This window comes from Paenibacillus sinopodophylli (assembly GCF_005930355.1).
In the GTDB taxonomy this organism is placed as follows: domain Bacteria; phylum Bacillota; class Bacilli; order Paenibacillales; family Paenibacillaceae; genus Pristimantibacillus; species Pristimantibacillus sinopodophylli.
The window spans coordinates 1-57,671 of record NZ_VDBO01000015.1; the positions used below are offsets into that span (position 1 = coordinate 1).

The window sequence follows — 57,671 nt, forward strand, 5'->3', positions numbered from 1 at the left end:
GCTGTTTTACAATCGACGGAGAACACATTCCTCCAACGGTTACATCCCGCCATTACAGCGTTTTGAGGCGGTTTAATATCTAGAATAAAAAGTTATAATGAGGTTTTCTTACTGTCCACATAATTAAGGCAAGGTCAGGTTGTGGCGGTGCTAAATCATGGGCACCTGGTGGATCTCCTGTTGATCCAACACCTTTCCACGATTCGATTTTGCGAATAGTCTCTCCTTGTAGCATCAACTTACTTTCTTCCAATTCATGGTCAGCTAGTTGTCTAAACCACGCTTTTTCCTCAGCCGATAGTTCAGTTTTCTACGCTTTTCCCCATCCATACGCTATATTGTAATCTGGAGTGAAGTATCCATCGTAATAATATTTACCATTTTCATCAACCAAATTAACATGTTTAGTTAAAAATAGATGTTTCTTCACTGCAGTAGCTTCCTTTAAACTTAGACCCGTTTTTTTAGAGAATGTTTCAAGTTCCTTTGTATCTAATCCTGTTTGTCTTAATCTATCATATATCTTTAGTGCTGTCTTTTCCGCTTCAAATGCAGGAATAAAAATATTAGGTTCACCTCTTGGCTCAACAGACTTAGGTTTACCCGTTCCCACAGTTATATTATTAAATCAGAAAATAAATAGAAAACCACAGCACGAGTGGATAGCTCGCAATGTGGTATTAATTCTGGTTATATATGATATATTCTACTCATACAGAGTAAATTTATATAAAATTATCGTATTCACTATACTACTCCATCAATTTCATCTAGTCTCTCAATGTTCAATTCAATAAATTCTGTTCTTGGAAAAGAATGAACATTTTGAGGCCACCCATATTTTCCACAAACAAGCTCATTATGGTGATAACTGACTCTCCCACCCCTCTCAAACAACAATATTATAGGCTCATAAAGATCTTCGAAACGTACATCTATGTTTACTCCATAACTAATTATCCATTCCCACTCTAAAAAATATTTGCACAAGAACTCTACCATCCAACCTTGTTTTATTAAATCTAATCCCTCAACCTTTTTTTGGATATCAATTCGTATTTTTTCTTCAATACCTAATACCTGTACTGCACTGTATATGGGCTTACGCATATTATTCTCAGGACAATAAACATCCCTAAAAACGTTACCCCTATTAATAAATTCAGTTACAAGTAATTCATATGATGGTCGGTCATGTTTCCTGAAGCTCCAATCAATATTGATAATTCTTTGTACTGCCTTTTCAAACCTATCCAATGTTTTCCCTCTTCCTTTATGTCATATTTGAAATCCATATTATTTGGGATCACGCATATCAGGTCTAAAACCAGGGTAGTTATCAGGTTGAGGCGGTGCTAGTTCATGAGCACCCGGAGGATCGCCTGTAAATCTTTGATTTTCTATTCCCCCTACATCTCTATAAGGTACACCTTGTTGCATTAATTGCGACTCCGCTAATTCATGATCAGCCAGTTGTCTAAAGTACGCTTTTTCATCTGCTAGTAGTTCTCCCTTTAAAGCACGCTCCCAACCATACGCAACATCCCAGACAGGATGGAAATAGTCGGAATAATACGTTCCCTCATACTGATTAACTAGGTTTTCATGTTTTGTTAGAATCATATGTTCCTTTAAAGTTTTTGCTTCTTCTAAACTTAATCCTGTATTTTTAGCAAATGTCTGAATTTCTTGTATATCCAAACCTGTCGATCTCAACTTCTCATATGTTTGAAGAGCAATTTGATCTTGTCGTACTTCTATTGGAATAACGACCGGTTTACCTCTTGGCTCAAGTTTGATAACAACATTACCCGTCCCCTCCGTCTCTTTACCATTCTCCGAAGGCTTGTCAGACGGCTTTTCTGCCGATTGGTTAGGCTTCGGATTCGTAGGAGTACCACCATTTCCTTGACCGGTAGCACTCTCTGGTTTATCCTTATTTCCTTTACCCGGTAGTCCAGGGATTTTTGGTACTACACTTGAAAACACCAATCCTGCAAACAACACACCTATATAATAACCTTTTTTACTCGGCCCTCCTTTAATGAAATCGTTAAACGTCCACCTCGCTTGTGAGAAACCGTCCTTAGCTACACCAATTGGATCCTTGACCACATTTACGATACCATCTTCCATGTCTTTATAGAGTGCTTTGACTGTTTGGATCGGATGGCTCGCCGTTTGGCTTACGATATCCACAAGCCCTAGTAGACTGCTTTCCATTGCGTAGGCGAATCCCGTTTCGAAGCTACGACCCATGTAGGCCTCTTTATTAGATCTTTCTCCCTCTTTTTTGCTCTGCTCCGCTTGTATAATCCAATCGCGTTGCTCTTCCTCACTTAGACGACCAAACCTCCCTGCCATCAAACGCTTGTAAACCTCAGGATCATTTCGATTTAAGACATCTTCATCTATAATCCTATTATCGTAATTAGGGTACTCGAAACGTGGCTGCTCATCGGCACCCGTCCCTGTTTGCTGCAGTGGACCACTCGCTGGTCGAAATCGCTCGATAAACGTCTCCAACCAATCAAATGCCGAACGTAGAGTCAAAGCCAGCAAAGCGAGCTGCTCTTTTCCTTTTTCAGCATCACTCGCCGCCCGTGCCATGCTTGCATATCTTGCTTCTATCTCTCTGCGAAGAGCCTGTGCCTGCTGCGCCAACGTTTGTTCTAAACCGCTATGCTGCTCCTGCGCACCATGGACGAAGGTATTCAGTTCCCTCAGTTTCTGATCCAGCTCCCGCATCCGCTGTGCCGTTCGATCCAGCCTCGACCGGATGCTTCTTCTGGCTCCAATTGAGGAATCGACTTGATACACCGTCGAAGACAAGCTTCCATGAAGCTGCGCGCATTTCTGCATGCCCTGACTCAGCTTCGGCTTGGCCGCTTCGATGGCATTCAAGTCTATTCGAATCATCGACAAGTCCTGCACCGTCCCATCCATATGGAAATTACGATATTACCTATAACTACCTAAACGCCTCTTCAAACACTTCTTCTACTTCTTTGCTCTCGAAAGGCTTCATACGATTTAGCGAGCACGCACGGATATATTTTATTCGCGGCAGAATGATTACCTTGGCCAATAAGGGATCGATAGTAAGATCATTCACCAATCTGATTGGATCTACAGGCGGATCTATCAAGATTACTTTTTGAGCGATATTTTGTTCTTGGAATGCTTGGACAGCTGGCTTCATTAACTCCGTTCCTCTCGGTGAGCAATCCGTAATGAAATGAATGGACAATGCAGATGAGGCAAGCAGACTAATTAGTTCCGTCTGTGTGGCATCGAGAAGCACATGGATATGAGCATAATAATTCAGCCGTTTCTTTAACTCCATAATTAAATCCGATGCTTGTACCACGGGGTTGTCCAAATTCCCTACCACGCATAAGAAGGATCTCTCCAGGCGCTCATTTAAAAATTCCTCTAATTCAATCGGCTCAATTCCGTATTGAGTCAGCTTGGAATGCCCGGTAAGATCGAGCAGCAGGGTGTTTTGTCTTCTTGAAACGACACCTGACCATGTTAGCGCAGTAGCCGTTCTTCCTGTGTCCGATGGACCAACGAATAGTCTTAGTGAATTTTTTATAACATGATCTACAATAACCACATCTTCGACCCTTTGTGCTTGTAGCAGTTGAATCAGCTTCTGTTGATAGGCAATGATCGTAGCGTCTTCTTCACAGAGTTTGAACACCAAATTAATCACACTTCTGACTTTCTCTTCAATGACTGAGAAAGTCACTTTGTTCCTATTCAGGTCTGATAATAGCCGGCTCGTAATAGCAGCCATATTCTGTGGAACGAATAATGGCTTGATGGGATCCATAATTTCGTTGATATGCGAATAGCTAGAAGGGCCTTTATCTTGAATATGATCAATTAGTTCGTTCACGCTCAAATCCATCGCTTGATACATTTCAATAATCTCTTTCGATAGCTCCATTAAACCCATTTGAACCGAAAGTCTAGCATCAATTAGCTCCTGGAGCTTGCCATGATCCTCGTAGATCAGTCTTGCAGACGTAATTGTGTCGAGTGCCTCTCTCATCTGGTTGATACGGGCATCTACTGTTTCTTCCGCGGACAAGACAATATACTCCATGATATGGGCAAGTTTATCTGCGAATAAGCTGCTCTCTTGCCCTTTGTATGCAGCGCGACTGACTCCAATCTGCTTCAGCTTCTCGAATCGCATATCAGGAGGGATAGTAATGTCTTTGAACACTCTTGCGATTTGAGAGTCCAGTTCCTCCAGCATATTTACAACTTCCGCATACTGGGTATTCTCATTGCTCAGCTCATCTTGAATGCTATTTTTGTTAAGCGATTTTTTCAGATAATCAAAATCTGCAAATTTCCCCAGCTCAGCGAAGCGTTGTTCCAATCCCGCGGAAACTTCACTACTTGACGGTTGAGGGTCAGCTATAGCAGGTGAGTTCTCCGTGCTTGCCACCTCTAACTCCGCTGTCTCGTCAACACTGAAGTGATTTTTTGTGTCCGAGGATTCGAATACCCGTTGATCCTCACTAATCGTGTTACCTTCTATTACGGTATGAACGGCATCTTGTATATCTTCAAGTGTTAACTTGGGAACTTGAATTTTTAGAACGTCACCATCGATTAAGTGATCTTCCGAATCCCTAGTATAGAAATAGACGATCTTAATGGAAGGATGCTTCTCCAGAATCGCCGCATTCAGCGCCATCCCTTTCGGCCCGTTCATATCTTTTGGCCCCAATATGATTGCATCCATCTTGGATTGCGTGGATGCGAGTGGGAGCAGCTCGATTAATTTGGGACTCGTGGTTTGGAAGCCTCTGTCCGCCAATGCCTTCTTTACGAAAGGTCCAAGTGAAGCGCCATAAATCATAATCTAGTCCTCCAATTTAAAGTTTTCTTTGTAGTCGATGAAAAATTTATAATTTAATTGTGCATTGCGGTTACGATTATAAATGAATGGAAAATAATAGCCTTCAACCGTGTTAATCTGCTGTAGAGCAGCTTCATCCAAATTGTAAGCATTTCTAAAATAGCGATGATAATGCTTGATATATACTTCAGACGCTTCGAATATTTTCTGGTGCAGCTCTGTATCTTCGTTCGCATCTGCCTCTGACAATCTCTTAATCTCTTCAAAATCTGTGTTAAGCTGTTGAACGAGCTCGTTACTGCGCTGTGCGAGCGGCTTTCTCAGCTCTGCTACTTGTTCGGTAAGCTCCGAAATCGTTTTGTCTTTGCTGGCTATTTCCAGCTTCAACTGCTCAACCTCTTCACTTATTACCTGAGCTTGTGCTTTATTAGGGACTGTCGGGCCTTCCTTTGATAAGGATTTGAAGTAGTTAAAAGCATAATATCCGCCAAAACCAATTCCCGCTATTATGACTACAGCAGCAATCGTTTGTACCGTCTTTTTAAGTAACTTGCCATATGCAATCTTATTCTTCTCCTTGCTTCTATTAAGCAACTGCTTCTGCAATTGCTCAATTGCCATGTCGATTTCTTTGGCAACGCTTATACGCGGATTCATCGATTGTATGGATCTGTAAGTCTCAATAGCTTTGGCTGCATTTCCTTTATTCTCATATTCTTTTGCCTTGTTCATTAGCTGACTGTAACGAACCTGATCAGGCAATGCATTTTCCTTAGGCGGCACGCTTGCCCTTGGAGAAGCGGCAGATTCGCGATGCCCAGCAGAAACAACCTTCTTCTCCTCCTGGCGGATGACAGCAGCGGCTGGAGCTTGTTCCCGATGAGCCATTGATACGGTTGCATCCTCTCTCATAACAGATGGATCTACTTTGGATAACTCCAACAGCCATTCGCCAAACGTAGGGCATTGACTAAGCTCATCGCTCTCCCAAGCTCTCTGAATGAGAGATACAATTCCTTCTCCCCATATCAGCTTTATTGCTTGAAGAAGATGATCATAACGTCCGCAGAACGTTTGAAGCTCACCAGGTTCGAAATAACTCTCACCCCATGCTTGCTGCGTGAAAACACTAGTAGAAGAGGCAAGCATCTCCATCAGAATAACCGCTCCAGAGAATCGATCCGATTGTGCGTTCCACATTTGAGCATTCACATACTTGGGAGCATAGCCAGGTGAACCGGTAGGCAAATATTCAGGCCTTTCGAATTGAATTGAAAACATCTGCTCCAGATCAATGAGCTGGACGAAATTAGAAGACTTAACTTGATTACGTCCTTCCGCCAGCATGGGCAAGATGAGATTGGGACCGGATAGATCGCAGTGAGCAAGACCGCGTTGTTCCATAGTGACGAGTATTTCGGCTAATGCAAATGCCGCCGTATAGCTTTGTCTACGGGTTAGTTGTTGCTTGTTGAGAACAATATCCATCCAAGTGGGCCCATCAATCCAAGGCATGACGACGGCGTAGAGGAGATCTGGCTCTTGAGCAAGCAAGTCCGGATTATTATGCGGAGTTATGGTCTTTCGTTCACAGGCAGCTAAGCCATCCATCGCCGAAAATTTACTGATTTGGGATGAAAGATGAACGGTCGATGGGTTAGCAAGCTTAGAGCGGAACACCTTGAACGCTTTCTTCTGCTTTCGGTCCTCAGAGTGCAGCAAATAAACAGTACCTTGTCTTCCCTCCTGTCCATATGGCACACCTGGTGCATAGGGATGCTCCCCGATATAAAATAATTGCCCGTTGATCACGAGCTCTGAATTCACTTCTGTCTGAAATGCCATGCCGCTACTCTCCCTCTATTAAATTCGGAATGGAATACAACTGTTAGATGGAATGCCACTCTATCTGAAAAACTGACATATCATCACTGGAAGGATTAACCGCTTCTTTTTTCATGACACTCGATATCGCCTCGATGGAAACATCGTCACTATGATCTATAATCTGCAGGCCATCGGAATAGATGAGCAGCCTTCCTTCATTATCACCATGAAGCAAGTGATTCATATAGATGTGAGGCATTCCACCAACCGGTCCGTTTACGGTATTCCATTGCTCACGCGTATGGAAGCGATCTCCGAAGTATCCCTTTTGTTCCTGCTGATCTGCCCACATTCTAATCCTCGTGTCACCCTGCCAAGCTAATATTATCCTTCCTTGAGGGAAAGCCACACTAGGCATATCGATTCTTCCACAGGCATAAACGGTTGCACTCCCAAGCTTTTTCTTCGCGAGCAATACGTCACGGAGCATCCCTTTAACGCCATCTGGAATTTGATGGTCTTTCAGTTGACTATCGGCTTTATCAGCCCACTCTCTCAAATGCCCATGCAGCTGATTCGACAAGTCCCTTGCATTCAACGATCCTTGATTGAGCGTCGATATCCAATCTCGTAACCTATCTCCCAGAAATCTTGCAGCAAGATCGCCAAAATACGACATACTGATGCCATCGCATAATGCGAAAGCAATATGATTCTGTTCTTCAGCAAGTGTTACATAGTCTTGTCCAACATCCCCAGAGGCTATCGCCTCTGCTGACCGGGAGTAGCCGTATTGATAGCTCCATGTACCTCTATTTACGCGCACGATAGGTGTTTCTGTATGCTGAGAAGTCTGTACAATATTTCTCATAGCTAATATATAGGAGTCGCTGCAGACATTTGAAAGCCCAGCGATACCAAATCAGGATTCGTTCCAGGAAACATAAGATAGGCGCCTTCAGCCAGGTTGTAATTGGCCTCACGCATCATCTGTCGATAGCTCTCTGGAATGACCGATGACATCCGCCTAAGCTTGCGTCCATATTCATCCCGGAAATCTGTATGCTCTTGCACGCCCTGCCAGCGCTTCGGATACTCTACCTCTTGCTGCAATACATCGTCCGAGATAAAGATGTTCTCTACAAGCACGTTGCCATCCTTAACAGACATATCCATAATTCTACGTACGATCGGCTCGGGATCTTCACCGGTATAGACACCATCTGTCATATGGCAGATTAGAGGAGCAGGACCATCCTGTATGCGAGCCAGCTCTGAATGAAGCAGCTGTTCAACATGCTGGAACGCTTTGGCAGTATCTGTGAAACGCTGCGTTTGTAGCGATGGGAGCAAACCTGTATGCATAAGCTCATCTATTCCTTTAATACCGCCAAGTACATCATGTACATCGTCGCTATAGGCATATACAGCAACACGATAGCGAGAAGATATTCTACTGCCCTTGGTTGAACGGAACACCATCTGCTTCAAGGCGACATACAAAGAATCAGTAACCAAGTCAAGACGACGTTTCTCTCCGTTCATCAGTGTCATCGATCCACTGACATCTAGCAAATATATAATTAGCCCAGGATGATTCTGTGAAGCTTGCACGGTGTGCATCTTCCTGCCTATGTTTGGAGCTGCAGATTCTTGTTGTGGGAGATGCTGCTGACTTTGGTGTATATGCTGTGCGCCCGGTTTAATCATTAACGTCTTCGAAATATCGGATTCAACCCGAGCTCCTGAGTCTGCTTGTATCTGTTCCAGCATCGCTCTAACATCATTAATATCTTGATATCTCAGATTGGGGTCCGTCTCAAGCAATTGCTGCAGTAGACGCACAAACTCACTTGGGAACTGGGCGAACACCTGACTGAGCGGTACCGTATTCCTGAAATAATAATGTCCGCCGCTAGCCAGGTAATACATGATTGCTCCTACCGCATAAATATCGGTCCGCGGATCCGTTTGCTTGTTCTCGAATTGTTCAGGGGCTGCGAATGCAACGGTTCCCATCTGTACGGTGTCCGATAATTTGGCTTCATCATATTTGCGAGCAATTCCGAAGTCGATCAGCTTTAATCGTCCGTATTCATCCAGCATCAGGTTTGATGGCTTAAGATCTCTGAATACAATCGGGCTTTCTTGATGATGCAAATAACTTAATACCTCACATAACTGCGAAGCAAAGGCTATAATCTCTTGTAAAGCCAAATTACAGGCTGCATCTTCGAAATGCTTCTGAAGCGTGACACCATTTATGTATTCCATAACTAAGTAACAGTTGCCGATTTCATCTGGCTCAAAGTAATCCGTAATCTTTGGGATGCTGGGATGTGACAAGCTGGTCAACAATCGCGCTTCTTCAAGGAAGGCTTCGTTATTGTTAATCTGGGTCATCTCCTTCACAACCCAAATTTTATTGTTTAATTTGCTGTCTTTGACTAGGTAAACGCATCCCATTCCTCCTTTGGCTAAAAGGGACTCTACCTTGTATCGACCACCAAGTACATCACCGTTTTGTAACAAGAACACTCACCTTACCTTTATGTAGTTTCCGAATAAAGCTTCACATCTTATATCCACATTAACGCCATACAGGCTCTTTCTTTTCCTCTGGCACAATACCAATCTTAATAAAAACGTACTGCAAGGAGTGATCACCAGATAGAATATGGAAGATCGGTGTCACTTGACGGAGATGATTTTGCTTAATATATTCCAATAAATAACCATAGGCTATCTCGGTAGTAGTCTCAACCTCATTGTAGACGCAGTACGTTATCATATCTTCAATGTTGAAATAACTGTGGAAATGCATATCTTCTATCACATCGACTTGATTCTCAATCACTGGCATAAAAAATTCAGCCTCAACCATTTCATCCATCGGCACGTTATTAATGGAATAAAATAATGGTCCATTTACCGTTGCATTAATCTTAATAATATCGGTAACAAAGCTTTCCATAATCGCATTCATTTCATTGTAATGATAGCGATATTTCTTCGAAATCACATTCGTATAACGAATTGAATCCCCTAGCAGTACCATGCTTAGCCCTCCTTGATGATCGGGGCACAAATATCAATTACGCCACCGCCGAATACATCCAGATAAATATTGTAAAAGGGTTCTTGCAGGGTTAGTTGGTGGGCTTCCGCGCATGCCCGCAGCAGCTCATACGATTCTTCGATACTCTCATCCAAATCAGCATGTCTTAAGACCAGCGCGTCTTGGACAATCCACGTTTCTTCGAATTGATACTGCTCATTCTTCTCCATCGCGACTGGCTCGCTGACTGGAATATAAAAGTTGTATTCCACCTTATTCGTCTTAGGCTCCAATGCAAGGGCTTGATACATAACCGGCCCTGTCCCATAAAGACCATTTCTAATAACTGCATTTCTCAGCCCTTGAGCAGCCTCATACCAATTTTCCGACTCTGTAGTTATTCGAGCACTAATCACATTCTTGAACATAATGGGGCAACGTTTTATTTTCATTCCAGCCATCTCCTTCTTCCTTGTATCTGATGTTTTCGCAATAGATAAATAAAATTAAAGCACCATACATATACGACAGGAATCATATATATCGAAAAATGAAGCATTCCCGTTGAAGAGTCTACCGTATAGGCTCCTGTTACAAACGGTATAAATGCAATTAGGAAGCATACGCCAATACCGGAGAGGATGCCATTTATAAAATACATACCATTGTATGATATAGGATATTGGCTTATCCACTTGAGTAGTAGATATAAGAGTGTTACATAAAGCGTAAAGCCAAAACCGTTCAATGGCTCAAAGGTTATTTGTGTACCCATAATTCCAATAAAAATTAAACAAAAGTATTGAATCATCTTTATCAAAATTAGAAAGTACCATTTTGTTTCTTTCGGTACAAAAGCAGTTTCGTGTGCCGAATGAGGTGATTCTGGCTTCAATAAGTCGAACTCATTCTTCAGCTTAGAAATGGTTGCGTTGAAGACCTCAGACCATTTCAGGGCGATATATACTTGAATAATGAAAGCATGATATAAAATAACCAATGGATAGCCTTCTGGGGAATAACCAAACTTTTTAGCTATCTTCCATAAAATAATGATAAACGCTATATAGCAAAAACATTTGATGAATGCATACACCCACTCTGGATTCCGCTCGTTTTTTTCTTTTTCTATTTTTATAGCGGAGGCTGCTTTATTCAAGCTCCGTGTTTTTAGAACGGTTGCTGCTGCTAGAAAAACAAATCCGCCCACTAACGTTACTATTCCTATGGCTATATTGCTGTCAGGTAAATTTTTTGCATCATTAACGATAAAATACATGAAATAACCATCTAACGAGAATTTTATTAACGTCACACATACAATGACTAAGTGTAGTTTTTGATATTTAAATGCTCTTTTTTCGGAAGAGAAAAACACGGCTGAACATAGTTGTAGAAAAAGGATTACGAATAAAGCTAGCACTATGCCATTTGAAGTCTTCTCTACATAATCAGCATTAAAGGATACCGTTAACCCTAAAACACTTGTAGTAATTGCACTTAACATAACCATCTTCCATAATAAACTCGATGCCCACTCCGGGTGATAACGCTTGAAGATCGAACTTCTTTTACTTCGATTATTGCCATTCTCTAAGTCTCTCAGAACGATCCCCCCTACCAGAACAGCTTGGATAGCTGATTAATAACGCTATCAGCGGCTTTATTCGCAGAATCCTTTGTATAATCAACAAGACTTTTCTTCGGATCATCCCCAAACCACTAAATCATCCTCAAAATATAAATATGTAAATGTTTATTATTCTAGCCATCTCCTTCTTCCTTGGATCTGATGTTTTCGCAATAGATAAATAAAATTAAAGCACCATACATATACCATAGAAATCATACTTATGAATAATTGAAGCATTCCCATTGAAAAATCTACCGTGTAGGTCCCTATTACAAATGAAATAAATAGCAGTAGGAAGCATACACCAATACCGGAGAGGATGCCATTTATAAAATACATACCGTTGTATGATATAGGATATTGGCTTATCCACTTGAGTAGTAGATATAGGAGTGTTACATAGAGTGTAAAGTTAAAACCATTTAATGGCTCAAAGGTTATTTTTGTACCCAGAAATCCAATGAAAAATAAGCAAAAATACTGAATCATCTTTATCAAAATTAGAAAGTACCATTTTGTTTCTTTCGGTACAAAATCGGTTTCGTGTGCCAAATGAGAAGGTTTCGGCTTCAATAAGTCGAACTCATTCTTCAGCTTAGAAATGGTTGCGTTGAAGACCTCAGACCATTTCAGGGCGATATATACTTGAATAATGAAAGCATGATATAAAATAACCAATGGATAGCCTTCTGGGGAATAACCAAACTTTTTAGCTATCTTCCATAAAATAATGATAAACGCTATATAGCAAAAACATTTGATGAATGCATACACCCACTCTGGATTCCGCTCGTTTTTTTCTTTTTCTATTTTTATAGCGGAGGCTGCTTTATTCAAGCTCCGTGTTTTTAGAACGGTTGCTGCTGCTAGAAAAACAAATCCGCCCACTAACGTTACTATTCCTATGGCTATATTGCTGTCAGGTAAATTTTTTGCATCATTAACGATAAAATACATGAAATAACCATCTAACGAGAATTTTATTAACGTCACACATACAATGACTAAGTGTAGTTTTTGATATTTAAATGCTCTTTTTTCGGAAGAGAAAAACACGGCTGAACATAGTTGTAGAAAAAGGATTACGAATAAAGCTAGCACTATGCCATTTGAAGTCTTCTCTACATAATCAGCATTAAAGGATACCGTTAACCCTAAAACACTTGTAGTAATTGCACTTAACATAACCATCTTCCATAATAAACTCGATGCCCACTCCGGGTGATAACGCTTGAAGATCGAACTTCTTTTACTTCGATTATTGCCATTCTCTAAGTCTCTCAGAACGATCCCCCCTACCAAAACAGCTTGGATAGCTTATCGATTCCTTTGCTTGCATTATCATATATGTCGTTAGCCAGTTTGTTTGCAGAATCCTTTGTATAATCAACAAGGCTTTTTTTAGGATCATCCCCAAATACCTTTACGTTTGCCGCGAAATTCAGACCTGCTCCAACAGCTGCCCCTACTATTGTTCCTGCAGGTGGTAAGAAAAACGATCCGACTACTGCGCCCACTGCCATAGAACCCGCACCAGCTCCTACATCTACAGATAAATCAACAAAAAATTTAGCAACCTTCTTTGGTGAAGCGTGCCACTCTCCCGTATTCTGATTATAGAAAGTACTAAACCCATTATCTATGACTGTTAAACTTGAACCTAGTATACCGAATCCCTTCCCGAATTTGGTAATCGTGGAAGCACCCTTCCAACCTGTAAAGTCTTTCCATATGGTGTTTTCACTAATAGCAGCCTTTGCCGCTTTTATTGCCACATTTGGCTTAGAGTCAGACAAATTTTTAATAGCCGCGTTTAAATCCACAAATTGGGTTGAGGTATCCTTAAGCTTTTCGCTTCTTTTGGTGTAGTCCGACACCTTTACACCATTTTTCGTGCCTTTGTTTCCATATAGAAAAAGACCGTCATTAACCAAGCGATTAATTAGGTTACTGTCCCATTTCCCGCTAGCTCCACCCAAGTAAGTAACAAGAAGCTCCCTGTAGGATTGATAATTTATTGGTTTGGTTCCATTTAATATTTTAATGAATGTATTTCCGTTTTCCTTAAACATAGTAAACTTTAAATTCCCCGCTGCGATTAATAAACTTTTGGAATCTAGAACATTAGCCGCAAACAGGATAGAAGCATTACGCAACGGCATTAATATTTCGCTTTTACTTACAAGATCCGCGTAAAAATCCTTAATCTGATCCCCGATTGTTTTATTATAGGCATAAGCGATTTCCTTCGCCCTATTAATTAGTTCCTCTTCCGTTTGGCTGTATTCATTCAATCCCTGCTGCAACAACTGGTTTAAGTTCTCTAATCGACCTTCTAAGCTGTGCAAGCTATTATTTATCCCATTCATTCTGGAACCGATATTTCTGCGCGCGCTAATACTGGAATCTACGCCGCCTCTTACTGAGGCTATATTCGACCGTACAGCTGACAACTTGGCCATATTTCTTCGGAATTCCAGGCTTAATGTTTGAACTGCGTTCATATCGAATATAAGTTGAGACACTTAAAAGGCACTCCTTAAATAAAATATGTTTACGATCCTTCTCATCTCTATTAGCGTAATTCGCTCATTTTTTCCCAGTAGATGCCTTTGCTTTAGCTGCAGTTGCAGCAGCTTGTTTTGCAGCAGCCTCTTCCGCTGCCCGTCTCGCTGCTGCGGCTGCGGCTGCCGCCTCTTCTTCACGTCTAATTTCATTAGCAACGGAACTAATATCACTGCTTAATGAATCCAATTCCGAAGAAATTGTACCGAGCTCTGCTGTAATCAAATCCAGCGCTCTATTCACAAACTGTATTTCAATAGACTGCCAGGCCTGATTTAGTTCCGTCTTATATTGAACCAGACCGTTTTTTATACCTCTTAATTCTGCCGCATATCCACTTATGCTGTTAGACTGCGAATAGGCCATTGAAACGTTAATCCCCATGACGACACCAGCTTTCCTTAAATTCGTTAATACAACAAAACGGGGGTATAATGCTCGCCCCCGAAATCTGTATTAACCTGTTTATTTAAAAGCGCTTGCGTTGTTGTTAATCGCAGTCTCTGCAGCATCGTAATCGGATACAGCGCCATCTAAGAAAGCTGCATACGACTCTACAACAGCCCGATACTCCTCAAATCGAGGGGCAAATGAATTAAAATTGTTTCTAATGGTCGTGGAAGCATCACTCTGCCATGATGCTGCCAGGCCGTCCATCTCTTTTTTGATTTCGCCCAGTCTTTCCGTCAAAGACTTATTAATTCTACGAAGTGAAGCTGCCGTCTTGGTAACCTCACCTAACGAAATATTAATTCCTTCTATAGCCATGAGCAGTTCCTCCTAAATAATTAGTTAGTTAACTTTCTAGCCGAGCTTTCCAAATTACTTTGTGTAGCCGTATATCTATCAGCGCTTGTCTTTAAGAAACTAGCGTATTCCGACGTAATCTCTTTCATTCTAGTGAAATCATCTTGGAAACCTTTGATTTGGTTGACAAAAGCTACATTGTCCTTACCTTGCCAAGCAGCTCCCATTCCCTCCACTTCAGTAAATAACAGTGTGTACTGTTTTACATATTCGGCAACCATTCCATCCATCTTCTGTGACGCTGAAGTTAGTTTTGCAGGATCAACCACAATTTTTCTAGCCATTTTAATTACTCCCTTCAATAAGTATTATTTATATTAACATCAGTCTAGAGCCGTTTTGTAAGCCTAGCTCTATGGCTGATTGGTTAATATCCAGCAGTATTCCGCTTTCTTGATCGCATAGCATAGTATCTTGTCCCGCAGTGAAATAGCCATCGGATAGTTCCGTTATAGCCGCTGCTAATAAGGCTTCGACTTCGTGAAGCTTCGTAAGTGTTGGAATATAGACATCGTAGCTTCTGTTCAGAGCTGGGATATAGACTTCGATTAAAAACTTATCCAACCAACTCCACCTCCAAGTCAGTCGTCATGGAAGTGAGCAGCTTCACTAACGTGAATTTCCCTCTTACCACTGCGTAACCAAACTCATCGCCAATTTCTTGGTATAGTTCATTGGACATTTTGGTCAGCTTAAGCTGATATTGATCCGAAATCCCATTCCCTAACCATATTCCATCATTAAGAGACACGTTTGTTTTGAACCAACTCTCATAAGAGAGAGCAGAAATAGACGAAACGGCATCGCTAATAATGAAGTTAACGTTGTAAACTATATTACCTTTCTCAAGCAATATTTTGAGCTTATCCTGCGTATCTTCCGATATCTTGGACATTAAGCCTGAGAAAGAGTGGATCATGCATGTCATTTGTTCAAATACAGGTGCAGGCTGTCCTTCGTCCTTCGCATCCTTGTAGCTGTTATTACGATTCACTAGCGTATTAAACAATTCAATAACAACTTGATCAAATTGCTTATCATCCTTTATATGCGTATAAGTCTTGTCGCTATCGAGCTCAAACGTATCATGAGAATCGATTACGATTAACTTCGTATCCCCGTATGCTGCAATTACTTCTGCTAAGCCTTGCATGAAGCTCGCACTCTCATTACTCTGCGACAGAACAAGGTTAATATAACGATTGAAGGAATAATTGGACAACTGCAGGCTGTTTTTCTCCACACCTATCGGAATTGTAGTCCAATCCTTAGGTCTCGGTTCTTGTTCCAAATAAACGGTATCAATCTTCTCCGGCAAGATTGGAACTCTTCTTGCAGATGCTCCATCCCATTGCTTCAGGTAGCCGTAGCAGTACTCACGAACAAGATCTAAAGTGCGCTCAACATCTTGAAAGATATGAGCAGTTTGGAATTCGTAGGTGCGATCTGTTTTCACAATTCCTCTACCTTTTAATTTGGAAGGATATACACCATCTGTATTTCCTAACACGCCCGAGTAATCTGATGCATCATTTAATTGCAGTACATATAGCTGCTTGAAGTTTTGCAAAATTCGGTATCTCACAGCATTCGTATTTAATGCTGTGAATATGAAATAAATACCATACTTGATGCCCTCACGCGTTAGATAAGAGATGGCATCTTCCTTCTCCTCATAGGTCTCTGCAAAAGCCGAGTAGTTATGGATCATGACAACAATCGATTCCAATCCGAATTTCGTAGACCTAATGTAAGAATGATAATCTCCACCGTAATCAGAAAACAACTTTTTCCTCTTCTCAATCTCTTGATACAACATTTTGAACAAGTTATTAATTTTCTCTGCGTCATGGGACAATAGGACATCTCCCACATGTGGTGCTTTTCCAAAAACTTTTAACGTCTCAGAGCCAAAATCCATAATATAGAGATGAACTTCCTCTGGTGTGTGCTCGTTAATAATGGAATAGATTAATGTCGTCAAAAATGTGGTCTTCCCGCTTCCAGCTGATCCATATATAATCGCGTTACCTTCTTGACTTAAAGGAAATGTCATTCTGAACTGACTCTGGTTAGCTGGATCATCAACTTCTCCCAGTGTAGGGTTTATCCAATATGGGGTGGTCTCATAGGCCTGATATTTATCCTGCAGCTCCGGAATATAAATGAATTCCGGGATAGGATCAAGCCATAATGGCTTAACCTTAATTCCCTCTTCTTTGGCAATTTCCGCTAAGTACTCGTTAATCTCATCGATCTGCTTTGGTGGGTTTTTAGAAGCCATTTCCCTCTTATCACTCTTAACTTGCTTGAGCGTTCTCCCAAAATGATCAATAATAACGATACTCTCATCCTTTTGCTTCTCTACGCGGTCTGTCGGATAATAAGGAGCTCCCGCCCAAGAGGACTGTCCTAACTCGAACAATTCATTAAAGCCGACCTGAACATAGTAACGACCAGTGATAGATAGCTCCGCGGCATCTGGACGTTTAATCATATCCATGCTGTCTGCCTTTTCTTGTACTTTAAGGCAAATTCTAAATTTGCTGTTGCTCCATATTTGATCATCAACTACTCCTGATGGCTTCTGCGTCGCAAGTATTAAATGCACCCCTAAGCTTCTTCCAATCCTTGCTGCACTAATTAGCTGCTCCATGAATTCAGGCTGTTGTGTCTTTAGTTCTGCAAATTCATCCGAAATCATGAATAAATGCTGAAGCGGCTCCGTAACCAAACCCTCACGAAATAATTTTTGATATTTATAGATATCAATGTTGCTTGTATTTACCTTTTTGCTTGTTTCACTAAAAATAGCTTGGCGGCGTTTCAGTTCACTCTGAATGGAGATTAAAGAACGTTTGACAGCGGCTCCATCTAGATTGGTAATTGTACCTGCCAAATGAGGAAGCTTAGTAAACGCATTGGCCATTCCGCCACCCTTATAATCAATTAGAATAAAAGCAACTTCATTGGGATGGTAATTGACAGCAAGGGAGAGGATATAGGTCATGATGAATTCACTTTTCCCTGATCCTGTCATCCCCGCAATAAGACCATGAGGACCATGGTATTTCTCATGTAGATCTAGTTTGAACAAATCCCCTGACGGGTCCACACCAATAGGTGTCTCTAATGTCAAGGTAGGGTCATTTTCCTTCCAACGGGTAAGCGCATTTAAATGCTCGATTTTTCCTACGTTGAACATATCAAGAAAAGTTAGCATCGTAGGCAATGTGTAATTGGCTTCCGTTGAATGTAATTGAAGATTTGCCAAGCTTACTGCCAGATCCCGTTCATCTTGCTTGAGGTAAAGATCCGGTTGAAAGCCGATATGCTGACCCGTAATATCGTCTCTGTCATACATTTTTGAGAGTGTCCTATCCGCTTCCACCACGATTGAGCATTCCTTCGGTAAATTCATGAGCTCATCATATAAGTGAACAACGCTGACACCTAAATTTTTCTTATGCTTATATATAGAAGTCAACAATTCTGTTTGGGTAGCCAACTCCTTATTCATGGCGAACACCACATAATAAGGTCCAAGCTCATCCAACCTATCTGAAGTTAAACTTTCCCTTCTCGAAAATTCCTTATCGAGATACACGGACAGCTCTTTCACATCGCTAGACTGCGTTGCAACGAATCGGATACCCGCTTCTTTGTTCCATACATGGGGCAGCCATTTCACAAATTCCCATATATGTTGTTCACTGCGGTTATACATAAATACAAACTTCAGTTCATCATAGCTATGTAACGAAGACAATTGAAGAATTAATCCCTTGATTAAATCAGTAACACTATTCCTACTGCCAATGATGCCTATGATTCTATCTTCTAATAAGGATAATGTAATAGGAACATTATTTAACGTCTTGGGAGCATCCGCCAAGGCATACAATTCATCCATCAAATTGTCATCTTCCATTGTGAAACGTTTCTCTTGCACTTTGATATCAGCGTTCAATGGCAAGGAACCGATACCTAGTCTAATTTTCAGAAAATCATCTTGGCCCAGTGTTCTTTCCCATAAATTCCGTTGCCGCTGTCTAATTCTGTTCAGCGTACTATCTAACGATGAATGGTTTTCATGCAGCAGAGCCGTTTGATGCTCACATTCGGCCATTATATTCTGATCTGTCTCTTCCAAATACGCCTTATACTTTTCTTGCCTCATTCGTTCTCTTTCTTTGCGCTTCTTATTCTCATGACGCCTAGTTAGAACCGGCCACAAGATCGCTCCTATCAGCATGCTGGAAGACATCATAAGCGTAGGCATCGCCTGAGTCATGTTTCCTGTAGTCTTTAACGAATTCTGTATGGTGAACAATCCCATAAAGACTGCCGCCATCCCCATAGTTAGAGAGGGACCCAGCATAAGCATAAATGGCGTTTGCTCCTGATTACCCAGCGCCGGAGGGGTATCAATTTTAAATTCCGTTCTCTTAATTTCCCTTTTAAAACGCGGAGAACGATAGAAATAGTCAAGCTCTATCTCATCTTCATCCATCTCATCATCTTCCGAATTTCTCACCGTTGGTTTCGAGAAGGGAACAAGCATAGAACGGTTGTACGTTAATTGACCGTCAGGGTTATTAACAGAAATAAATCCTCTGCCCACAATGATTTTTAAGCCCATAATATAAATGATGTCTCCTGGTGCCAATATCTTATGCTTAACCCGAACGCCATTGACAAAGGTTCCGTTCGAGCTGCTCAGATCCTGTATCGATAACTCATTATGGCCAATTATTAATTCAGCATGTTTGGAGGATGTATACAAGTTAGAGAAGCACATATCGCATAATGCTGCTCGCCCAATTACGACGTTGCCCTCAGTTGGTAATTGCAGCTTAACAAATTGCTTGCGATCCTCCGTTACAGGTTCAGAATAGAGCCAAGCTCCCTCATGAGTCCTGTTCAAAGATAATCCATAGAATGAAAGCGGTTCGAGCACCAGTTCCTTAATCTTCTGATGGTTTTGATCAACTAATGTAGCATATTTGTTTGATTTCAATACCCATCTTCCATGAATACCTTCTACTCCAATGACTCTTTCCTCATATCCCTCGTCATTGATTTGGGTCACCCAATATTGACCCTTCTGTTTCTCAGGCAATACACAGGTATACAGCACATTTTCTTTCAACAATGAAAGCTGCAATTAATACACCTCTTCCTCTAAAGCGCTGTCTGCATTTATGGCGTGAATTCTAAAACCACCTGATGTGATTGCAATATCCCAATATTCCACCATATCGTCACCTAGTTTGATTTTCATTCCTCTTTTTATCTCAACATGCCGGTGCATAATGGTTTTCTTAATTGATATTTCGTGCTGAGAATACTCAATAATATTCCAATTGCGTTGTCTATGCTTTCTAGATCCAAACATTTTAGGCGGGTTACGATATAAGAATTCAATAAGGTCATTGCATACTCTGCTTGAGGCAAATTTGCTGAAGAGCATGATGTCCATCGTTTCGTGTGTTAAAATATAAGCATCGTCCGCTTTTTCAAGAAATGTAATTAAAGCAGAATAATCAAAGGAATATTCCCCTGTCACCACTTTTGACTTCCGTGATCTATGAACAGCAGCCACGACTGCGCAAACAATCGCTACTAGGCTCAATGTGATAATGTAAGGCAACATTTACGCTCACCGCTTTACCGATTAATTACTCACCGATGAAGTTTCAGAAGGAGCTGTCTGCGTTGAAAACCATTGAAGTTACGCCTGAACACTTCATATCGAAATTTGGACCGGAATATATCGCTTCCGACTCGTTCACGTATTACGAATGTGACAACGGTCTAGGTATTATCAAAGATAACGTGAAAAATTCCATTCAGTTGGTTAGCCGCTCCGAAATTTCAATAGAAGAAATTTCACAAGAGGATGAATTTGCCCTACTTTCCATGGTTTGCGGTGATTTCAAAACGGACATTGACCATCCAACAAACGATACCTTATCGGATTTCGAGTTTCGGGAGAGAAAGGCTTCCCGAAACTTTACCCTAACTTGGACAGTGATGGTGACCATGTTGTTCATTTGCACACTGTTATCCTTGCTTCTGTACAGTTACCTTCGAGCATAAGCCTTATTTTCTCAAAAAAAGATCTGCTTGTGATCCGCGAGCCGACTGACTGCCTTCTGAAGACTTAGCTTGCATTCGTTTCTCTATTAGAACTGCATCAGACAGCCTAGACTCGATAAAAGTTTGAGCTGTTTCTTTAGCATTTCTAAGTAATGCTAATTTGTCGCTATAACTTTGCACACTTTCTCTCGTTAACGTACCTTGTTGAACTTCCTGAGCACTTCCTTGAACCAATAGATCATTTAACCTGTTTAGTTCCTTTTGTACTGCCTTTAGCCTAGCCTCAGCCTCATCGTTGAAATGTAAGCTTTCTTGATATAATGCGTTTAATAGCCTTGAATCCAAGAGATTGTTCTTTCCTCCCACTATTCAAACCTCCCGTATGATCCTAGCTTACTCACGGCTTTGTTCTTCTGCTTGAGCAGCTAACTCCTTTAATCCAATCCATAGGTCCTTGTATTCGTCTTCAATAATCTTAATGAAGGTTAAATCATTTCTTGCCGCTGCCTCTGCATAAACATTCTTTATGTTTAATGTTAAATCACACAAAGCGTTCAGCTCTTGAGCAATCATAGTCATCGAAATTTGTATGGTGCTGGCTCGCTCTATTCGCTGCTCTAATTCAATACTCATATCCTTGTCACCCTATCTGTTTTTTCTGTAATCTTTGAGAAACGTTCATTATAGTAGCAAACTCTTTGTTGTTTTCCTCTCAGCCTCTGAAGATACCAAAGAAGTAGGCGCGGGTTCTGAAGCCGCTTCATCACGTTTAAGTGAAAATCCCTCTAGCCTCGAGGTAGACTCTAGATTCGCAGTTGCAGGGGAAGTACTGACATCGGCATGCTGTTGTATAGCCTCTTCAGTTGAAATCACTGTCGCGCTTTCATTAGAAACATCTCTTCCAACGTTGTTTGATGATCCGTAATATGCATTTCGTTGATAATATGGCAAGGCCGTCATAAAAAACCGATCCCAGGCCATTTCATACTCCTCTCTAATAGAGAGAGAAAAGGTTACGCGTCTCCTTACCTCTAGCGGCTTTTCAATAAAATGCCTAACCTGTATAAGTGAAGTGATGACATGAAGCACACCACAGCATAGTTCCAAGTCCTTGTCTATTTCGCCATCGATAAGTGTTAAATAAGGAGCCAGTATATGTATAGGCTTTGGTGCATGTTCATAAAACCATTGAACCGTATCATGATTCATGTCATACCCGCCAACCAATGTTCCAAGCTCAGTCAAATCTGTATACCGTTCCGACAATATGAGAGCTTGGTCATACACATCGCGATGAATGTAAAAGTATCTCTCTTGCGCGTAAAGAACCAGCATGTTAATGCTTAAAGGCAAGTACCTCTCTTTGGATACGACCAACATAAATCATTCACTCCAATCCATTAGTAAGCTACGAACACACTTGGGTCTACCGACTTTCCGTTTATGTACACACCAAAGTGCAAATGAGGTCCTGTGGTACGTGTCCCCGTATTGCCAGAGCGAGCAATACTCTGGTATTGCAGCACTTGTTCCCCTACAGAAACTTGATAACTCTCGAGATGACCGTAAAGGGTCTTAACCCCACAGCCATGATTAATGACGACGTAATTTCCCAGTTCATCGCCGCTTGCTGCTTCTTCTACTTGGCCATGAAAAGCAGCTAGTACTGCGGTACCTTCCGGAGCATGCATATCCATGCCATGATGAAATGTCATCACATCCATCGTTATTGGATCCAGCCTTGCCCCATAAGAGGAAGTTAATTGTACAGGGATTTCGAGTGGAGATTGGAAATCAGATACCTCTCCCAACACTGGACAAGCCAATGCTTTTTCATAAGTTTTCTTTTGTTTTTCCAGCTTCGGGCTCAGCGATTCGAGCTTGTTTCGATCATTAGCAGCATCCGCATGACTTAGCACGCTAACGTCCTTTTGTTGTTCTACCCACGCTTTTCTAGCTTCCTGCTTTCGAATCATATGTTGCATCGCCGTCCTATAACGTGCATCCAGCTCCATTAAATAGGGAACCTCTCGATCAAGGCTCTGCTTCATTAAATTCTCAAGCCTACTCAGTTCATCTGTTATTTCGTAAATATCAGCATCAATACTCATTAATGCATTCTTTCTCTGCTCGTCATGCAGCTTCATCGCTTCTTCCAGCATCGTATGTGTATTTACCCTGTAGGATACTTCACTATATTCCTCTTCCAAGAGCTTCAGCTTCTTCCCTTCTTCCACGGGATCATAAGAGGATACATTATACTTTTTCAACAAAACGGAAGCATTATCTTCCGCATAAGCCAAAGTGGAGGGCAAGATTATGAATATGAAAAGAATAATAATTGTTCTTCTATGCAAGAAACTCACCCTCACTTTTCAAAGGTCCGAAGATCTGGATAGTAGTCTGCTTTCGCCGCTTCATTAAAGGTATCAAAAAACTCATCCACCTCTATACCTGCGGGTACTAGATCGACATATGTATAGTATTTAACGCCAAATCGTATATATCCGGCAACCATTCTTACTCTATCGATTGATGTTCCGGATATGCTAAAACCGCTTATTGGCCTAGTTGTATTCAACGTTACGCCCTGAACCAAAATGAGGAAGCTCGGGCTTTCTATCGGATTGACACCGCTAAATGTCGTAAGCTGGTTCGGGATATAAAAGAAATTTTTCCAATTCGGATTGACTTCATTTAATTGATCAATACGACTTGCCATTTCATTGGATACGGTTTGATTAATAATCTCTCTGGCATTCGTTATCGACATGATTCCGCTATCTGTCGGAGGCAATCCTTGATGCTTATACAATTGATTTCCTGATATAGCAAGTGTCTCAGTCATTCCCATGTTAAGGGCATAGCTGACCTCTTCATATTCATAGCTATAGGGCAGCTTCATTCCAAAAACTAAATCCCAATAAGAATCATTGGCAGGTGTCTCCGGATAAAGGCCGTTTTGGTTGCGCACAATTTGTGGTGAAGCTATGTAATAACCATCTTGAGCTGCCACCGCTGCCACCGGGATGAAGTCTTTGATGTATGCACGATTTTGCTCCGTGGGATGAAGATCATAATTAAAGCAAAAAACATCTAGAAACGTATCCAAAGCCAGCTGTGGATCTACAGAGAAAAATTTATCTTTCGTATAATCCATATCCAAATCTGAGGTGCCCAGCATGGCAGCCGTTCCTGCATCTGCTGAGTAGTCAATCGCATATGATAATTTAAGGCGTTCAATTTCTTCTTTTTCTTTACCAATATAGTTCATATAACCCACTAGAAGCGCTGCGAAGAACAGCAAAGCGATTAGATTGACAACACCGAAACTCTTTCCCATTCCCCACCTACTTCCTAATCATTCCGGCTAACGTTTGATCGAATTTTGGAGGATTCAACCGAAGCAGTCTATTCTGAAGCCTCTGCGCACCCGAATAATCAATAGCCTGTACCCTTACTTTGATGATGTCACCGGAGCTCCAAGTCGTATTGTCATCAACCAGCATATAAGAACTAACCGTCCCGCCTGCTCCATCTGGATTAATAACCTTCATATATCGAGATACCGTTGCATCCATAGCCATCCCATAAGACGAGATACCAACATAGAAATCAGAGAGGTCCTGAGAGGAAAGTCTTCCATTGTCGCTGACTTTATCAATGAGGTTCGTCATTTCATTAAGCACACTGCGATTCATGGTTAAGTCCTTGTTCATCGCGTTGATTACTAAAGGCCCACCTGCTAGAACGGCAAATGCGATCAGAACCCCTAAAATTTTGTTAATAATATCTGACATCACTTGCCTCCTAAGGTTGAACCTCGTTTACGTTCCAGAACCTCATACCTAACGGACCAGAATAAAGCTGCATATTTACATCTATGTTATCTGGCATCGCACCCTTGGCTTCTTGAAGCTTTAATTCCCGGTTCAATAAGAACTCCTCATTTACTGGAATTTCAAGTGTATCACTCCACACATTCAACCGAATATTACGTGGTTCAGGCGCGAATTTGTCGGCCACGACTAGCATCAGCAGCACATCATTTGTCGTCATTTTACGCTCGCTTGGAACAATTTCACTTTCCGTTTCCAATGCTGTTTTTTCGATCTGTACGTTAAAGCCCCCAACCTCGCCCTTAAAGAGCGGGATACTACAATACACCATTATCGGAGTGAAAATGGCCAGCACCATGATCAAAATAATCATATCGAATGCATCGTCAGCTTCCTGCATGACTCATTACTCCTCCCCTACTAAAACGTCATAGCTTCCATTAACTTCTATAATGGATAGTTTTATTTTTTTATGAAAAATAGAGAGGAGATCATCCGCCTTTGCGATGGTATGCGCATACGCCGTTCCTGAAATAGAATGGATGACATGTTCATTCCTTTGCAGCATGACATATACGGATGCCGCAGGCATGGAGCCATACGCAGCACTCTGAACAAGGTCTGATGCATACGTTTCTGCTTGTATAGCCGCGACACTATCCACTGATCGACGGCCAAATCCTTGACCAAGCTGCGTGAACAGCAAGACCATTCCAATAACAATTGAGATAACAATGATACTTATCGTAATATGCACGCTATTGCTTATCTCGTTATCCATATTACTGCCTCCTGAATTCGATGCGCTCCACAACGCCGTTTAAGTCTTTTGCGATATGCGCATCATATCTCCCTATATCCTTAAATATGTCCGTTAAGTAATCCGTCTTGAACAATTCCTTAGGTGAGTTGTTTGTCCATTTCCAGTTAAACTCAACGGCTGCACCTGCAAGGGTATCTACCCAAATTTCAGGCTGACCTCTAGTTTCGGCAATTGCAGTAATTACGTCAGCCGGCACCAAATTTGTTGTTCCATCATAAGGGCTATAGCGACGATATTCCTTTACAATGGCTACTGCATTTTCATCTACTTGTTGAATTTCGACAGCTTGCCTCGCGAATGACCCCAATACGAAAATAAGAGACAGAACTAGAGCTGCTGTCATAGCGCTAATGCTCGCCCATATTGCCGCAGGCCATTCATTCATTACAATTCCTCCTTTTAGATCAACTTAGTCTTATGGAATAGGGAGACCTATACGTATGTAACGTATAGGTCTATCGTTTATTACTGCATTTGTGTGAAGCATACTCCTACAATAGTTCCGGTAGTATCTTTGATTAATTCAGCAAGAAACTTTGCTGTAGGCCGAACAAAGGCGTTGGTTCCTGAACGCGTTGTTGGCAAATAGACCATGTTGTACTCTAAAATACCATTAGTGCTTACCAAATTTGCTTCATAAAAAGCTGAACCAACTGCTTTAGTTAATGCTGTAGTTACCTGTGTTGTAGCATTTGTACCTACAAGGCGAGCACCATAATTTTGACCAGTATTAGTAGCTGTAGACATTTGAGCAAGAGTTCTAACAACTTGTGCTACTGGGCGGCCTTCAAATAGTTTAATTGCGGAAACAACCTGTGTACCTGACAAAATCTTCTGGTCATAATCGTCAAACTGTGCCAATGACATCGAATCCATAGAGTTCTGTACGACTGTTATCCCTTGATTCGTCGTCCCTCTTGTAAAGCCTAAAATAACGAAAATGATAGAAATAATGACCCCGATAACAATTAGTGCGATGGCTATTCGCGCGCCTGATCCTAATTCGCCTTCCATTGCTTACTCACTCCTTATAATGTGTAATAAATGTATTAATCAAGCCTAACGGCTTAATTCAAAATAATCATGATCCTTTAAGCTGTTACATGCGAAAGCGCCGTTGTGAATTCTTTGAAGCCTAAAATGCCCAGCGGGACCAGAATGTAAAGAATCGCTGTTAGCACTAAGGGCGCCATTGATAACGGACTTACATAGGTACGCTTCTTGCTTAATGTTGAATTCTGTGAGATTTCCCGAAGCCGCATGACATGATCACGCTCTGTAACGAGATCGCTGAACGCTTCCGATAATGAGATTTGATGAATAGTCAATAATAGCTTGTCTACCATTCTTTTAAACCCCGGCAGCACCGCTTTTGCTTTCATCCGATTAAGAGCCAAATCTGGGTCTGATGGATATTCATGATAAGCATCCAGAATGGCATTCTTATGAACTCGACTCTGCTTCTCCAGCCAGTATAAGGTTTCCAGCGTATCTGCTGACGTGTTCATTAAGATCGATATAATCGTCTGAAGCTGAAGCACGTCTTCCTCGCTTTCCGTCTTCAGCATCCAAGCCCTTGCTCTCAGCATCAGCTCCGGTATAAAGTAACAACCTATACCAGCTGCAAAAGCAATAAGCAGCATCCACCATTTGAAATAGGTATTATAATAGCTGACATACTTTTCTTGCAGACGCTTCACCTGCGCATCCTGGTCAAAGGCCTGCAGCTTGGGAAGCTTCGCCTTTACGAATTCTCTAGTATGGCTTTCTTTGGGCAGCGTCGCCATCGATAAGTAGATATCATCCATGTTCTGGCGTATTGCCACGTCTTCCTTCGAAAGCTCCTCCCCACCAACGAGCGAAACTTCTCGAACATTATCCCTAATAAACTGTTTGCCGAGGTTTACTGCAAAAAACATACAACCCACGGTCAGAGCAAAGGCGGTAAAGGCAAACAAAACTTTGCTTGCATACATATGCTTAAGGTCCGTCATACTTAACGCACCCTTCACAAGCCGCATTTTCTTAGCCTTTTTCAGCAGCTTTTTCGGCATCACATCCTTAATGACTTTTGCATACCAAGGCTGTCTGAGCAGGTACAACACAATTGAATTACGGTCATCCTTTTTCACAGACACTGCACTGTTTATTTTTACAATAACGGTATATCCAATTATGGAAGCCAACAGTATTAGTGCACGAGAGATATATCCGATAGGGCCGTGATAAATAACGGATGTTCCTGGGATAATGTTTGTAAAAAACGATTCTATAATGCCTATCGCGAGCAAAGGGGCTACTGGCAAATATTCAAGCATACCAAATCTAGCTTTCTGCAATGAAATACGCCTGATCTCTAGGTTTACTTCATCCGCCATCATTCCCATTGCTTGTAGAAAATTCGACGATCCATCTTTCAACTTGGTATCCCCGGAGTTGTTCAAGAGATAACAAACACCTGCCAATGTGCTTAGCAATCGAAACGGTGTCGTTGCATAAAACTCATTCAAACGGGCTTTTCCGTCTGGATCCGTTAAAATATTGTAAATTTCTTCGAAAGCACGATGCAGCTCAGAACCCGTTTCTGCCTCTGCAATAGCCTGCGGAATCGAGTTTAATCGCAAATAATTTTGTCTTAAGGAGGACAATGCGGCGGATAGCTGCTTCAATAGTTTGAAATGAACCCTATCTATCTGCTTGCCTACCAAAACCGTATTAATAATGACTGCATAAAGGACAACCATTAAGGTCGAGAATAAATCTCTAAATATAATTGCTCCGAATATGACCAAGGCCAAGGAGGATGCTGTAGCTATTGCATATACTTGAACCGAGAACACTTTAATCTCTTGACTTGAATAAACAGAAAGCATCGCTACACGAGCCTTAACTTTACGATAGCCGCCTCTCGTCAGAAAAAACTCATCCATAAAATGACTAATTCTAAAATAAGTCGATAACGAGATTAAGTTTTTTTTCTTTCTATAATTTCCTCTTCTATGTTTAGCCTTTTTGCGGTCTGAGACGACAACCATCGTGACAGCTATAGTCGCTGTAAGGATAAGTCCAATAATAAGAAACAGCACCTCTTACAGCCTCCAGTTGTCTAGAATGAATTTTTTGAAATCCTGTATCTTGTCTAACGGCATCACATCGAGCATTTTCTGAGTGAGCTCCGTTGTAAACCAGTCGTAGGTTTCATATGTATTCGTGTCCAGGTTGTATTTCAATATGTCTCTTGTTGTGAATGTCTTGCGGTCCGTCTTCCGGCTATAGTATTCCTTAGTAATCTCGTTCATGGAGTGTGTTGGGTTATCTTTATCATAATCGGGATACGGAACGCTGACGTCCAGCTTCACAATTTCTGATATCCGTTCAATGTACCTCCGACCGTCAGTCGTATAGTTCAGATGAATATCTACCCGAATTACGTCAATAACCTGCTGCTCTGCCGTAATCATATTCCCGGTAAACCCTCCTGCATTAACAAGCGAGTTACGAATAGCGTAAATAAGCTGCTCGGCCATGTTGGCATGATGTGAGAAAATCGTGAATATGGAAGCTACTTGACCCATTTGAATCATTCGTGCAGCAATACTGTCGGTAGCTACCTCACCAACAATAGATACTGCAGCATCCGATTTTTTCAAAGCATCTTGCAATTCTGCAGCCGATACATATTGCGTTTCCTGAACGGATAAAATATTCCGTTCGGGATATAATTCACGCAAATACATCTCTGGAGCCATTTCAAGTACGCGGACGGTGTATCTTGGGTCAATATATTTGACAGCAGCAGTCATCATAACTGTCTTGCCCGCTCCCTGCCTTCCAGTAAAACCACTCGTAACTTGACCCATCATCAGATACATCACAAGGTTAACCGCCAAAAATGCATGATTGACATACGGCTTATCGATTAGTGCCGGCAGAGAAGAATCACTTAAGGTGAACTTCCTTACAAACACTGCCCAATATTCAGCAGCAGGCGGTCTCATCGCTAAGACACGTGACTTATCGTACATCGTATTAACCATGTAACCCCGTTTTTCCGTCAAAGGTCCAGGATTGTTGTAGCGGCATAGCAGTTGAACAACCCGTCTAAGCTCCTCTTCCGTGTTGAAGCTCAAGAAACGAAGATGAATATATTTCCCGTTAAAGTACAGCCATACTGATCTCGGAGCTTTCATAATTTTAATGTCTTTGTTCAGTAATGCGCTTAATATAGAGCCTGATGTTCCGCAGTTAAATCCGTTAATATTCATTTCACGAAGCGTGTCGACAACTCCAAAGCCTTTATACCTTTGATAGATCATAATAACCAATATATCCAGCATGACATTGTAATCAATTTCGAAATTTTTCTCAGCATAGATGGAGTCAATATCTTCCTCGCTTATCAAATAAGAAGGCTGCGACTTATCTTCGATCTGGTATCTTTCTCTGGCTAATTTGTATTCATTAATCATCTCTGCAAGTGCGTCTTTGCCATATGACTTCTTGTAGAAATACATTAAAATCTCAAATTTGATGCGAGGCTCCAAATAACTAGCTCTGAAATCATATACTTCTAGAATCTCATCTTCTGTCTTCAGCATGTCTGCAAGTATGCTTCGAATGAGATCCTGAACGATCAGCTTTGCAGAATCAATACCATACACGCAGTTCTGCATGGCATCTTGGATTCTTGCCTTACGTTTATACATAGACTGGAACTCTTCATCCGCAAGCCCCGTGAAATTCTCATCCTTAATCAGATCTGCCAGACTGTACTTCACAATTTCCAGCAGCTTATCCAGGGTCAGCTTCTCTAATTGCTCAATGTCAGGACGTTCACGCTTTGATTTCCAATATAAGATTGCTACAAAGATGAAGATCCCAAGAAAAGTGAGCAATATAAGCAGCGTGTTTAAATTCATTCTGTTTTTCCTCCAATTAACCTAAGCCACAAGAACTTAGCCTATCTTTACGAAGACCAAACCATTTTTTTGCCTAAATTAGCAAGCACAATGGCCAAGCATTCTTTTAGATCATTGTTAAGCTCGATTACGCGAGGATCTTTCTCTAGTATGTAAGGAAGAATCGTTTGAAACTTGCCTATATTGCTTGTTCGTTTAATAAATGAGTTATAAGAAATCTTAGCGCAACGGGTATGCCTCAGCTTCATTCTCTTGCTTGTATCTCTGAATGCCTCAACATATGGGTCATATTGATTAATAATGAACACCAATCCCTTTTTGTTAAGCCTACCCATGATTTGAGCATCTTCCCAATGCTTGAGCTTATCTTTAATCTCTCGTGATTGCGTAAGCACCATCACAACTAGATCCGAATTTTCAATAACGGAATCGGTAATTTCTTCGTAAATTTCCGTCGTTACATCCGTAATGACAACTTGGTGATTCAAGCTGCCAATTACGAATTTCAAGAGCTTTGCATTATCTTCTTTCGAAATCGCATTTGAGGATGTATCAATAATTTGCAGATTAGGAACTCCTGGAACTTGCGTACAGTAATCTAGAATCTCATCCCCAGCTATTGCGTTAGATTCAAGAAGCTTAATGACTTGTGTCAAGCTTCTTGTTTTATCCTCTGACGGCTGTATGCCTAAAACGCCAGCAATTGAATTATTGTTATTTCCGGTATAAGTCAGGCATGTCGTATAATTTTGCGTCTGGGCAAGCGCCAGAGCAAGGAGCACGCTGATCGTTGTGCCTCCCTGTCTCCTGTCAGGAGATATAACCGATATATTCATTTAGACCACTTCCTGTTAAGCAGCGTTAAAGCCGTTTTACTCTTAATTTGCAATGGAGGTGCAAGCATGGCAGCTAAACCCCTATTTAAGTCTTTGGATGGGATCGCATGTAGAACCCCGTAAAATTCAATATTCTCAATCGTTTTCCATATAAGAGAGTTAGGAATAACGTTTATCGCATTCTTTTCTCTTTTTCCATCATAAGTTAGCTTAACTACTTGATAATCTCCTAATAATTCGAGAAACGCTTTTTCTTCCTCATTCGGATTATAAGTTTTCACATAAATAATTTGAGAAAGGTTGTCGGGAATTGTATCTTGGATATCGAAAATAACATGCTCAAAATCGTCCGGTGCATAACTTACCTCTTCAAATATCTCATCAGGAGTCGCATCTGATATTGCAATCATAATATTTGCCATATGCCCTTGAGTTTCTCCGGGCTCAAGCAGCCGTTTGTAGTGCCGGTTATTGCTGAATAAGGCTACATCGCCGGTTGCTTGAAGTATTTTCATGAGTGCATAAATAACAGGCCGCTTATCCGTATAACCGTACACGCCTATTTGCATTACTCAACGACACCTTTCTCAATTTCTAATAACGGGTTCCCAGAAGATCCCGTATTTACAGATCCTGTTCCTTGTGACGGTGCAGTTCCTGTTCCTTGTGACGGTGCAGTTCCTGTTCCTTGTGACGGTGCAGTTCCTGTTCCTTGTGATGGAGCAGTTTCCACGGATATAGTTCCTGGTAACGGCACAGCAGGCGCCGCCCCGCCATTCAGTTGAGCCTCTGCTTGCGCCTGCTTCGCTGCTTCTTCCGCTTCCCTAACCGTGTTATCGTGCTCTGTTTTACCTGCATCAATCTTGCCCGATATCTCATTGCGTCCGCTGGCAATAACGGAGCCTTGTTCTTGTGATACATTAGCTTGGCCCGCATCAATGATCTTTCTGCTTGTATCATTCAAGAACGCATTAACTTTCTCCATGATGTTTGGATCAGCAGTCATAATCGCCAGAATATTATCCGGAACGGCATAATATGGAGTTGCAGCTACTTGCACACCTGGCTCAAGATATTTCGTTAGATATAATGTGGCACCATTCTTTGTTTGCAAGAAATAGTCAATTAAAGACGCTTGATAGTAATGAATCTCCGTCTCGCTTAATTTTAGTTTTATCGTTTTGTCATGAATGGCTTCCACTCGTTTATGCGGCAGAACGATGTAATCCTCGCCAAGCGGATATACAATTCGATAATCCACGTAATCTCCGACCTTAAGCCCAATAGGCATTACGCTCGCAACAACATCGTATTCTCGAATGGTATCATCCATTGGATCTTCCATGACCATATCCATCGACATTAGTGTTCCAGGAAGCAGGCCGATTCGGTAATACTTTCCTATTATTGTGTCTGGATTTAATACAAGACTGCTAGTAACAAATGACTCCGGCAATTCTCTGGAAATTAAATCCTCCGGCTCGATTTGTCGACCTGCAAACAGATCATTCAACCCATCATTGACTGTCCAAACATTAACCATCGGACCGATTCTTATGAGTGTCTCCTCCAAGCCAGCAATTTCCTGCTCATATGAAAAAGTCATCTCACTAATTTTCGGCTTCCAAATAGCAAAATATTGTCCGATGTTTGTTCCAATAAGCACAACGGCTGCTACGACCATTATAGAAATCGTCTTGATATTCCATTCGAAGTTCATCTTTGCGTCCCCCAATAAAAAACCTTTAAACTGCCATCCAAAATAATAACTCTTGATTCCGCAATGTTCTTCTTCAGGTAATAATCCAAATAGTAGGCCCCAGACTCTACTCTCTCGATATTCCAACCATCCAAAAAAAGAGATTCCAAGTAGACGGCACTCTGCTCAACCGAAGAAATATAGGTATAAGGAATAGCATGTTCAATTCCAACTCCCATACGGGTAGGATCCCTTAATTCCGTTTGATTCAACATAGCATTCCCCGCTACGGCATATCTCTTGGAAGCAGCCAAACGTTTGTATATAGCATTATCGGCTGGTATGCTGCTTGTTTCTTGAATAGTATAATTGCTGCTCACACCCTCGTTTGCAGAAAAAACCAACCTGAGCCACCACTCTCCATTCTTTTCCTCAACCCCAAAATTCTTAATTGGGTAATCAATTGTTTTCCATGTACGAGAGGAATCCTGTTCGGGTTTAAGTGGTTGCCCATAACTAACAATCGCTAGAAACGAATTTTCCGTGTGACGATTGGAATACGAAGTATATAGATCTGATTTCAATAGGCTTCGAACCCATTCATTAATTTCACTCCCTAAACCGGCAATTGGTTTACTCTCAAGAGACTTAACATTAGTTGTGATGATTTCATAAACTTCATTGGAAATGTCCGCTACCATATCTTCAAAAGGATCACTCGTTGTATCTTTGGTTCCATTGCTAATTGGGTCTATCAAGCTCTTCCTGACCCCATCGATATGTTCCGTGATAAACAAAGCAATTAAAAACAGTGAACCGAAGGTAGCCAAAGATATGATTGCTATTTTATTTTTCTTTATTATTTCAACCAACATTTAAGGAACCTACTAATGGCTTCGACTTCAAGGGCATATAGACCCAATCACACATTCATTACTCTCCTCCAGATGTATTCACTGTATGTAAATAAATTGATTTCATATGGTACAATTTATGATGTGTAGAAAATTTTACCTAGCAAAATACTAGCACAATAATCCTATATCTTCAAACTAAATTTCTCATTATTCGGGACCATTCGACTAATTATAATTCATGAAGGTAATATTTTGAATAAAGAAAAGCCACTTAAATACATCTGTTCCTACTTTTCTGGGTCATAAGCTTTATTATTTCATATATATATCTAAAGTTAATTTAAACCATTAATTCCAAGGGGAAATATTTGAAGAATCCTGTCGGAATCTGTATTTATAGATTTGAGTAATCCTTATTCATTTGAACTGGGAACGATATTAAACTCACAGCAAACACCCTAATTCCACGACTACCTCTTTCTAGGCATAAAAAATACACCCCATACAATGATCGTTTGAACCCTGTCGGGTTTCCAACGACTATTCTAAGGGGTGTATTCCATACATCAAATGAGTTTAGTTTATATCACCAAGAGCCAAGCCGAGCCATTCCAATTATGCCGCCTTTGATTCCTGATTCTGCTTGTCCTTGCCGCCTGAAACCATCCAGCCGATAACAGCGATCAGTACAAGCACCACGTAGAATGTTAATTTCCAGCCTGTTGATTCTGCAAAGTCATGCGGGATTACGTGCAGCGATGGATGCGCCAGCGTATGTACCGCCAGCTTAACGCCTACCCAGCCGACGATGAAGAACGCGGCAACTTCTAAAGCAGGTCTGCTCTCAAGCAGCTTCACGAACATATTCGCTGCGAAACGCATGATAATTAGACCGATAAATCCACCAAGGAAGATGACGATAAAGTGACCACCATCCATGCCTCCGATTTTTGGCAAGGTTGTTGGCGGCAATGCAACCGCGAGTGCTACTGCTGCCAAGATGGAGTCGACTGCGAAAGCGATATCCGCGATTTCTACTTTCAATACTGTAAACCAGAATCCACTTTTCTTAGGCTCTTTACCAGAACTCTTGTCTGCGGAATCTTCGGCTTTCTTGACGATCAGCTTACGGAATATATGGTTGAGCGCTATGAATAGGAGATAAACCGCCCCGATAGCTTGCACCTGCCAAACATCCACCAAGAACGAAATGACAAACAACGATCCAAAACGGAAAACAAATGCACCTGCCAAACCGTAGAACAAAGCTTTCTTACGCTCATCGGGTGGCAAATGCTTAACCATAATTGCCAGAACCAGCGCGTTATCGGCTGCGAGCAACCCCTCCAGCGCGATCAGTACGAGCAAAACCCAGCCATACTCCAATAACAACCCAACATCCATGCGACTTCCTCCTCTGATTAAATGATGGGATCCCCCATCTTACCTCCAAACGCCAAGAGACCTCTGCCTCGTTAGGCAAAGGTCTCGCTAACAATGCCCATATCGGCAATGCCCATAAAGCCGGAGAACTTCCATTCTCGTATTGACGACTTTTATGTGACAGCTACTCCCCATTTGCGTCTGGGTAAACTATTCAATTGCGATAATGCAGCTTGCTTTAAGCGTCTAATAAGAGGTGATACGGGACGTGGACAACATTGGTTTCATGATTTACGGAATTTTTTCATACATGATGATCTTCAATAAACAGATTCTTGCTCCTATTTGATCTACTCTAATCAAGCATGTCCAAAAATGTCTTCCATTAATAGCTAGAAGTGAAATATCAGCTTTATTTCATTCCATTTTTCTCTCAGTATGCAGCAAGTTGATCGAAGGGTGCTCCGATTCCCTGCCTCATGGACTCATACATTCCTAGGAAAGAGTTCCGTTCCGCCACGCTAACCAGCGTGAAGAAGCAATGGAGAAGCAATGCACTTCGATAGGAATAAAAAGGCCGAACGGAATACAGGAGGCTATCCTGCATTTCGTTCGGCCTCACGCGATACTACTCAATCAAATCTTGTCTTAGCGGGGTAAAGGTATCCAGCAGCTTGCTCTTCTGGAGCGCACGGCAGCCATGTTCAGCTGAACTCGGAATATACACGGTTTCTCCCGCCGAGATGACCACTTTCTCGCCATTGATGGTAAACTCCAGCTGGCCCTCCATACAGTAAGAAAACTGCTCATGCACATGACTGTGCAAGTAGCCTTCTGCCCCCTCCTCAAAGTGTACCTCCATCATCATGATCGTCTTCCCTGGCGTGAATATTTTCCGTTTGACTCCCGGCTCTGCATTTTCCCATACGTTTAATCTACTCATTGCTTCATCCTCCTAATCGATTAAACCCTCATTTATTTCGTATTGTTTCCATTATGCCTAAACGTACTGTGATTTGTTTTCGCATCGAATTGAGGTAAGCGTATAACCATTCGAAGCCGATAACTCCAGGCCAGATGGATCAAACGCAGGAGCAAGCTGCGCACAATAGCGCTTGAATGCATCCAAATTTGCAAATTCCTCGATGGAACCGCATTGACAAATATAGGCCGTGCGATCACCGTAGACCCGATATTCACACTCAAACAGACGATCATTATGCGGTACCATGGCAGCACTGCTCCATATGGCAACAAATCCGTCATCCTTTTGACCAAACAACCAAGGCCCTTCTTGTGAAACGTTATCAAACTTGCATGTGGGGAAAAATAAATGCGTAAACGAAACCGGATGATCTTCACCAATATCATAGATGGCCCCAAGCAAATTGCCCTGCTGCTTAATGGCCGGCATTACCCCGTTCCCATACCAATACCCCGGTCGCATACCGCCATCATCAATTAACTCACCAGGATGGTTCGTGAACACAACCGTATCATTATCAAGTGCGGCATACCACATATGCTGCTGATAGCCATACACGCCCGGTTCAAAGCGAGAGGTACCGTGGAAGCGCTCATTAAAGGATTTAATATAGTCGTTGGATTCAATGTCAACATCCTCTTTTTGACTGATATTTTCCCAATAAACAGGATTCTCATCCATCCTCGGCGACTGTACAGACGTCAGCATATAATCCTTCTGCTTCTTGAGCTTGATTAAGGCATTCCCTGTCTGATATTCCTTCTCTAGCGGCTCATTCATCAAGTCAACCAACGAATAAGGCAGCTTGTACTTGCTATTCATTAGGAAAACCATCCATTCACTATTGCCAAGCGGAGCCTGCTCATTCAATAAGCTGATCAAGGACTGAGCCGCTTGGGTAAACGGAAGAATGACAGAGCGGTAGATTCTCGCCTGCGGGGCGACGATGGAACCGCGGAAGGTATGATACGCAAACGACCGCAGCATCTCATCAACCAAAAGCGCAGCTCTCCCAGATTCCTCGTCTTCCATGTAATCCACAACATTTAATAGAGCACCCAAGGTCACACACATGTAGTCAGCGCTCAAAAATTCCTCAAAGCCGTATTCCTCTAAATCCCCCAGCCATTGCTGAATCTTGTCCTTCGCGAACAAGCTGGCTTCCTCTCCTGTACGACCTGACCTTGGGAAAATCCGATCAGGGTATTGTTTGCCAGCCATATATGCGCATATATAGAACATCAGCGCATGGTTCTCGCTCCAGAAGCACATGCCGTCAGAGCCGCTCTCAGTCATCCAGTAACGATAATTCAATATCGCTTGTTCTGCTCGATAGGCTAATTCTTTCGGCAGAGGATAGAATCTCATGAGACGAAGCAGCCCTGCCAGGAAGAAGTCCGAGCAGTCTTCACGTCGCTCGATCTGCTCGATTGCCCGCCTAATATGAGCCTCATCATGAACATCTCTCTCGCCTCTATGCCAGCGTGCCAGCACATAGAACAAACCGAAGCGCAGCGGTTGAAATGTCGGACCTTTGCCGATGGCGGCAAGCTCGTCAAACATCGCCTGTTCAATCTCGGCAAGCGAGGCATTGTCTCGATACTTTGGCTTGTTATTTTGCAGCAACTCTACTTTGCGTATTAGCCTTTTCTGTTGAATTTCGCCATATACAACAGCCATGAGCTCATCTTCCCGCACATCCACAAAGCTGCTGTCACTTACATCAACGCGCTGCTTATCATTGCTATCATCACCGTAAGTGAGATAGACACGGCACGGAGGATTTTCCGGTAAAATCATACGATTGCCATTCATCTGAATACTCGATAACCATCGGTCCAGCTCAAGGAAGGGCAGTGCGTTCTCTGCGTCCGGCAGTGCGGTTTCGATCTCTTCCAGCTTCTCTAATAGCTGAATGCCGAATATATTTCTCGTATCCCGAACTGCCAGGTTCTGCATACGAACGGACAATGCGTTATAGCCTCGCCTCAGCTCCAGTGTCATTTCCCTCTTCATAATTGGCTTGTACACCGGCACCTCGACGGAACAAACCTTTTGCTCTCCCAGCCATACATCAACAGCTGTATAGGTCCATAGAATAGCCTTTACCACGATATCTTCTTTTACAATAAGCCCCGTTGCCGCTAAAAGCTCCACTTTTTGCGGCGTTACCGAAAATTGACTAATATTCACAAATCCACTGCGCGGATAATAATACTCCCATGGCTTTCCCAGCTCACTTGGTTCACCGATTCGGATCGAGCCGGAAGGTACCTGCTTATCCCGCTCCGCAACGATCGATCGCATATATTGCTCAAAACGAATTTGGTTATTGTCGGTTCGATCCGCTATAAAATCAGTGAATTGTGGTCCTGAGATTAGATAATGTGATATAAAACCGTTGAAGTTGTCCACAAAGCCACCTCCGTTTTTGTTACTCTGGCATATGAAATTCCTTTTTTTCATTCGCTCGGTTCAAGCTAAGAACAGGCAAGCTGCGTGCATCCATGCGCAAGCTCCACTCACTAGGCATAAATTCACTGTTCCCAAGACATGGTCTAAGCACCGTAATAAACCAAGCGCCTTCCTTCGCGGTCAGCAAACTTTGAAGCACCTTCAGCGGCTGCATTGTCATCGGATGGACAGATTCCCAGCTGTCCTCCACATCGAACTCCATGGCTTCAGGTCCAAATACGAGCATTTCGCATCCAAGTGTTGATGGTCCGTCTGCCAAGCCGCCGCCTTTCCCATAATAAGGGGCGAACTTATCGCCTGAGCGTTTCTCAACGTTCCATTCCAGCAGCCTAGTATGAAGCCGATGCTGAAACGTATGTTCATCTGCTCCCGTCAAGCGATCATAGATGACCCACTCGCCGCTTTCTAGAAACCAAACCGCACGCCGGTGCTTAATACCGCGTCCCGAATAACCATCATGCTCCGCACAAACCATTTGCGTCTCCGGCTCCCAAGCCAGTAAGGAAACTTCCGCTTCAGGTACTCCCCACCGTTGTGTTCGCAAGTACGGGGTTTGGTCCTGTCCATCCACAAGAACGGTATTATGAGCTGCTGTGCTTTTGAAATGCTTGCGCCAAGGTGTTTCCATATACGTATACGTTCCGGGATCAACAAACAAGGCTTCGCCGAATGCACACCATTCGAAGGAAAGTGCATCTGCATGGCCATGCGGACCGCCTAATGCAGCAGCATCAAAAATCAGCTTCTGCTCTGCGTTGCCCAGCCCATAATAGCCGGCTTCTGGGAACGCGAAGGGCAGCTTCACCTCATTCGAACTAGAAGAAGCATTATTGTGCTCAGCAGAATCCTCCAGAAGCTCTATTATCCGCTCGGGACCTACCGTCCAAAACTGCTCATGCAGCTGTCCCTCAAGCACCCAGCCTGCATCATTGTAATAAAGAGCCGCTGCATTGAGATCCGGCGGCTGGTTCGCATAGGAATCTGCGAATGGAGCCATCGTGCCGTCTTGTCTTGTCATGCAACCTGCGAAACGCATCATGCCTGCCAATATACGCTCGTATTCAGCCGAGAACGCCAGCCCACGCTTTTTCAGCATGACCGCACAATCAACAAACAGCTCAAGCGACACCATATGATAATGCGGAGTAAGCTCGGTATGGACGCCATCTTGCAATACCTGTACGCGAATGCAATCCTCCAGTCTTTCGACTGCTGTTGTGCGCCAACGTTCACTGTCCTCCCATGAGTCGAAGGTTAATCCAGCGCTTAACAAACCGATCATGTGCATGATTGAATGATTGATTTCTATGCTGGCTGTATAGGTTGAGAGGAACCATGCATGCTCCTTAACGGATTCATAAAACCGCTGCTCCGAGTCCCCGCTCCAGCTGTCCGAGCCTTGGAAGAAATGATAAGCATATACCCATTGGCGAAGCCTCAGCCCCGTCTCCAGCAGCCTCCAAGGACCTGGTCTTTGGAAATAGGTCAGTTCCTCGGCTGGCAGATCACGAGGACACGGCTGGGTGTCTATCCAACCCGTAATATGCTCCAAAGCTCTGGCAGCATATTTCTCATCACCGGTGCAGGCATACGCGATGCCTAAAGAGCGCAGATGCTTGAAGCGGTTAATTCCCCACGTAAACTCCTTGTCACCTGTCGGATTATGCAGCCAGTTCACAGGATCGCCTAAGTCAATTTCAATGCCTTTCCAAACCAAATGATTTCTTGCACACCAGCGGTCTGCCTCCGCAATCGCCTCCAGTGCTTGGCTTGGAAAAAGTTGGTTGAACTGCTTTCCCCACTCACTTCTCTGATCTGCACGAAAGAATAAATAATTCATCAGGGCTCCTCCTCAATTGCATCTACAGAAAGGAGAGACTACCTGGGCAGGCAGCCTCTCCTTCAGTTAAAACCTATTCGCCTAGAGTACCCTGAAGACTCTTAGCGCTGAATGAGGGATTAGCCTTAACATTCGTTAATCCTTCTTTACGAGCTGCTTCAAGTGCCTTGCCATATCTGGCATTCAAATCCGCAATGGCCGTTCCAAGCTCCTGATTGCCCGTCAAAATATATTCGATAAAGACGTCGGTAAACTTCTTGCCTTCCAGCTTCGTTTCTGTAATCGAAATTGGCGTTGCGGGATAAATGCCATCATATTTCGTTGGAAGGAATCCTTCAATGCCTGCCAGCTCTGGCTTGCCTGCTACTTCATTAACATAAGGCAGAACAGAGAGGCCTAGACCCTTCTCTTGATACTCGGAACGAAGCTCAACATTGTACAAATACTCTAGAAACTTCACAGCAGCTTCCTGCTTCGTTGATTTGGCGCTAATTCCGATATAGCCGCCTGCATTAACCCAGGAAACGCCGTTAATTTGGCCATCCTTCGTAGGTACAAGCGTTGATGCCCAGCGAATATCGGTCGGGAACTGCGAGGTGTATACGGCCGGCTCGCTGGAGTGGTTCACATACATGCCGATTTTCCCTTGTGCAAACTGTGCGCGCAGTGGATCGATATCAAGCGATTCTGCTCCAGGAATCATACTGCCATCCACTTTGATCTGGCGAAGCGCCTGTGCAATGTCGCCGTACATGCCAAAGTCAAATTCCCCTGTTTGGAAGTTAAAGCCCTCATGGCTGGATTCTGAACCTAATGAGCCTGACGCAAATGCCGGACGGGTAAATCCAGAACCATTTTTAAAGTTGCTTGCAAAGCCGTATACGCCTTCAGACTTGCCTAATTCCGTAATTTTTTTGGCCATTTCAACCATTTCATCAAGTGTCTTAGGCGGCTCCGTGTAGCCCGCTTTCTCCATTAAATCCACATTATAAAGCAATCTCCAGAACTGTCCAGTATTCGGAAGCGTATAGACATGTCCATCTTTGGTATAAATGTCATCCACCAGCAGACCGTCGAATTTCGCAAGAAATTCATCGCTTAGCAGCGTATCCAGCTGAGCATAATAGCCTTTGCTCACATAGGTTTGGAAATCGCCGCTTCGGAAAATATCCGGTGCCTGATTGCTCGCGAAAGCAACCTCTACTGACTGATTATAATTATCTGCCATCACTTTCATTTCAACTTCTATATTATCCGTGTTTGTAGCGTTGTAGTTATCTACCTGCTGCTGCATGTAATCCATATCATGGCGATCTATTGTCCAATAGGCAATTTTTGTCTTGGCAGCTCCATCGCCGCCCGCCGCTGCATCTGGTTTCTCGTTCGACCCGTTATTCGTCGAGCATGCTGCCAGCATGAGTGCCATAACTAGCAAGTAACAGACCGAAAGTGTACTCTTCGTTACAAAACTTTTCTTCATCTGTCTTACCTCCCCTTTGTTGAGCAAATGGTGATCCTTCCGTGCTGAGCCGTTTGGTTCACCTTGCTGCCCTCATTGTAGCACCTAAGCGCAGCTTGCCATGAAGGACAAAAACACGATCCTAGGAGGGGAAAATCACTCTGATTCTCCTTTGCTATCCGTTCTCTCGTATTTGCTGCGGAATTCTGTTGGCGTGAGCCCCGTATGCTTCTTGAACAGCTCGCTGAAGTAAGGGCGGTCCCGATAGCCAAGCTCAAAGGTAATGTCCTGCACCTGCATGCCTTCCAGAAGCAGCTCCTTAGCCCGATCCATTCGCGCAGCCGTTACGTATTGCATAAACGTCATCCCTATTTCCTTCTTGAACATATTTGAGAAATAGCTTGGACTTAAATGGACAACGTTCGCGCATTCCTGTACCGTCAAATCGCTGCCCAGTCGGCCGCTCACATAATTCATCGCTTGATGAATCAATTGACCCACATCATTTTTCTGACGCTTCTGTACCCATTCGCTGCCGGTTAAGCCCAGCTCTCTCACATCTCTGATCAGCTCTTCTGTTGAGAGATAACGCCCCTTCTTCAGGGCACTCAAGCGCTCATCAAGCCAAATACGCTGCTTCTCATCCGCTTTCTCAGCAATGACACGGTACATCGAGAACGCTAAACCGTAGAATAAATGGGTCATCACATCCGGATCAGGCGGAGCTGGATAACGCAGACATTCCTCCGCTATACTGGCAAGCAGCCGCTCTGTTCCTTCACGGTTGCCCGAACGCAGACAGTACAGCAGCTCCGTCTCTTTATCTGCGGAATAATGCGGCGTAATATGGTCCTGCCGCTCTATATCACGGTAAGAAATAATACAGCCGCTTCCCGAATAAAATTGATAGCTGAGAGCCGTCTTAGCCTGTTCATAGGACAGCGCAATCTCCCCTATTCCTTCTACGCTACCTCCGACACCAATAGATATATCTCGCTTCGCGTATACATTTACATGATGCCTGCATGCTTCCGCAATTGTGAGCACATCAATGCCACTCTCAGGATTAAGCACCACAACAAACTGGCCCAGATGCTCCCGAAATACAATTCCTCTAGCATGCTTCTTAATCGTTTCCTCCATAATGTTCTGAACCGCAAACCGAGTGAGCTCCACCTCGCGTACAGGCAACGGCAATCGTTCGTTCATTAAACCGTCAATTTGCACCGCCATAGCAACAAAACCTCTGGTTCCCATATCAATACCGAGAAAATCCCACTTCTCACTTGCCCGTTCCGGCAGCTCGTCATGACGAATCAATAGACGGAAATACTCTTGGCGCAAATACGGCAGGCTCTCTCTTACCTTTCTCTCCAGTGCCAGCCGATCCATCTGCTCCAGCCTTTGCGCCTCAATCTTCGCTTTGGCACGCAGTACGGCATCCACCACCTGCTCAGAAGTAAACGGCTTGACCAAATAATCGAAAGCCCCGAGCCTGACAGACTCCTGCGCATAGGTAAAGTCAGAATAACCGCTGAAAAATATAACTTGCGGTCCTTGTTCCCCTTCCTCCTTGAGCTCGCGAATCATATCGATTCCGCTTTGCATCGGCATTCGGATGTCTGTCATTACGATATCTGGCTGCTTGTCCTTGATGAGCTGCAGACCATCCTTGCCGTTCATAGCTGTGCCTGCGATTTCTATGCCATGCTCTGACCATGGAATTTTTTTCATTATGCCATCTATAACCGTTTTCACATCATCAATAATGCACATCGTTATCCTGTTCATTCGTTGATCACCTCTTGAATAGGCATGATTAGCTGAACAGATGTTTTAACACCTGGCTCGCTTTCGAGCTTCATCGAAGCTTTGTATCCATAATAGAGTGATAATCTGGCCGCTACATTAGAGAGCGCGTAGCTAGTACGCTCAGTGTCAGCCCCGCTTATCATCTTCTCTACGCGCGCCGTTTCCATCCCGCTTCCGTTATCCGTTACAGTGAGCATCAGCATCCCATCTGCGGCTGTCACCTCAATTCGAATGACACCAGGATGCGGAAGCTCCTGCAAGCCATGCAGGATCGAATTTTCTACGAGCGGCTGCAGTATAATTTTGAGCACCGGTATATTCATAAGCTTCTCATCTACAATCGGCATTACGTACGTAAACAGATCAGGATAGCACATAGCCTGCAGCTTCAAATATTGCTCCACATGCTCAAGCTCCTGTCGAAGCGTCGTGATTTCCTTGCCATTGTTAAGACCAAGTCTAAATAGAAGTGACAACGACACAATCATGCCGCTCACATCCTGTTGCTCTTCCATCTCGCTTTTCCAATAAATCGTATTTAAGGCGTTATACAGAAAATGAGGATCGATCTGCGCCTGCAGCGCCTTGATTTCCGATTTGCGCTTAGCCTGCTCAGACATTTTCACTTCTTCAATAAGCTCACTGATCTGCCCCAGCATGCGGTTGAACTTATGACCAACCTGACTAATCTCATCCTCAAATACACTCTCGAAGCGGACGTCAAGCTGGTTCTGCTCGACCTTCAGCATTAAGCTGCGGAGCTTGGATAAAGGTTTGAGCAGAAGCTCTGACAGCATACTGGACATCACAAGAGCTAATACGACGCAAACACCCATAATCGTGAGAATGGTCCATCGCATATGTTGTACGGGTTCGAGCAGCTGTGCTTTGGATTGATAACCGATAAGAATCCAGTCGGGAATCATGCCCAGCGCTACATAGTTAACAAGAAAAGGACTGTTGCTCTCCGATAAATATTCGAAATGCCCCCTGTTGCCGCTGGCAATCTGCTCGTTCAACCGACTGTTAACGCTGGGCAAGCTCACCTCGGAGGAAAATACAGCCCGCTTATTGCTTCGATCCACGACAAGCTGTCTGAGACTGCCTTCTTCCAAATGCGCTTGCAGAAGCTCTTCTAAGTAATCTTCCCTAATATTAACGACGACATAAACGCCTGGCAGCTGCATCTCGAATAATGGCTTGATAATTAATGAGATGACTGAATTCCCTCTGCTGAACAGCTCGTCTGCATGACCGCTTACCCAAAGTGTGGCCCATTGTTTCGGCGCATTGACGATCGTCTTCTGAATCAAAGTATTGGTGAAATCAACGTTTTTACTCCGCTTGCTCTCTGTCGGATAGAAGTCTCCGATCGGCGTATGCACCAGCACAGAATCAATCGACTGCTCGGTAAGCATCATTTGGGCAAAGGGGGTTTGCAGCTCGGAAAGCCGGTTATAAAATTGCTTGCTGTTGCTTGCCTGAACATCGCTCATCGTGTTCTGAAATGGCTCCCCCATCATGAGCGTCGAGACCGAGACGACGATATTCCGCAGCCGCTCATCAAACACCTGAGCGGTTTTGTTCAACGTATCCTGGCTCGTTTTGGTAGCCTGCGTTTTCATTTCACGAGAAAAAAACACGGAAACATAAGTTCCCGTGACGGATATGCATACGACAGTGAGCAGAACAAACGAAACCCAAATCCGTCTTTTTAGCGACATCTTCCTAAATAAATGCTTCATATGGTCCATCGCCTCAATATATGGAATGATCAGCCCTTAACGGAGCCCATAGTTACCTGCATGAAGGAGCGGTTGGCAAAGATGTAAACGACCAATAGCGGTAAAATGGAAATACATGCGCCTGCGAGCATCAGTTGATTCTCTACAGCTGCGCCTGCCCCGTATCTCAAATTCGCGAGCCCTACAGGCAGCGTCTGCAGATCTGGACGCGACAATGAGAAAACGAGCGGCAGAATGTATTCATTCCATGCATTCCGGAAGGTAAACAGAGCCACAACAGCCAGCGCCGGCCTAAGGAGCGGCAATATAATTCTCCAGAAAGTCGAATAGAAATTACAGCCATCGATGAGCGCAGCTTCGTCCAAATCTTTTGGAATACCGCGAAAGAAACCAATAATCATGAAGAATGCGGTAGCATGGGCACTGATGAGTATGATTATGACTCCCCATAACGATTTGTGCAAACCGATAGAAACCATAAGATTAAACTGCGGCTTCAGCACTACGGCACCGATCGAGATGAACAGTGTGAACGATTGAAGAAGGATAAACAGCTTCTTCCCTCTGAAGGCGACACGATCGACTGCATACGCCGCCATTGCGGATACGAGCAGTGTGCCTACGGTAACGAATACGGCTACATACAAGCTGTTGAAAGTGAAGCCGGAGAAATCCGCTTTATTCCAAGCATCAATGTAGTTCTGAAATTGCCATTTCGAAGGGAACACCGTCGCTCCTGTCGTCAGCTCCAGATTGGTCTTGAAGGAGCCGAGCATCGCGATTACGATTGGAAACAGCATCAGCGCCGCCGTCACGATCAACATAATCCAGACCGGCATCCGAATCAGCATTTTACGAATAGTCATGTTTCTTCCCCCTTAATAAACGTTGTTCAGCTTTTTTGACATCCAGAAGTAGAGCCAAGTGACCAAACCGACGATGACAGCTGTCGTGAAGCCGACCGCACTACCGTAGCCGATGTTTTGAACGGACGTGCCTGATGTAGTCAGCGGGAAAAACAACTTGTACAAGTAGAGATACATGACTTCCGTTTTGCCGAAAGGTCCGCCTTCCGTCAAGACCATAATGCTCTCGTAGCCTTTGAGGGAAGTCGTAATCGCCAGCATGACGATCATCTGAAGTACAGGTCCCAGCATTGGAATTGTAATATACCACAAGCGTTGAGCCGGATTTACGCCATCCAGCGACGCAGCTTCGTAAACATCCTCCGGGATGCTCTGCAGACCAGCAATAAAGAGCAGCATATAGTTGCCCACAGCTCCCCATACAGCAATGATAACGATCGTTAGCATCGCATGCGCTGCGCCGAGCCAATCAACAGGGCCAGATACGATATTCAGCTTGAGAAGGTATTGGTTGATAATACCGTTATAAGAGTTAAAGACAATATAGAACACGATAGACATAACAGATGCGCTGAATATCGTAGGCAGGAAAAATATCGCCCGGAACGCATGGCGGCCGCGCAGTTTGCGGTTAAGTATAACGGCTAGAATGAGTGACAACGGAAGCGTTATAATTAGTTTGCCTCCGGCATATACAAAAGTATTCGCCACAGATTGCCAGAACTCAGCATCACGCATCACCCTCGCAAAATTTTCCAGCCCGATAAATTTAGGCGTCCCGTAACCCTGATAATCATAAAACATGTAACGAAGCGCCCAAAATACCGGATATATGCCAAGGGCCATCGTCAGAAAAAAACTAGGAAAGCTGAACAAATAGGCACCTATTCGATTTCTTTGCATGCTTTCATCTCCTCCCGTGTTGTGTCTTCATTGTATAAGAAAGGGAAAGACTAACGGGATGGGGCAATCCATCAATGAGGGGGGACGAAACTACTTTTATAACCGAATTCGCTTCCCCCCAAGGTGAAACGGCGGTCTCCGCCCTATGGCGGTACGGCGCGTTTCATTCCGAGAAATGTAGAGAAAGGCTGGCGAAATCTTATCCATTCCTATATGTTAAAAAAAGCCCCGATGACCACTTGATCATCAGGACTTCATTTTAGAGTTCGTTATGTTTATGAATCAGCATAGAAGAGACTTGCCTAAGATAGAAACCCTTGGCTGCCATCAGCCGTAATCGCCTTGTGCTGCTCCCTATACTGCTTGGGCGTAATGCCTTCATATTTTTTGAAAATACGTATGAAGTAGCTCGCCGTCTGAAGGCCGATTTGCTCAGAAATGCCATCCATACTAAGCGGGGAGTGATAGAGCAGCTCCTTGGCGCGTTTCATTCGCAGTCTAATGACATAATCACTAAAGCTTACGCCCGTCTCTTCCTTAAACAGAACGCTGAGATAGCTTGGATTCAAATGGACATACTGGGCTACCTCCTTTATCGACAAGGGCATGCCGATACTTTCATGGATATACTTCACGGCATTAAGAATATAAGAGTTGCTGGAAGGCACGCCATAGGAAAGCCAATTTCCCGTTTCCTCCGATTTGGACTGAAAAACTTTCTCTACGGACTGAATAAGCTGCTCTTGCCGGATTGGCTTGAGCAAATAATCGACAGCTCCGAGTCTCAGTGCCTTCTGAGCATACTCAAATTCCGCAAAGCCGGTAAGCAAAATCGTGTTTATATCGTTCTGCTCAGCGCGAAGCGTCTCTAGCAGCTCGATACCTGACATAAGAGGCATGCGAATATCCGTAATAAGCAAATCGTACTGCCTCTCGCCCAGCAGCCGCATCGCTTGCTTGCCATTATCCGCCATATCGACCTTTACCTTCTCCTCTCCCCACTGCTCCAGCGTAAATGTAACCCCCATGCGGGAATTGTACTCATCATCAACCACCAGTATGTTGTGCGTCATCGTTAGTAGTTCCCCTCTCTGGCTCAGGCTGCAGCGAAATTTTTAATACAATCGTCGTCCCGGCGCCCGGCGCGCTGTCAATGGTCAAGCCATATTGGTTCCCGTAATGGAGCTGGATCAGCTTGCACACATTGAACAGCCCGATCCCATTTCTACCTGTAACGAATGCAATGCTCGAATCATTCTGTAAGCGTTCTCTTATCTGGTGCAGCTGGTCTGGCTCTATGCCAATGCCGTTATCCTTCACCGTAAAGGAGATGATGCCCGTCTCCTCCTTTACACTCAGCTTGATCGTGCCGCCGTGCTCCATTGGCTCTATGCCATGCACGATCGCATTTTCGACCAGCGGCTGAATAGACAGCTTAGGTACTTTTATGCCACCAAGCTCTCGCTCGCAATCTATTTCAATAACAAGCCTTTCGCGCCAGCGCATTTTCATAATCTCGCCATACCGCTTGACCTGCTCAAGCTCTTCATCAATGGTCACAAACCCGTCCTGTGTACTGGAGTGAATCGTATATCGGAATAAATCGGCAAGCTGAATGACTATCTGAGCACGCTCTTGCTCGCCATTACGGATATGATCCCAATAGAGTGAATCGAGCGTGTTGAACAAAAAATGCGGATTAATTTGAGAATGGAGCGCTTTAATTTCGCTTTTGATCTTTACGATCTCCGTCTCATACACCGATTTAATTAAATAATTAATTTGCTTAACCATCTGGTTGTAGGTCAAATTCAGTTGATTAACCTCGCGGTTAAAATATTGATCGGGATTCTCCCGCGGACTGCCGTGCTTGCCGCCCTGTATAATGCGAGTTAAGCTTCTGATTGGCGATGTAATGAATTTGGATAAATAATAAGACAGCAGAGCAAACACGAAGATGCTCAGCACGCTCGCCCAAAGCAGTACATCGCGCAAAAAGTAAATATCTGCAGTCAGCGTTTTTTTCGGGATCATAATTTGCAGCTTCCAGCCCGTCGAACGTATAGCCCGCACTACCGTCACATAATCGCTGCTCTCCCCTTCAAGCGCACCAACAGACAGAAGCAGTCCATTGTCTTCTCCGACATTCATGCTCTGATTGTTCTCATCAAGAAGGCGCATGACACGACCTTTGTCCTTCGCCTTGTCGGTAGTGCCTAAGTCGATAATGGAAGGCTTGAGCCGGATAAGCAGATAGCCGCCGCTGGCATACTGCTCTTTCTCGAGCTTTAACTGCCTAACAGCCAGCAGATCATCTGGATTATCCGGATCGCGTCCAATCCATATCATCGCTCCAGCTTGATGAATGTCATCCGCCTGCTTCAAATAACGCTCGTCTACCCGCTCTTCGATACTCTTCTCCACGATAGGGTAGAGACTGCGGGTCAAGCTATATAGCTCTATATCCTTTATCGTATCTGAGTAGGCTGTCTTCTCAATGAGCAGCTTCCTCAGCCTCATTCTCTCGTCATAGACCGTCTCATGCCCCTGCTTCTCCAAGCTCAGTGCTTCTTGAATCCGTTCATCCATCGCGAGCTGCAGCGTCAGAACGTTAACCTCATTAAGCTGCGATTCCAGCCTGCCGCTAGTTTGCAGGGCAATCTCGTCAATGTAAAGCGCTGCGTTATCTCGCTGTACCTTGGACAATAGTACATAAAGGCTGCTTACCGTAAGCAGCAGAACAAGCGACATGGTCAATATAAAGCTGAAAAAAATTTGACCCCTGGTATGATCTAATCCTATCTTTTTGAGATATCCCACTTCTTAGTTCCTCCAGCGAAACTTGCACAAAACCTATCCTCTCTTAGTGGGAGAGGATAGGTTTTGTCCGCATACGGTTTATTTATTTGGATAAATCATAATTTTTATACTGGTGTCTTTCTGTGTACGGGCCATCTCGACCGCTTCCTTCGTATCCTGAAGAGAATATTTGTGCGTAATGACTTTCTCGATGTCGACAGTGGACTGACTGAGTGCCTGAATAGCACCTGGGTATGTGTTCGCATATCGGAACAATCCGAGCACATCGACCTCAGCATCGATAATCGCATTTACATCAACTGGAATTTCAGAGGCTGCTGGCATGCCGACAAGCACAATGCGTCCACCGCGCTTCACTGTACGGATCGTATCTGCAATAGCTCGTCCGTTACCGGAAGTCTCGACGATTACGGTAACGCCTTTCCCGCCAGTTAACTCGGAAATTCGCGCCTGCACATCCTCTTTCATCGGATCAATAACTGCCGTTACGCCCATTTCCTTCGCCAATTCCTGCCGGAACGGCACAACGTCGGTCGCATAAATTTCACTAACGCCGAACACCTTCGCCGCCTGGATCGCGAGCAGTCCGATCGGGCCAAGCCCCGTTACCAGCAGACGATCTGCCGGAGTAACCTTCGCACGATTCATAGCGTGCAGACCTACTGAGAGCGGCTCCAGAAGCGCGCCTTGCTCGAAGCTGATCTCATCCGGCAGTTTGAACAGGAAGTCGCTGCGGACAGCTACATACTCGGCCCACGCTCCGTCAACTGGCGGCGTTGCCATGAACACAACATCCGGGCATAGGTTGTAGCGACCTGATTTACAATATTCACAGCGACCGCATGCTACACCCGGTTCTACAGCCACTCGGTCGCCAACTGACACATTCGATACACCCTTGCCGACAGCAACAACCTCGCCGGACAGCTCATGACCGAGAATAATTGGCCTCTCCACTACATAGCGACCAATTCTTCCATGCTCATAGTAATGAACATCCGAGCCGCATACACCAATACAGTACACTTTGACGAGCGCCTCATCCTCTTTTGGTGTCGGTACGGGAACTTTTTTAATCTCTATATCAAGTGGTTTATTCATAACAGCAGCATCCATTACGTTCATGCTCATCATCAGCTCACCTTTCGGAATACTTAAAGTAATCAAAGTCCGCATACTTGCCCTGTCCGCTTAAATCCTGCACACAAATGCCGATAAACGCCCCGGTAAAGCCTTGATCAAGTGCAATGCCATCCTTCACCAGCTCAGCGTTCTCATCCGATATTTTGGTTGCATCGAGAACAGGGCCAATCAACTGCCAAGCGGAACCATCTAACGAATAGTAGAATTGAAGTGCTTCATGGCGGATCTCCGCCTTCAAATAACAGCGCTCTGCCCCTTCAATCGATACAGGATGCTCAAGCGGCTCGTCATATACACTACGATCACTCGACATAATGCCAAGGCATTTGCCCAGCTCCTCGTCTCGGCTTATCCATAAGTAATAATAGTTCTTTGTATTATAATAGTAAACAAGACCAGCAAGCTGCTGATACGTATTCGGTTCGAACTCAACGACAGTCTCCGCGTCCACTGTGAACGATTGCTGACGCCTTGCGATCAGGCTCTGGCGATGTGTGGAATAGAGCGACTCTCTTCCTTTAAGTCTCATATGGCCGGGACGCTCCGTCAGCGTGGCCCATTGCTCTCCCCGCGGCTCGCGCAGCGTGTGCAAATGAATGCTGATCGTTTCCCCGTCGAAATGCTCGATTTCCGGCTCCGCTTCGAAACGATACTCCGCCAGCGCAGGAGCTTGTACTTGAACATGTGGCGAGTGGCCCGCCTCGATCAGCCGCAGCCAACCATCTTGTGTCCATTCAACGCACTGGATAGCGGTTTCTCTTCCCAGCGTACAGCTTCCCGAAGGGCTAAGCGGGCGCGCACACAAATGAACGATATACAGCTGACCATCCTGCGTCTCTACCAGACTGGCATGACCCGCCTTCTGCAGCTCCAGCTCCGGTCTATCCGTCGATGTAAGGATTGGACCCGCTGGGTCGGCTTCGTATGTGCCTAGCAGCGTCCGCGAACGTGCGACAGTCGCCGCATGACCAAAGCGCGTTCCGCCCTCAGCCGTGATCAAATAATAATAGCCGTCATGACGGTAAATATGAGGCCCTTCAGTGAGGCCAAGCGGTGTGCCTCCGAATATCGTATGAATCGGCCCCGTCAGCGCCTTCAGCTCCTCAGAATATTGCTGTATGACGATGCCACCGAACGGGTTCTTCCCCTTCCGGTGATCCCATGTCAGATTAGTAAGCCATTTGGTACCGTCCTCGTCATGGAACAGCGATGGATCGAAGCCGCTGCTGTTCAAATAGATTGGCTCAGACCAAGGCCCCATTATATCGTTAGCCGTTACCATATAATTGTGGGTGTCCTTAAAAGGACCCATATGGCTCTTCACATCGGTAAATATGAGATAAAATGTCCCTTTGTCATAGCTCAGACAAGGTGCCCATACTCCGCCCGAGTCGGGATTTCCGATCATATCAAGCTGGCTGGCCCGAGCAAGCGGGTGCGTCAGCACCCGCCAATTTCTCAGATCACGTGAATGATGAATCTGAACGCCAGGAAACCATTCAAAGGTTGAGGTTGCAATATAATAATCGTCTCCGACACGTATAATCGAAGGGTCGGGGTTGAATCCCCGCAATATCGGATTGTTAATTACGTTAATCGTAAACACCTCCTATGTCGCTGCGCGAGAGATCATTCTTATATCCGCAAAGGCGAACACTATGTTCCTCAGAACGATCTTCTCGCTTCGCTGACACCTCAATTTTCAAATGTAACTTATTCAATCGTTTTTTCTACTTAAGTTCTGCCAGTCTATTTGATTTTCGCCAGCTCGTCTTTAACGTTACTCGCCTTTTGTCCTACAATCGCACCGACTGAGTTCAAGAACTGCTCTGCGCGTTTCGCGTCCAGCGCTTGGTCATAGTAGCTGAAGAAGCCTTCCAGGCTGCTGCTGATCGAACTTCCGTACGCATAGGAGAGCGGATTCATCTTCGATTGGTCAAGTCCAGGCGTTTTCATCGGGCTAATGTTTGCGCCCTCGTTAATTTCCTTCCGTTGTACCGAATCGGTAAGGAATCGAATCGCTTCATAAGCAGCCTCTTGGTTCGTCTTCGAAGAAATAGCCATACCTGCCCCGAAGCCGCCTTGATAGATGTTAATGCCGCCATTGCCGCCGTCTACTACCGGGAACGGAACGAAGCCTACTTTATCGGCAAAGTCATCGCCTAGGAACGAATTCATTGCCCATTCTCCTTGAAGATACATAGCCGCTTTTCCACTCGTGAACAATGATTCCGCCGCCGCATAGTCCAGACCGAGGAAGCCATTAATGAAGCCCTTATGATCCACAGCAAGCTCACGCAGCATTTCACCCGCCTTCACAAAGGTGTCCTGTGTGAAATCGGCTTCGCCTTCTTTGGCGCGATCGAACGGCTCCATGCCGCCAATACGCTGTGCCAAATAGGAGAACCAGTGCAGAACCGGCCAACGATCTTTACCCGCAACTGTAATCGGAACGATGTTTTTGGTGTTGAACTGATCGACAACAGTAAGCAGCTCCGCATAGGTTGTCGGAGGCGTCAGGCCGTTCTCCTCAAAAATCTGCTTGTTGTACCATAGGGATACTCCGCTGAACAGAACCGGAATACCGTAGTTTTTGCCGTCATAAGAGAACGTTTCCAAACCACCGTTAAGCACATCGTTTTTGAAAGCCTCATCCTTGTTCAATGGCTCTGTAATATCACCCAGCATGTCGTTGGATACGAGCGTTTCGAACGTTTCACCGCTCCAATAAGTGATAATATCCGGCACTTGATTGCCTGTAATCGCTACTTTCATTTTTGTTTTCAAAGCCTCGTCCTCAAAAAACTCAGCGGATAGCTGAATATTCGGATGCTCGTCATTGAATTGCTTGATCGACTTTTCAATAATATCCTTGTTTCTCGTTTCCATGCTCCACATCGTCAACTTGGTTACTTCCCCAGAAGCCTCCCCCGTCTTGCCGCCTTCCGCATTATTCCCCGCACTGGAGCAGCCTGCCACAACTATAATCATCATTGCTAATAGAAAGATAAGACCTTTTTTCATCTGTATTTCCTCCTTGTATAGTGTCAAATACCGCACATCAACAATCAATCAGGTTCCCTGTATCATTGGCATATGCGGCTTATTCTGTCTTCTCTTTTTCCTTTAAGCCTGTAATCCCCTTTAGTCCATAGCCGTCAATTAACCTTTAACCGATCCAGCCACCACCCCCTTTTGGATATATTTTTGTAGAAACATATACAAAATAATGATAGGGGCAGTCGTGATGACCAAAGCCGCACTTATGAGTGAATAATCCGCGCTAAAGTTTCCTTTGAACATCATAAGGCCAAGCGGCAACGTTTTTAGCGATTCTTTGGAAACCATAACTAGCGGGAATACGAAATCATTCATGATATTGAAGAAGGACAGAATCGTAATCGTCGCAAGCACAGGCTTCGCAATTGGAAAGTAAACTTTGAAAAACGTTTGATAAATCGAGCAGCCATCAATCATCGCCGCCTCCTCCAGCTCCTTCGGCACGCCTTGGAAAAAGCCGTGGGCAATAAAGACAGCAACCGGAAGGTTAAAAGCAACATAAGGGAAAAACAATGCCCAGAACGTATCATATACACCGAGCTTGTTCGCCATCGTAAACAGTGGAATCAACGTGCTGTGAATCGGAATCAGCATACCAAGAAAAAAAGCTCCCAGCACAATCTTCGAGCCTTTGAACGGCCGAATCGACAAGTAAAAGCCGATCAGCGTCGCAACGACCAACAGCCCAACGACTGAGAAAAAGGTAATGTACAAGCTGTTGAACAAATAGCCGTTGATGCCTTGATTCCAAGCCTGTACATAATTATCGAAATGCCATGACTTAGGCAGCCCCCAAGGGTTCGCGAAGTACTCCTTATTGCTCTTGAAGGACGAAATGACCATCCATACGAACGGATATCCCGTAAATACAAGATGAACCAGCAGCAGTACATACAGCAGCAATCGGGAAATTCCTTTGCCTCGTGTCCCTGCCGGCTGCATCGTTTGTGTCGCGCTCATTTTCTTCTCTCCTTTCTTCTATTCGAATCTGGCGCCAGTACGGCCTAGAACCTTTGAAATGATTAATGCAAGACAAAGTCCAAATAATAGCAAGAAGGTAGAGATGGTGCTTCCGTAGCCGAAATCCATCATACGGAATGCATTTTTCATCATATAGCTTGCTAGCACTTCACTGCTATTATTCGGACCGCCGCCTGTCATAATATAAATCAGGTCGAAATATTTCAATGAATTAATGACACAGTTCAGCACCGTAAATGTAATGGTTGGCCAAATCAACGGAATTTGGATACTGAATATAATTTTCCACTCTCCCGCACCCTCTACGCGCGCCGCCTCCAGCACCTCGTCTGAAATACCCTGAAGTGCACCGAAGTAGACGATAATATAAAAGCCGATAAACTGCCATGCCACAACTGCGATTACTGAACCGAGCGCTGTCGCTTCATCCCCGAGCCAAGCATGCGCCCACTGATCGAGTCCAAGCTGTATCAATAAATTGTTCAGCAGCCCGAAATTCGGATCATATATTTGCCCCCACAATATGCCGAGCACAGCGGTCGACAGCATAACCGGCGTGAAATAAATCGTTTTCAAAAAATTTGAACCTCTTAGCTTGTAGCCAAGCACAATGGCAAGGAATAAACCGACCGGCAGTTGGATGAATAGCGCTCCGAGTGTCAAATACACGGAATTTTTCAAAGAGGTCCATAGAATCGGATCTTGAAACAGCTGATTGAAATTTCCGAATCCATTGAAAACCTTTGCCGAAACTCCATTCCATTGGAAGAAGCTATAATAAATACTCATACTGATTGGCACAATGATGACCGCCAAAAAAATTAACAGCGCAGGTCCCATGAAAAAGAGCCTGCTGCCCAAGCGTCTGACGCCTGTTTCGTTCATCCGTAACACCCTCTCCGGCTTCATGCGCATGATGTCTTGCTTCTTTGTATCCGTTTTCATTATTCTATCAAGCATACAAATCATTGTAATGATACGATGATTAGGTAAAATAGCACTTTCATTGGTTGATATAAAACGCTTTCTTATGTTATAAAGCCCTCTTAGATGCGGATATTTGAATAGACATACTAAAAAAAGCAGGAACCGAGATATACCATCGGCTCCTGCTTTTTTCGTTTTCTATTCTCCTGTTGCCTTCAAACGGTCGTATGCGGATTGCTTTACTTTGACGACAACGGCATTAGCCTTTTCCTCCAGATAACGATTGAATTTGGCGGCAAGCACCTCGCTTTGCAGTTGAGCTGCTACGCTTGCAAGCGGTACTGCGTAGCCTTCTTTTTTGTCAATTAGCTGAATAACCGAAAAGCTGGTGCCCGTATCAATAATGGAAGAATGCTCACCAACCTTTAATTGCGTAGCAGCTTGCTGCAGCATGAAGTCTGCTTTTAGCGGCGATTGCTGATCATTCAGAATGACGGAACTCTTGCGCACGCCATCTTTGCTATATGCCTTGGCTATCTCCCCGAATAAGGCTCCCGAATCGAGGCGCCTTAGTGCTACATTTATGGTTTCGATGATGTCTTCCCGATCTCCGTCGTTATAGGGGATGGAAAATTCATTAAAGGTTATTTGGGTTTGATTCGTAAACTCGGCTTCATGCGTACGGTAGCTGTCGGTAACCTCTTCTTCTGAAACCTTCAATTCATTCTCGCCTAGCTTTTCTTGCAGATCCAGCTTGATATTGCTCAAGGAATAGAAATAATACTGGCTGAGATCATACTCCCCTAAGCCAAAAATCGCTTCTCCCTTATCCAAGCTATTCGCTCTGTCTGCATTGTTCTTTCCCCAATTCCGAACAAAGCTTTGAAAAGAGCTGTCTTCAATAAGCCCCTTCTCCATAGCGAGCAACTGTAAGGTTTTCCCTTTCACAGCCTCGTCCATCGCTTGTTTTCTAAGCTTATCAATTGGACGCTCTTCGCCGAACGTCTCCGTCCAATAGTTTTTACTATCCTCGGCTCCGTATGTCACATTGAAATAATTGGTAACTGATCCCTTTTCCTTAGCCATATACAGCTGAAATTCGTCATGGGTGACCGGCAAACCTCCAACTTCGATAATAACCGCCTCTGAGTCTGTAGAACGAGATGGTAAAAAGGCTACTGCCGCGAAGACAGTAACCGCCAGAATAGCAACTATTACAGCGATAAGCACACGCTGGTATTTCCAACCATTATTTTGAGATGGGTCAACCAGGGCTCGACTCATGCTTCTCCTCCATCTGCGTCCAATAGACGCTGCATTCGCTTAATGTCGGATACCATCTGGATTCCGTAATGTGAATGCGGAGACGTTCGGTTTCAATCGGCTCGAAACGACAAATCTTCTTGTACCCAATAACATTTCCTT

Annotated in this window: 53 protein-coding genes and 1 pseudogene (1 of these 54 running past the window's edge); 1 reads left to right on the plus strand and 53 read right to left on the minus strand. The window is 43.8% G+C overall.

What is annotated here, in order from left to right; genetic code table 11:
- Window positions 1-310: 310 nt before the first annotated feature.
- The 19 genes and pseudogenes from FGT79_RS26760 to FGT79_RS26845 all read right to left on the minus strand — a co-directional run bounded on the left by FGT79_RS26760 (window position 311) and on the right by FGT79_RS26845 (window position 20,428).
- A complete protein-coding gene (locus FGT79_RS26760) occupies window positions 311-613 on the minus strand; it encodes a hypothetical protein (RefSeq protein WP_138755906.1) in 303 nt (100 codons plus the stop codon).
- Window positions 614-747: 134 nt separating this feature from the next.
- Window positions 748-1,257 carry a hypothetical protein gene (locus tag FGT79_RS26765; RefSeq protein ID WP_138755907.1) on the minus strand — a complete coding sequence of 170 codons (510 nt, stop codon included), beginning with the start codon at window positions 1,255-1,257 and terminating at the stop codon, window positions 748-750.
- Window positions 1,258-1,296: 39 nt separating this feature from the next.
- The gene (locus FGT79_RS26770) at window positions 1,297-2,919 is read right to left on the minus strand and encodes a coiled-coil domain-containing protein (RefSeq protein ID WP_138755908.1); all 1,623 of its coding nucleotides are present in this window, start codon (window positions 2,917-2,919) and stop codon (window positions 1,297-1,299) included.
- A gap of 52 nt (window positions 2,920-2,971) precedes the next feature.
- A complete protein-coding gene (locus FGT79_RS26775; protein WP_138755909.1) occupies window positions 2,972-4,882 on the minus strand; it encodes a hypothetical protein in 1,911 nt (636 codons plus the stop codon).
- Between the two features lie 3 nt (window positions 4,883-4,885).
- Complete coding sequence (locus FGT79_RS26780; protein ID WP_138755910.1) at window positions 4,886-6,727, minus strand: protein kinase family protein; 1,842 nt, start codon at window positions 6,725-6,727, stop codon at window positions 4,886-4,888.
- A gap of 43 nt (window positions 6,728-6,770) precedes the next feature.
- Window positions 6,771-7,535, minus strand: coding sequence for a hypothetical protein (locus tag FGT79_RS26785; RefSeq protein ID WP_138755911.1), 765 nt, complete (start codon window positions 7,533-7,535; stop codon window positions 6,771-6,773).
- A gap of 47 nt (window positions 7,536-7,582) precedes the next feature.
- Complete coding sequence (locus FGT79_RS32095) at window positions 7,583-8,332, minus strand: vWA domain-containing protein (RefSeq protein WP_246096656.1); 750 nt, start codon at window positions 8,330-8,332, stop codon at window positions 7,583-7,585.
- 186 nt (window positions 8,333-8,518) lie between these two features.
- Window positions 8,519-9,247: pseudogene (locus FGT79_RS32100) on the minus strand (serine/threonine protein kinase); the annotation flags it as partial.
- A gap of 52 nt (window positions 9,248-9,299) precedes the next feature.
- Entirely contained in the window at window positions 9,300-9,767 is a 468-nt protein-coding gene (locus FGT79_RS26795) for a DUF5085 family protein (protein ID WP_138755913.1), read from the minus strand.
- Between the two features lie 2 nt (window positions 9,768-9,769).
- Complete coding sequence (locus tag FGT79_RS26800; RefSeq protein ID WP_138755914.1) at window positions 9,770-10,219, minus strand: DUF5085 family protein; 450 nt, start codon at window positions 10,217-10,219, stop codon at window positions 9,770-9,772.
- Window positions 10,216-11,274 carry a hypothetical protein gene (locus tag FGT79_RS26805; protein WP_138755915.1) on the minus strand — a complete coding sequence of 353 codons (1,059 nt, stop codon included), beginning with the start codon at window positions 11,272-11,274 and terminating at the stop codon, window positions 10,216-10,218. Before FGT79_RS26805 ends, FGT79_RS26800 begins: the two co-directional genes overlap by 4 nt.
- Before the next feature lie 252 nt (window positions 11,275-11,526).
- Window positions 11,527-12,585 carry a hypothetical protein gene (locus FGT79_RS26810; protein WP_138755916.1) on the minus strand — a complete coding sequence of 353 codons (1,059 nt, stop codon included), beginning with the start codon at window positions 12,583-12,585 and terminating at the stop codon, window positions 11,527-11,529.
- 110 nt (window positions 12,586-12,695) lie between these two features.
- Complete coding sequence (locus FGT79_RS26815) at window positions 12,696-13,748, minus strand: DUF456 domain-containing protein (RefSeq protein WP_138755917.1); 1,053 nt, start codon at window positions 13,746-13,748, stop codon at window positions 12,696-12,698.
- Window positions 13,749-13,989: 241 nt separating this feature from the next.
- On the minus strand, window positions 13,990-14,349 hold the full coding sequence (locus FGT79_RS26820; RefSeq protein ID WP_138755918.1) for a hypothetical protein: 360 nt from the start codon (window positions 14,347-14,349) through the stop codon (window positions 13,990-13,992).
- Window positions 14,350-14,430: 81 nt separating this feature from the next.
- Window positions 14,431-14,733, minus strand: coding sequence for a pore-forming ESAT-6 family protein (locus FGT79_RS26825; protein ID WP_138755919.1), 303 nt, complete (start codon window positions 14,731-14,733; stop codon window positions 14,431-14,433).
- A gap of 20 nt (window positions 14,734-14,753) precedes the next feature.
- The gene (locus tag FGT79_RS26830; protein WP_138755920.1) at window positions 14,754-15,056 is read right to left on the minus strand and encodes a WXG100 family type VII secretion target; all 303 of its coding nucleotides are present in this window, start codon (window positions 15,054-15,056) and stop codon (window positions 14,754-14,756) included.
- A gap of 28 nt (window positions 15,057-15,084) precedes the next feature.
- Entirely contained in the window at window positions 15,085-15,336 is a 252-nt protein-coding gene (locus FGT79_RS26835) for a ubiquitin family protein (protein ID WP_138755921.1), read from the minus strand.
- Window positions 15,329-19,939 (minus strand): type VII secretion protein EssC, encoded by a 4,611-nt coding sequence (essC, locus tag FGT79_RS26840; RefSeq protein WP_138755922.1) that lies wholly within the window; start codon window positions 19,937-19,939, stop codon window positions 15,329-15,331. The genes FGT79_RS26835 and essC overlap by 8 nt, the downstream gene beginning before the upstream one ends.
- Window positions 19,940-20,428 carry a hypothetical protein gene (locus tag FGT79_RS26845; protein ID WP_138755923.1) on the minus strand — a complete coding sequence of 163 codons (489 nt, stop codon included), beginning with the start codon at window positions 20,426-20,428 and terminating at the stop codon, window positions 19,940-19,942.
- A 62-nt stretch (window positions 20,429-20,490) separates the two neighbouring features.
- Here FGT79_RS26845 and FGT79_RS26850 point away from each other — a divergent pair, with 62 nt between their 5' ends.
- The gene (locus tag FGT79_RS26850) at window positions 20,491-20,874 is read left to right on the plus strand and encodes a hypothetical protein (protein ID WP_138755924.1); all 384 of its coding nucleotides are present in this window, start codon (window positions 20,491-20,493) and stop codon (window positions 20,872-20,874) included.
- Between the two features lie 3 nt (window positions 20,875-20,877).
- On the opposite strand, the gene FGT79_RS26855 is transcribed toward FGT79_RS26850, so the two are convergent.
- From FGT79_RS26855 to FGT79_RS27025, 34 genes are all read right to left on the minus strand, one after another.
- On the minus strand, window positions 20,878-21,240 hold the full coding sequence (locus FGT79_RS26855; protein WP_138755925.1) for a hypothetical protein: 363 nt from the start codon (window positions 21,238-21,240) through the stop codon (window positions 20,878-20,880).
- Between the two features lie 27 nt (window positions 21,241-21,267).
- Window positions 21,268-21,507 (minus strand): hypothetical protein, encoded by a 240-nt coding sequence (locus tag FGT79_RS26860; RefSeq protein ID WP_138755926.1) that lies wholly within the window; start codon window positions 21,505-21,507, stop codon window positions 21,268-21,270.
- Window positions 21,508-21,555: 48 nt separating this feature from the next.
- A complete protein-coding gene (locus FGT79_RS26865; protein WP_138755927.1) occupies window positions 21,556-22,254 on the minus strand; it encodes a hypothetical protein in 699 nt (232 codons plus the stop codon).
- A gap of 20 nt (window positions 22,255-22,274) precedes the next feature.
- Window positions 22,275-23,231 (minus strand): M23 family metallopeptidase, encoded by a 957-nt coding sequence (locus tag FGT79_RS26870; RefSeq protein WP_138755928.1) that lies wholly within the window; start codon window positions 23,229-23,231, stop codon window positions 22,275-22,277.
- A gap of 11 nt (window positions 23,232-23,242) precedes the next feature.
- A complete protein-coding gene (locus FGT79_RS26875; protein WP_138755929.1) occupies window positions 23,243-24,217 on the minus strand; it encodes a hypothetical protein in 975 nt (324 codons plus the stop codon).
- A gap of 7 nt (window positions 24,218-24,224) precedes the next feature.
- Window positions 24,225-24,674 (minus strand): hypothetical protein, encoded by a 450-nt coding sequence (locus FGT79_RS26880; protein WP_138755930.1) that lies wholly within the window; start codon window positions 24,672-24,674, stop codon window positions 24,225-24,227.
- Between the two features lie 10 nt (window positions 24,675-24,684).
- The gene (locus tag FGT79_RS26885; protein ID WP_138755931.1) at window positions 24,685-25,113 is read right to left on the minus strand and encodes a hypothetical protein; all 429 of its coding nucleotides are present in this window, start codon (window positions 25,111-25,113) and stop codon (window positions 24,685-24,687) included.
- A gap of 6 nt (window positions 25,114-25,119) precedes the next feature.
- A complete protein-coding gene (locus FGT79_RS26890) occupies window positions 25,120-25,494 on the minus strand; it encodes a hypothetical protein (protein WP_138755932.1) in 375 nt (124 codons plus the stop codon).
- 1 nt (window position 25,495) lies between these two features.
- Entirely contained in the window at window positions 25,496-25,921 is a 426-nt protein-coding gene (locus FGT79_RS26895) for a hypothetical protein (protein WP_138755933.1), read from the minus strand.
- A gap of 80 nt (window positions 25,922-26,001) precedes the next feature.
- Window positions 26,002-26,550, minus strand: coding sequence for a hypothetical protein (locus FGT79_RS26900; RefSeq protein WP_138755934.1), 549 nt, complete (start codon window positions 26,548-26,550; stop codon window positions 26,002-26,004).
- 77 nt (window positions 26,551-26,627) lie between these two features.
- Window positions 26,628-28,622, minus strand: a complete 1,995-nt coding sequence (locus FGT79_RS26905; protein WP_138755935.1) for a hypothetical protein — start codon at window positions 28,620-28,622, stop codon at window positions 26,628-26,630.
- A gap of 3 nt (window positions 28,623-28,625) precedes the next feature.
- Window positions 28,626-30,455: a Flp pilus assembly complex ATPase component TadA gene (locus FGT79_RS26910; protein WP_138755936.1), complete on the minus strand. Its 1,830-nt coding sequence runs from the start codon at window positions 30,453-30,455 to the stop codon at window positions 28,626-28,628.
- A gap of 47 nt (window positions 30,456-30,502) precedes the next feature.
- Window positions 30,503-31,291, minus strand: coding sequence for a CpaE/TadZ family protein (locus FGT79_RS26915; RefSeq protein WP_138755937.1), 789 nt, complete (start codon window positions 31,289-31,291; stop codon window positions 30,503-30,505).
- On the minus strand, window positions 31,288-31,860 hold the full coding sequence (locus FGT79_RS26920; RefSeq protein ID WP_138755938.1) for a hypothetical protein: 573 nt from the start codon (window positions 31,858-31,860) through the stop codon (window positions 31,288-31,290). Before FGT79_RS26920 ends, FGT79_RS26915 begins: the two co-directional genes overlap by 4 nt.
- A complete protein-coding gene (locus FGT79_RS26925; protein ID WP_138755939.1) occupies window positions 31,860-33,011 on the minus strand; it encodes an SAF domain-containing protein in 1,152 nt (383 codons plus the stop codon). The genes FGT79_RS26920 and FGT79_RS26925 overlap by 1 nt, the downstream gene beginning before the upstream one ends.
- The gene (locus tag FGT79_RS26930) at window positions 33,008-33,865 is read right to left on the minus strand and encodes a hypothetical protein (RefSeq protein ID WP_138755940.1); all 858 of its coding nucleotides are present in this window, start codon (window positions 33,863-33,865) and stop codon (window positions 33,008-33,010) included. Before FGT79_RS26930 ends, FGT79_RS26925 begins: the two co-directional genes overlap by 4 nt.
- Before the next feature lie 597 nt (window positions 33,866-34,462).
- A complete protein-coding gene (locus FGT79_RS26935; protein ID WP_138755941.1) occupies window positions 34,463-35,251 on the minus strand; it encodes a TerC family protein in 789 nt (262 codons plus the stop codon).
- Between the two features lie 607 nt (window positions 35,252-35,858).
- On the minus strand, window positions 35,859-36,173 hold the full coding sequence (locus FGT79_RS26940; protein ID WP_138755942.1) for a cupin domain-containing protein: 315 nt from the start codon (window positions 36,171-36,173) through the stop codon (window positions 35,859-35,861).
- A gap of 57 nt (window positions 36,174-36,230) precedes the next feature.
- On the minus strand, window positions 36,231-38,630 hold the full coding sequence (locus FGT79_RS26945; RefSeq protein WP_138755943.1) for a hypothetical protein: 2,400 nt from the start codon (window positions 38,628-38,630) through the stop codon (window positions 36,231-36,233).
- A 19-nt stretch (window positions 38,631-38,649) separates the two neighbouring features.
- Entirely contained in the window at window positions 38,650-40,530 is a 1,881-nt protein-coding gene (locus tag FGT79_RS26950; RefSeq protein ID WP_138755944.1) for an alginate lyase family protein, read from the minus strand.
- A gap of 73 nt (window positions 40,531-40,603) precedes the next feature.
- The gene (locus tag FGT79_RS26955) at window positions 40,604-42,010 is read right to left on the minus strand and encodes an ABC transporter substrate-binding protein (protein ID WP_138755945.1); all 1,407 of its coding nucleotides are present in this window, start codon (window positions 42,008-42,010) and stop codon (window positions 40,604-40,606) included.
- 135 nt (window positions 42,011-42,145) lie between these two features.
- The gene (locus FGT79_RS26960; RefSeq protein WP_138755946.1) at window positions 42,146-43,780 is read right to left on the minus strand and encodes a helix-turn-helix domain-containing protein; all 1,635 of its coding nucleotides are present in this window, start codon (window positions 43,778-43,780) and stop codon (window positions 42,146-42,148) included.
- The gene (locus FGT79_RS26965) at window positions 43,777-45,546 is read right to left on the minus strand and encodes a cache domain-containing sensor histidine kinase (RefSeq protein WP_138755947.1); all 1,770 of its coding nucleotides are present in this window, start codon (window positions 45,544-45,546) and stop codon (window positions 43,777-43,779) included. Before FGT79_RS26965 ends, FGT79_RS26960 begins: the two co-directional genes overlap by 4 nt.
- A gap of 29 nt (window positions 45,547-45,575) precedes the next feature.
- A complete protein-coding gene (locus tag FGT79_RS26970; RefSeq protein WP_138755948.1) occupies window positions 45,576-46,412 on the minus strand; it encodes a carbohydrate ABC transporter permease in 837 nt (278 codons plus the stop codon).
- Between the two features lie 12 nt (window positions 46,413-46,424).
- Entirely contained in the window at window positions 46,425-47,315 is an 891-nt protein-coding gene (locus tag FGT79_RS26975; protein ID WP_138755949.1) for a carbohydrate ABC transporter permease, read from the minus strand.
- A gap of 302 nt (window positions 47,316-47,617) precedes the next feature.
- Window positions 47,618-48,388 carry a response regulator transcription factor gene (locus tag FGT79_RS26980; RefSeq protein ID WP_138755950.1) on the minus strand — a complete coding sequence of 257 codons (771 nt, stop codon included), beginning with the start codon at window positions 48,386-48,388 and terminating at the stop codon, window positions 47,618-47,620.
- Window positions 48,363-50,135 (minus strand): sensor histidine kinase, encoded by a 1,773-nt coding sequence (locus FGT79_RS26985; protein ID WP_138755951.1) that lies wholly within the window; start codon window positions 50,133-50,135, stop codon window positions 48,363-48,365. Before FGT79_RS26985 ends, FGT79_RS26980 begins: the two co-directional genes overlap by 26 nt.
- Window positions 50,136-50,213: 78 nt before the next feature.
- A complete protein-coding gene (locus FGT79_RS26990; protein ID WP_425465048.1) occupies window positions 50,214-51,269 on the minus strand; it encodes an NAD(P)-dependent alcohol dehydrogenase in 1,056 nt (351 codons plus the stop codon).
- Window positions 51,270-51,273: 4 nt separating this feature from the next.
- Window positions 51,274-52,875 carry a glycoside hydrolase family 43 protein gene (locus FGT79_RS26995; RefSeq protein ID WP_138755991.1) on the minus strand — a complete coding sequence of 534 codons (1,602 nt, stop codon included), beginning with the start codon at window positions 52,873-52,875 and terminating at the stop codon, window positions 51,274-51,276.
- 152 nt (window positions 52,876-53,027) lie between these two features.
- On the minus strand, window positions 53,028-54,302 hold the full coding sequence (locus FGT79_RS27000) for an ABC transporter substrate-binding protein (RefSeq protein WP_138755952.1): 1,275 nt from the start codon (window positions 54,300-54,302) through the stop codon (window positions 53,028-53,030).
- Between the two features lie 138 nt (window positions 54,303-54,440).
- A complete protein-coding gene (locus tag FGT79_RS27005; RefSeq protein ID WP_138755953.1) occupies window positions 54,441-55,298 on the minus strand; it encodes a carbohydrate ABC transporter permease in 858 nt (285 codons plus the stop codon).
- An 18-nt stretch (window positions 55,299-55,316) separates the two neighbouring features.
- Window positions 55,317-56,204, minus strand: a complete 888-nt coding sequence (locus FGT79_RS27015; protein WP_138755954.1) for a carbohydrate ABC transporter permease — start codon at window positions 56,202-56,204, stop codon at window positions 55,317-55,319.
- Window positions 56,205-56,444: 240 nt separating this feature from the next.
- Entirely contained in the window at window positions 56,445-57,530 is a 1,086-nt protein-coding gene (locus FGT79_RS27020; protein WP_138755955.1) for a peptidylprolyl isomerase, read from the minus strand.
- Window positions 57,511-57,671, minus strand: partial view of an alpha-L-fucosidase gene (locus FGT79_RS27025; protein WP_138755956.1) — the 3' end only. Its footprint extends 1,294 nt past the window's final position; only the last 161 of its 1,455 coding nucleotides appear in the window; its start codon lies beyond the right edge, outside the window; it ends in the stop codon at window positions 57,511-57,513. Before FGT79_RS27025 ends, FGT79_RS27020 begins: the two co-directional genes overlap by 20 nt.

Excerpts from the sequence above, each read along its gene's own strand:
- FGT79_RS26770 (WP_138755908.1), bottom strand. The coding sequence starts at position 2,919 with ATGATTCGAATAGACTTGAATGCCATCGAAGCGGCCAAGCCGAAGCTG.
- FGT79_RS32095 (WP_246096656.1), bottom strand. The coding sequence starts at position 8,332 with ATGCACACCGTGCAAGCTTCACAGAATCATCCTGGGCTAATTATATAT.
- FGT79_RS26820 (WP_138755918.1), bottom strand. The coding sequence starts at position 14,349 with ATGGGGATTAACGTTTCAATGGCCTATTCGCAGTCTAACAGCATAAGT.
- FGT79_RS27000 (WP_138755952.1), bottom strand. The coding sequence starts at position 54,302 with ATGAAAAAAGGTCTTATCTTTCTATTAGCAATGATGATTATAGTTGTG.
- FGT79_RS26950 (WP_138755944.1), bottom strand. The coding sequence starts at position 40,530 with ATGAATTATTTATTCTTTCGTGCAGATCAGAGAAGTGAGTGGGGAAAG.
- FGT79_RS26900 (WP_138755934.1), bottom strand. The coding sequence starts at position 26,550 with ATGGAAGGCGAATTAGGATCAGGCGCGCGAATAGCCATCGCACTAATT.
- FGT79_RS27005 (WP_138755953.1), bottom strand. The coding sequence starts at position 55,298 with ATGAGCGCGACACAAACGATGCAGCCGGCAGGGACACGAGGCAAAGGA.
- FGT79_RS26780 (WP_138755910.1), bottom strand. The coding sequence starts at position 6,727 with ATGGCATTTCAGACAGAAGTGAATTCAGAGCTCGTGATCAACGGGCAA.
- FGT79_RS26845 (WP_138755923.1), bottom strand. The coding sequence starts at position 20,428 with ATGTTGCCTTACATTATCACATTGAGCCTAGTAGCGATTGTTTGCGCA.
- FGT79_RS26810 (WP_138755916.1), bottom strand. The coding sequence starts at position 12,585 with ATGTTAAGTGCAATTACTACAAGTGTTTTAGGGTTAACGGTATCCTTT.
- FGT79_RS26895 (WP_138755933.1), bottom strand. The coding sequence starts at position 25,921 with ATGAATGAATGGCCTGCGGCAATATGGGCGAGCATTAGCGCTATGACA.
- FGT79_RS26955 (WP_138755945.1), bottom strand. The coding sequence starts at position 42,010 with ATGAAGAAAAGTTTTGTAACGAAGAGTACACTTTCGGTCTGTTACTTG.
- FGT79_RS26805 (WP_138755915.1), bottom strand. The coding sequence starts at position 11,274 with ATGTTAAGTGCAATTACTACAAGTGTTTTAGGGTTAACGGTATCCTTT.
- FGT79_RS26935 (WP_138755941.1), bottom strand. The coding sequence starts at position 35,251 with ATGGATGTTGGGTTGTTATTGGAGTATGGCTGGGTTTTGCTCGTACTG.
- FGT79_RS26800 (WP_138755914.1), bottom strand. The coding sequence starts at position 10,219 with ATGAAAATAAAACGTTGCCCCATTATGTTCAAGAATGTGATTAGTGCT.
- FGT79_RS26890 (WP_138755932.1), bottom strand. The coding sequence starts at position 25,494 with ATGGATAACGAGATAAGCAATAGCGTGCATATTACGATAAGTATCATT.
- FGT79_RS26965 (WP_138755947.1), bottom strand. The coding sequence starts at position 45,546 with ATGAAGCATTTATTTAGGAAGATGTCGCTAAAAAGACGGATTTGGGTT.
- FGT79_RS26990 (WP_425465048.1), bottom strand. The coding sequence starts at position 51,269 with ATGATGAGCATGAACGTAATGGATGCTGCTGTTATGAATAAACCACTT.
- FGT79_RS26930 (WP_138755940.1), bottom strand. The coding sequence starts at position 33,865 with ATGTTGGTTGAAATAATAAAGAAAAATAAAATAGCAATCATATCTTTG.
- FGT79_RS26875 (WP_138755929.1), bottom strand. The coding sequence starts at position 24,217 with ATGGGAAAGAGTTTCGGTGTTGTCAATCTAATCGCTTTGCTGTTCTTC.
- FGT79_RS26795 (WP_138755913.1), bottom strand. The coding sequence starts at position 9,767 with ATGGTACTGCTAGGGGATTCAATTCGTTATACGAATGTGATTTCGAAG.
- FGT79_RS26970 (WP_138755948.1), bottom strand. The coding sequence starts at position 46,412 with ATGACTATTCGTAAAATGCTGATTCGGATGCCGGTCTGGATTATGTTG.
- FGT79_RS26910 (WP_138755936.1), bottom strand. The coding sequence starts at position 30,455 with ATGAATTTAAACACGCTGCTTATATTGCTCACTTTTCTTGGGATCTTC.
- FGT79_RS26825 (WP_138755919.1), bottom strand. The coding sequence starts at position 14,733 with ATGGCTATAGAAGGAATTAATATTTCGTTAGGTGAGGTTACCAAGACG.
- FGT79_RS27020 (WP_138755955.1), bottom strand. The coding sequence starts at position 57,530 with ATGAGTCGAGCCCTGGTTGACCCATCTCAAAATAATGGTTGGAAATAC.
- FGT79_RS26915 (WP_138755937.1), bottom strand. The coding sequence starts at position 31,291 with ATGAATATATCGGTTATATCTCCTGACAGGAGACAGGGAGGCACAACG.
- FGT79_RS26925 (WP_138755939.1), bottom strand. The coding sequence starts at position 33,011 with ATGAACTTCGAATGGAATATCAAGACGATTTCTATAATGGTCGTAGCA.
- FGT79_RS26960 (WP_138755946.1), bottom strand. The coding sequence starts at position 43,780 with ATGAACAGGATAACGATGTGCATTATTGATGATGTGAAAACGGTTATA.
- FGT79_RS26865 (WP_138755927.1), bottom strand. The coding sequence starts at position 22,254 with ATGTTGGTCGTATCCAAAGAGAGGTACTTGCCTTTAAGCATTAACATG.
- FGT79_RS26885 (WP_138755931.1), bottom strand. The coding sequence starts at position 25,113 with ATGCAGGAAGCTGACGATGCATTCGATATGATTATTTTGATCATGGTG.
- FGT79_RS26830 (WP_138755920.1), bottom strand. The coding sequence starts at position 15,056 with ATGGCTAGAAAAATTGTGGTTGATCCTGCAAAACTAACTTCAGCGTCA.
- FGT79_RS26775 (WP_138755909.1), bottom strand. The coding sequence starts at position 4,882 with ATGATTTATGGCGCTTCACTTGGACCTTTCGTAAAGAAGGCATTGGCG.
- FGT79_RS26980 (WP_138755950.1), bottom strand. The coding sequence starts at position 48,388 with ATGACGCACAACATACTGGTGGTTGATGATGAGTACAATTCCCGCATG.
- FGT79_RS27015 (WP_138755954.1), bottom strand. The coding sequence starts at position 56,204 with ATGAACGAAACAGGCGTCAGACGCTTGGGCAGCAGGCTCTTTTTCATG.
- FGT79_RS26920 (WP_138755938.1), bottom strand. The coding sequence starts at position 31,860 with ATGCAAATAGGCGTGTACGGTTATACGGATAAGCGGCCTGTTATTTAT.
- FGT79_RS26975 (WP_138755949.1), bottom strand. The coding sequence starts at position 47,315 with ATGCAAAGAAATCGAATAGGTGCCTATTTGTTCAGCTTTCCTAGTTTT.
- FGT79_RS26860 (WP_138755926.1), bottom strand. The coding sequence starts at position 21,507 with ATGAGTATTGAATTAGAGCAGCGAATAGAGCGAGCCAGCACCATACAA.
- FGT79_RS26880 (WP_138755930.1), bottom strand. The coding sequence starts at position 24,674 with ATGTCAGATATTATTAACAAAATTTTAGGGGTTCTGATCGCATTTGCC.
- FGT79_RS26940 (WP_138755942.1), bottom strand. The coding sequence starts at position 36,173 with ATGAGTAGATTAAACGTATGGGAAAATGCAGAGCCGGGAGTCAAACGG.